The organism is Campylobacter sp. CCUG 57310 (assembly GCF_013201975.1).
GTDB classification, from domain to species: domain Bacteria; phylum Campylobacterota; class Campylobacteria; order Campylobacterales; family Campylobacteraceae; genus Campylobacter_A; species Campylobacter_A canis.
Window position 1 is genome coordinate 1,726,647 of record NZ_CP053845.1, and the last position, 57,199, is coordinate 1,783,845.

The following is a 57,199-nucleotide window of genomic DNA, read 5'->3' on the forward strand; positions in this document are numbered from 1 at the left end:
CTATAAAATACTTAGCATTGATTCCGTTAAAAAGGGATTCAAAATACTTGATACTATCTTTTAGATACTCTTTTTCTTTTTTCTTCAATATCTCAACATCATCATATTGTTTGAAAAATTTATTTATATGGTTTAAATTTTTTATCAACTTAAGCTGTTTGTCATAATCATTATAGTTAATTATTCCAAGAAGCGATGTGTTTGCCTTTTTTTCTATTTTCTTTATATATTGTTTATAATCATCCAGTGTAGATTTGTCAATACGCACAAAGGGGCTTAAGCTTAAAACATAGGCGTCTTTTTCATCTTTTGAAGTTATTTCTATAGAATATCGGCTGTAGTCTTTTATAGGAGTAAAACTATTAGGATCTTGAATTCTAGCGGCTGTGTCTGTTCTGTTTATATCGTCTTTTATGGTATAGCCCAAGGCTTTAGTTAGTACACGTTCGCTAAGTCCTGCATTTTGTTTTGTGGGAGCGTTTGATATTACCAGATAGTTTTTAGATAATCCTGAATATTTTGCAGTATTAAATTTACTATCTTCGTGTTTGTTTGATTTGTTAGATATTAATTTGGCAAATTTAAAAGAGTTAAAAAACGGATGTTGAATATATGTAAAATTTGCATGAGTTAAAGATAGCTTCCTACTAAGAAATCCATACATACTTGCCTCATCCTTACTATTGGCCATATTTTTATATATAGAATACATAGCATCGCCATACTCTTGCCTTATACTGCCTACTTCGTCATTTATAAGTCGATTTTGAAATAGATCTATGCCCCCTTTAACAAATCCGCAAACCCCAAGATAGTCATCTGTATTAACATCTTCATTTTCGCTAAACGGATCAAATCCGCTAAAATCTATAAAATACCCGTCTTTGCTATCTTTAAAAGATTTAAAAACTACTATGTCACAAAGCGATCTTGTTTCTATAAGATTAAATACAAAGCTGAATTTCTTAGCTAACAAATTTGCAACAGGACTTGCAAAAGAGTAAAAACCCTTACTTTCAGAATAATCCTTTATATTTACGACAGACATAAATGCATCAAAGATAAATAAAGCAACATCTATCTTTGAAGGATGAATAATAGCATCTATAAGGCTAAAAATTGTTTCAATAGTCTCTTTTATTATATATACTTCATCTGACTCTGTTGATTTATTTTTTATATTTTTTCTTAATATAGAAAATGTCTCTTCTACACTTTCTTTAGCCTTGCTTATATCATCAAATTCTTCATTTTTCAAAAGTTCTTCAATCTTGTCTTTTATCTTGTTTTCTAAATTTTTTAAAATACTTTCTATTGCAGATTGCGCATTTTGAAAATTTTCTACAATTATTCTTGAAGCGTTAAAAAAAGTTAGAGTTTGAGTATCGGGTGCATATTTTTTAACAAGAGTCATCAGCTCAACAGCCAACTCTTCCACTATAGACTCCTCATCAAAAACTAGACTTACATCTATAGATGTTTTACCTCGAGTAATCTTAAAATTTGAGATTTTATTTTTACTTTCCAAGATACTTTTTTTATCTATATGAGAGTTTGTTATAATCTCAACGAATTTATTTTTAAACTTTAACTCAAAAAGCTTATTTATAATCTCGCCTCTAAGTTCATACGCAGAAACGAGATCAGAATAAAATTTGTTTAAATTTGAGCAATAAAATGTAATGTAATTATAATCTTTAGCACACTCATCAAATTTCTTTAAAAGTTCGTCTATATTATGCAGGAGCGTAATGTCTTTTAAAGGCACAAATTATCCTTTGCAATATAAATTAATAAATTATAATTTATTATATCGATTTAATACTACAAGCATGTTAAAATTATATTATATATTTTTAAAAGCTATTGTCATTTTAATTTAACTATTTAAAAATTTATTTCAGTAATAGCTATATAGAATTTATCATATATAATTCTATCTGCTTAAATACTATGATAATTTAAAATTCGCTTTAACAAATTCCTTTTTTTGTAGAGTATTTTTGAGAAATGATAGCAATATCACTTCTGATAAGCTCTAAAACCGCCTCTTTAGTATAGCTTAAAACTTTTTGCAAGCATTCATTTTCATCTTCGCTAAACGCGCTTAGAACATGACTTGTAACACTTGTTTTATCGCTTCTGCCTATGCCTATGCGGACTCGTTCATACTCGCTTCCGATTAAGCTATCAATCGATTTTAGTCCATTATGCCCGCCGCTACTGCCGCCTATTTTAAATTTAACCGTTCCAAGCTTAAGGTCTAAGTCATCGTGAATTACTATAATGCGCTCCGGTTTGTAAAAATCATTTACCGCTTTTACGCTGTTTCCTGATAGGTTCATGAAAGTTTGCGGTTTTAAAAGAAGCAAATTTGAAAATTTAAAAAGTTCGCCTTGAAATTTGCTAGAACTAACGTCGGCAAATTTCTCGGTTTTAAGTAGGTCTACAAGCATAAACCCGATATTGTGTCTTGTTTTTTCGTATTGTGAGCCGGAATTTCCCAGCCCAACTATAAGGATCAATCTATAAGCCTTAAACTACTTAGCTTTTACGACTCCGACAACTGCAACATGACCAGCATCAACCATGCTAACGCCTGTAGGAGCGGTGATATCTCTTACTAATATCGTATCTTCGACATCAAGCTTGCTAACGTCAAGCGCAAATGAATTTGGTAGGTTTTCAGCTGTACATTTTACCGCAAGTCTCTTTTTGGATAGGATCAAAACACCTTTATTTTTAAGACCGATCGGTGTTCCAAAAGGCTTAACAGGGATTAAGTATTTTGATACGACACCAGGAAGTGCAACTTTTAGATCCACGTGCTTAAGAGCGTTTGTGATAGGATCTTTTTGATACTCCACGATAACGACTTTAAGTACCTTATCGCCAACCTTTACATCAAATGCAAGACTATCTTTTTTGCGCACCTCTTTGATAAATTCATTTACCTTAAAAGCCGCCTCAATATTCTCTAATCCTTTTCCGTAAATGTTTGCGATTAGATAACCATCTCTTCTCAAAGCTTTAGAAGCTTTTTTACCGATACTCTCTCTAACGATACCTTCTAACATCGTTTTCCTTTCATAAAAAATAAATGCCGATTTTAGCCAAAATTTTATAAATTTAGCCTAAATTTAACTGTCCAAGTCTTTAAGCGCGATTACGTCGCGTTTTAACCTTTCTGTATAATCCTCTTCTCCGCTTGCAAGATCAAGCATGCCCTCTTTTGCTAAATTTGCGTTTTTTATCTTGATTTCAAGGTTGTTTCTCTTGCTTGATTTTTCCAGAGCCTCTTCAAGGTCTATTATCTCTTCATTGTAAAGTTCAAGTAGATGCTGATCAAAAGTCTGCATACCGTAAGTGTTTTTACTCTGCTCTATCGCGTCATAAATTTCACCCTCTCTGCCATCCATGATCATGTTTTTAATTCTTACGTTTTTAATCATTACTTCAACGGCAGGTCTTCTTGTATTTTGAAGAGTTCTAACAAGTCTTTGAGAAATTATCGCTTCCACAACCGAAGCAAAGGTCATCTTTATACGATTTTGCTCCTCTTTTGGAAACATATTTATAACCCGCCCCACAGTCTCTTTAGCGTCCAAAGTATGCAGGGTAGAAAGCACCAAGTGTCCCGTTTCAGCCGCAGCCATCGCTGTTTTTACGGTTTCAAGATCTCTCATCTCGCCAACCAAAATCACATCTGGATCTTCGCGCAAAGATGCACGTAAAGCATCTGAAAATCCGCTCGCGTCTTGTCCTATGGCTCTTTGATTTACGATACTTTTTTGATCGGTATAGACATACTCAATAGGATCTTCAATAGTGATAATATGACGCTTTTTTTGAGCGTTCATTCTATTTATCATACTTGCAAGAGTTGTCGTCTTACCGCTTCCGGTTGGACCGGTAACTAAGATAATCCCACGATTTACAGTATCGCAAATTTTTTCTATTATAGGCGGAAGATAAAGTTCTTCAAAATTTGGAATTTTCGTAGGTATAGTTCTAAAAACCGCAGAAACACCTTCCATTTGGAAAAATATATTTACACGAAAGCGATAATCGTCATTTAGCTTATGGGTAAAGTCGATATTTTTCATATCCACAAGCTCTTTAAAGCGCGAACGCAAAAGCTCTTTTGCCAAAGTAATGCTGTCTGACTGACTCATTATTTCGGTATTCATTTGGCGAATTTCACCGTTAAATCTACCGTAGATATATCCGCCCGATTTTATGTGAAGATCGCTTCCGCCGCCTTCAACAAGCTTTGAAAGATATCCGTTAAGTTTATCTCTTAAGATAAAATCTAATTTACTGACGTCTACTTCAAATTGAGAAATTTCCATAGCTCGCTCCCTAAATTTGGTTTTGTTTTAATGCTTTCATTATCTCTTCATATGCCTGCACAAACTGCTTTATGCCGTCACTTAAAAGCTCTTTATAAACTCTGCTCATATCTATATCGGCTCTTTTTACTACTTCAAAAAATCTCTCAATACTATCATCGCTTGCGGCTTCTTTTGGCTCGCTATTTTGACTTATAAAAGCTTTGATTGTATCAAGCGGAGCGGTATTGATCGAGTTTTTATACATTAGCTCTTTTACGTAATAATCCTTACTAAGTTCATCGCCCTTTACGCCGGTGCTTGCAAAAAGCGCTCTTACGTTAGCTAAATTCCTAGCCTCTATGATTTTATAAATTTTAGTAGCATTCATTATGCCGATTTGTCCCGTAGGAAGTGAGCTTTGACGCATCTTTTCGTCAAGCAATCTATCAAAACGGCTTACAAAAATACTTATCACGCCCTGAGGAAGTTTTGTATTTGGGAATTTTTTCTCGTAAATTTTTGTTCCGCTCTCAAAGGCTTCAAGGCAAGATATCGCTTGTTCAGGTGAAAATATAAGCGTAGCATTGACTGAAATTCCTCTTGCCATAAGCGCGCTCATAGCTTCAAATCCGGCTTTTGTCGCAGGAATTTTGATCATAACGTTTGGCATAGCCATCTCATTAAACAGCCTAACGCCCTCTTCTATCGTGCCTTGAGTATCATCACAAAGGTTTGGATCAACCTCGATACTTATAAACCCGTCATCCTCGTTTGCGAAATTTTTTATAAGCTTATTTGCTGCGATTTTGATATCTTGCATAGCAAGAGTCTCGTAGATATTTTTAGGATGTTTTCTCTCGCTTTGCTCTATAGTGCTTTTGTAAGCGCTTGAAGTTAAAAAGGCAGATTTAAATATCGCGGGGTTTGAAGTAGCTCCGTTTATCGCGCCTGAATTTATAAGTTCTACAAATTCTCCATTTAAAAAATCTCTCTCCACAAAATCACACCATAGCGAAAATTTGACATTACCGTTAAACATCTTTTTGCCTTTTATACTAAATTTATTATCTCTCTTAAATCTTTTTTATCTATACAGTGCGTCGCTTTGGCTCTTAAAATTTCTTTAGCGCAAAAGGCGATTTTAAGACTTGAATATTCAAACATGGATATATCATTGGCTCCATCCCCTACACTCATAGTTTCGTCTTTGCTTATACCTAGCAAATTTTGCAAATTTTGCATCATAGCGCCTTTTGAGAAACCAAACATCATCTCGCCTCCCACAAGTCCGCTTAAAGCGCCGTCTTTTGAGTGCAAGATATTTGCAAAGCTAGCGTCAAATTTAAGCTTAGCTTGCGCCCTATCCGTTCCTGCGTGAAATCCTCCGCTAAAAACGACTACTTTTATGCCTTTGGATTTTAGATGAGCTATCAGTTCAAAAGCTCCCGGCATAAGCGGTAAATTTTCACAAATTTCATCTACTTTCTCTACACTAAGTCCTTTTAGTAGGCTTACGCGCTTAGTTAAGCTCTCAAAAAAATCAAGTTCGCCAGCCATGGCGCGCTTGGTTATAGCACTAACTTCATCACCTACTCCGTGAGCCTGCGCTAAAAAATCAATAGTCTCTCCGTCCATCAAAGTAGAGTCAAAATCAAAAACACAAAGTTTTATCAAAATTTAGCCTTTAAAAATCGCGCTTTAAGAGCGACTCAACTTTTAAAATCGTAAGGATATTTTGATCTCTTTTGCCGATTCCATAGATCATGCCCTTTTCTTTCAGCAAAGTTTCAGGCGGCGGATCGATCCTGTTCTTTTTAATTCTAATTGCCTCGGTTAGCCTATCTATAACAAATCCCGCCACTCTGTTTTCATCATCCTTCATCACGATATATCTCGTATTTGCATTAGGCTTTGTGGCGTTTAGAGAAAAACGCTTCCTAAGATCAATTAGCGGTATAACGCTTCCGCGCAAATTAAACACGCCTAAAACATACTCAGGAACGCTTGGCACGCGAGTATATTCGATCGGTTTAATAATCTCTTGGATGTTTAAAATCGGTATCGCATACTCCTCGTCTCCTACTATAAATCCGACAAGTTGGACTATCTCGTCTCTATCCTTTTCGGCAGGATCAGCCATCTGCTTTTTCTGTCTTTTTAGAACCTGATTTAATTTGTCATTCATGTTCTATCCTATCATTTTAATATTTTTTCTAACTACGTTTTCAAGGTATTCCGATGAATACGGCTTAGTGATATACTCGGTCATTCCTACTTCAACCCCTCTTAATCTATCCGTCTTTGAAGTCCTTGAAGTAACTGCTATCAGCGGTAAATTTCTATACTTTGAGTATTTGCGAATTTCCGCAGCCAAAGTATATCCGTCCATCCTTGGCATCTCTATATCTATAAGCATAGCATCAAGAGCATGTTCGCCCGATTTTACTATACTAAGCGCTTCAACGCCGTTTGTAGCTTCTATAACGGTTACGCCAAGCGGCTCAAGCGATCTTTGCATGATATTTCTATCCATCTTGGAATCATCCACTATCAGCACCTTATAATCGCTTGGCTTTTCTTTAGTCGTTTTTAAAGCTTCAAGACTGGCTCTGATATCTACTTTGATATCTTTTGCCATCTCCATCATAGCGGCAACGTCGATTATAAGCGTTACGCGTCCGTCACCTCTTATAGTAGCGCCTGCGATTCCAGGGATATTTTGTAAGTAATCGCCCATGGATTTTATAACGATCTCTTCTTGGCCCACAAGGCTATCTACTATGATACCAAGCTTGGCTTCCGCAACTCCGATGATAACGACATAAGTCTGCTCTCCTCCGTCAAATACCTGCTTAACGCCAAAGATGTCAGAAAGCTTAACAAGCGAAAGAACCTCGTCTCGCAGCCTAAGTACGTTCTTACCGTCGATAGTGTATATATCATCTATCGGTACGCGAACCGTTTCAAGAACACTTGCAAGCGGGATAGCGAAAAATTCCTCTTGAGAGCCTACTAAAAGCGACTGGATGATAGCTAGAGTAAGAGGAATTTTAAGTTTTACGACCGTTCCTTTTCCAAGCTCGCTATCTATATCGATTAATCCGTTTAGCTTTTCTATATTTGTCTTAACGACATCCATTCCTACGCCGCGTCCGCTTACGTTTGTGACCTTAGCCGCAGTTGAAAATCCCGGTTTAAATATAAGACTAAACGCCTCTTTATCACTCATCGCATCAGCTTCACGCTCGGTTATTATGCCTTTTTCGATCGATTTTGCCTTAAGCATATCGGCATCAAGGCCTTTACCGTCGTCTGCGATCTCAACTACTATGTGATTACCTTCATTATAGGCTTTTAGCTGAATAGTTCCTTTTTCGCTCTTGCCTGCGGCAATTCTGGTCGCGCCGTCTTCTATACCGTGATCACAAGAATTTCTTATCATATGCACAAGCGGATCGCCGATTTGCTCCACTATAGACTTATCAAGCTCGGTCTCTTCACCCGTGATTTCAAGATCGATTTGTTTATTTAACTCACGACTTAAATCCCTTATCATACGCGGAAATTTGTTAAACACTTTAGCAATAGGAAGCATTCTTGTCTTCATAACCGCAAGCTGGATATCGGTAGTTACAAGGCTTAAGCTAGAAACTACTTGATTTAGCTCTTCAAGGAATTTCTCACCCTCGTATCTTTCCTCTACGTCATCATAAATTTTAAGCAAGCGGTTTTTGCCAAGTACCAACTCGCCGATTAAATTCATCAAATGATCAAGCCTTTTAACCTCTACGCGTATAGTTTGTTCAGCATCGCTTCCGCCTGCTGAGGCAGCTGGGACTTTCTTCTCGGCTTCTACTTTTTTAGGTGCACTTGGTGTAACAGGTTTAGGTGCAGGCTGGGCGGCTGCTTTTGGAGCCTCAGGAGCTAAATTTGCACTTGGCGCAGGCGCACTTGCCGCTTTTTGCGCTCTACGAGCTTGATCTTCCGCTTTTCTTACTTTAAGCAGTCTTTCTATCTCGGCCTCTATCTCATCATCGCTTAAATTTGATAAATTTTCATCGCTAATCGGCTCAGGTTCAGGCCCTGACTGCACTTCCTCTACAGGCTCGGCTTTTGGACTTTCTTGAACCGCAGCTGCGCTTTCGCCCTCTGAAATAGCAGTAAGTCTAGTGCAGATATCAGCTATATCTATGCCTACATCGGTGTCGTTTCCATTATCTCTAATTCCGTGCAGAAGCGACTTCATCATGTCGATTGATTCAAGTACGACGTCCATGATGTCAGGCGTTATCTTAAGCTCATCTTTTCTAGCTTTGTTTAAAACATCTTCCATATGATGCGTAAGTTTGGTTAAAACATCAAAATTTAAAAACGAAGACGATCCTTTTACGGTGTGAGCAACGCGGAAAATTCTATTTAAAAGCTCCAAATCTTCAGGATTTGACTCAAGCTCGATAAGGTCATGGTCGATTTGCTCGACTAGCTCAAAGGCTTCTACTAAAAAGTCTTCAAGTATCTCTCTCATATCATCCATATCTTACCCCTATTTCGCTGATTTTTGCGCTTCGATAACACGAAGCACCTCATTATAAAGAATAGTCGCATCAAATTTCGTTAAGTACGCAGCACCGCCCGCCTCTTTGCTCTGAGCCTCACTATAAACATTACTCAAAGAGGAGTTAAAGATAATAGGTATGTTTGAGTATCTACTATCATCTTTAAGAGTCGCCGCGAAGCGGTATCCGTCCATCTGAGGCATCTCGATATCGCTTAATATAATCCTTAAATGCTCGTTTAGCTTATCTCCGTACATCTCGTAAAGATCTTGCATCTTAGAAAGTCCTTCGATACCGTCTTTTGCTTCAACTACCTTTAGCCCCATCTTTTCAAGAGTATCTTTTACGAGCTTTCTGGCAGTCGAGCTATCATCAAGCACAAGCGCCACGCCGTGAAGCCTCTTAGCCTCATCTATATCAACCTCGATCTTAGGACTATAAATTCCAAGCTCTTCAACGATACTTTCAAGATCCAGTATCAACAAAACTTCATCGTTTTCTATGCGAGTTACGCCCGTGATCTTGCCTTTATCAAGCGTGCCTGAGCTTGCAGAAAAGCTTGCAGCTTCTATATCCGCCCAATTAATTCTGCGAATTCTTTTGGCTTCATGGACTATAAAACCTATCAAAATTTCGCTAAATTCCGAAATTATCACGCGCGGTTTCATAACGGCCTCTTGCGGCTCTTTTATATTCATCCATTTGGCTAAATTTATAACCGGTATCACTACGCCCCGTAAATCAAAAATTCCTTCTATATATTCAGGAACACCCGGAAGTTCGGTCAAATTTGGCATCTTGATGATTTCGCGGACCTTAGCGACATTTACGCCGTATATACCCTCATATACTCTGTCGCCCGTCTGCTTAAAAATTCTAAAATCAACAAGCTCCATCTCGTTTGAACCGGTCTTTAAAACGTTATCATCAAACATCTTGGCCCCTTGCGCTCTTTAGAGCAAACTTAATCTTTGGTGCGTATTCTACTATAAAATAACTTTGCTCGCATGCAAAACTTGGAACGTTGATATATTGTTGATTTTGAAACTCAAATATATCTCCTTGGTGAAAATGCCCTTCGATTATGATTTCTTCGGTATAATTCGCCACTCTTTTTGCTGCTAAATTTTTAAAATTTGGAATTTTATAAGTTAAATTTTTATGTCGTAATTTTTTAAAAAGCGCCTTTGAAATTTTAAAATTTAACAAATTATCAATAAAATTCATACATTTTAAAAACAACTTGAGCCTTAAAAATCTCAAAGCATATTTGCTAACAAAAGGCAAAAATATATCTCCGTGCGCAATAGCCACGTTTTGCGCGCATTCGCTCTTAAATTTGACAGGTTGCGCAGCGATTGGAAAGACTCGCACGTTTTTTAAGATTTTTGAAAGGTTAAAGTCGTGATTTCCTTCAAAATAATAAATTTCCATGCGTTTGGAAAGCTCATTTATAAGCCTTATATGTTCGCTTGCAAATTTAAGCGGATAATCGCAGTAATCCGATAAAAAATCAAACATATCGCCCATCAAAAATAACTGCGGAGCGCAAATTTTGCCCTCTTTTAATGCTCGTAGAAATTTTAAAAATTCGGGGCGATTTTCGTTAACGTGAGAATCGGCTATAAAAATCGCGCCATTTTTTATCGTCAAATTTTGCATTTTAAGGAAGACAAGTATAAATAGGAAGTGCCGTATCTTCGCTAAATCCGCAGATTAAATTCGCATTTGCAAGAGCTTGCGAGCTGGCACCTCGCAAGAGATTATCGATGGCCGAGTTTATAAAAATTTTATCCTCGTGCACATAAGCTGTTATATCGCAAAAGTGCGTTCCGGCAACGCTTTTGATGCTAACGGGCTCATTTTTAACCCGCACAAATTTCTCGGCTTCATAAAATTTATTTAAAATTTCGATAGGATCTATCTTACTAGTAAGTTTAGCATAAACACTTACCAGCATTCCGCGCGTTATAGGAAGCAAGTGAGGCACGAAAAGCGTGGGTATTTGCCTGCCTGCAATAAGTGAAATTTGCTCTTTTATCTCGTCACTATGGCGGTGTTTTATCGGATTATAGGCGTTTGCGTTTTCATTCACGCTCACAAAATGGCTTGTCGCACTTAGCTTCTTACCAGCTCCGCTAACTCCGCTTTTTGCATCTATTATCACGCCAAATTCGGCGTCTAAAAACTGCAAAAACGGTGCGATGGCCAAGATCGAAGCGGTAGGATAACATCCCGGATTTGCGATTAAATTTGCTCTTTTTATTCGATCGCGGTTTAGCTCAACTAGCCCGTAAACCGCACTTGATAAATTTTCAGGATCTAGGTGCTCGCAATAATTTTTCTCATAAAGCTCAAGACTCAAGCGGTAATCGGCGGAAAAATCAACAACCTTAACGCCAAATTTCAAAAGCTCTTTTGCATATTTCATCGCCTCCTGATGCGGCAACGCCAAAAAGACAAGTTCGCATTTTTTAGCCGCTTGGCTTGCGTCCGCAGCGCTTACTTCAAACTCAAAAACGCCTTTTAAAGAGGGGAAAATTTCCTCTATCCTAGAAGCAGAACTTGCAGCAAGGTAAGAAATTTTAAATTTAGGGTGATTTAAAAGCAGCTTTATAAGCTCAAATCCCGTATATCCGCTAACGCCGATGATGCCTACATTTATCATCTACTCTCCAAATTTGATAGGTTTATAGCTAACAGAGATGATCTCTATCTCGCTTGCGCCGTTTGGCAAATTTAGCGTCACGTCATCGCCCTCGCTCTTGCCGATAAGCTGTCTGCCAAGGGGCGAATTTATAGAGATTAAGCCTCGCTCTAGGTTGCTTTCAGGCGTTCCTACTAGAGTATAGGATTTTTCTATTTCGGTTTCAACGTCCATTATCACAACCGTTGAGCCGAATTTCACCTTGTCATGCTCGTATTCGCTTGGATCTATCACTTTAGCTCTACTTACTATGTCGCTAAGCTCGGCGATCCTGCTTTCGATGAAGGATTGCTTCTCGCGGGCTGCGTGATATTCGGCATTTTCTTTTAGATCGCCGTGACTTCTTGCGATGTCGATCTCTTCAACTATGCGCGGACGCTCTACTGTTTTTAAATTTTTAAGTTCGTTTGTGATTTTTTCGTATCCAAATATAGTCATCGGTTCAGTCATTTTTATCCTTTTTTATTTTGTATCATATTTGCAACTGCGTTTGCAGAGCCGTGCTCAAGGTACTCTCTAAGCTGTGCACAACCTTTTATAAATTTTTGCCTATCACACTCTTTATAAGCTTTAAGCAAATTTTGCGCAGTTACTTCATCTTGCAAAAGCTCGATGTGAAGCGGCTCTTTGCCCAAAAAATCAAAAATAATATTAGCAAGCCCTGCAAATTTCACCTTCACAAGCCTTCTAGCGATAAACATATCAATGGCTTTTGCCTTGTAAGCTAGCACAAACGGCGTTGCGATAAGGGCTGATTGAAGCGTAGCAGTTCCCGAGCAGATAAATGCAAATTCGCTTTGCAAAAGCGCTCTTGGTGCATTATTTGTAAGCGTAAATTCGCTTATATCGCCGTAAATTTCAATATCTTTCATCAAAAACTCAGGCACGCAAAGCAGTTTTTTGCCCTCTATTTGCCTTGCAACCTCTTTAAAAACAGGCATGAGCCTTGTTATCTCAGCCTTTCTAGAACCCGGTAAAAAGGCTATTTTGCCGCTATTTATAAGCGTATTTTTACGAACTCTAAGCTCGTCCATCAAAGGATGCCCCACGTAAGTAGCACGATTATAAAACATCTTATCAAAAGGCAAGATAGAAGCCAAGTTATCGCAATACTTCTGCACTTTAGCCACTCTGCCCGCCTTCCAAGCCCAAACTTGCGGCAAGATGTAGTAAGTTATAGGCGTTTTAATGCCTGCTTCTTTAATCGCCTTTGCCAGCGGCAAATTAAACGCTGGACTATCGATAAGCAAGACGTGATCGCACTTGCTAGCTAAATTTACCATCTCTTTGATAGCGCGTTTTGCCTTAAAATAAAGCGGCAAAACCTCCACAAAACCCATCGCCGAAAATTCGCTACTTCGCATAAAAGGCTTGCCGAATTTCTCGTCAAAAATTCCTTCAAGCTCGTAATTATGCAGATACTCAAGCACCTCGGCTAGGTGCAAATTTGCCGACGCCTCAAGGCATGAAACAAGCAGCTTCACTGATTTCCCTCAAACTCTTCTATGATATACTGAAGCTCTTGCGTTCGCTCCTTAGTCATCTTTAGATAACAATTCGCCGAAGCAACGAGATACATCGTGCCTTGAGGCGGGACAAACGGGCATTTAGCCTCTTTATAAGCGACCCATTTTCTTTGGATATCTTTTAGCCTCTTTTTATTTTCGTCGTTTAGTATACTCATAGCCTTTTTATAAGTTTCGTTTAAAATTTTGTCTTGAATTTCAAACTCTTTATTTATGCACTCTATCATCCCTGCCGTAGAGCTATCGGCCTCTATGCACGCTTTAACTCTTAGTTCGGATTCATCCGCTGCGCCCTTGCTTAAATTTGGAGCGCTTTCATTTTTAACCACAAGCTGCTGCGCGCTAAAAGCAAGGCTTGCCGCAAGCGCGATAAATGTAAATTTTTTAAGCACATTTTATCCTTTGGAATTTGACAAAGATTATCCCTAAAAGTGGCTAAATAAATAATAAATTTAAAATTCGGCTTTATGAGACTATAACGAAAGCTATGTTAAAATCGCAAAAATTTTAAAGGCGAAATTTGAAAGAAATTCTTATCACAAACGACGATGGATTCGAGGCTAAAGGGCTTCATGAGCTTGCTCGTGCCTTAAAAGAAATTCCTGATACAAACGTTACTATCGTAGCCCCAAGTAGCGAGAAATCAGCCTGCGCGCACTCCCTTACTCTTACAAAGCCGCTTAGGTTTATAAAGATAGACGATAACTTCTTTAAACTAGATGACGCAACGCCGAGTGATTGCGTATATCTAGCACTTCACGCACTTTATAACAAAAAGCCAGACCTCATCATAAGCGGCATAAATCACGGCGCTAATTTGGGCGAGGATATAACCTACTCAGGCACGTGTGGAGCCGCTATGGAAGGGGTTTTGCAAGGAGTTAAGAGTATAGCGTTTTCGCAATTTTACAAAAACGACAGCATCGATATGCTTGGTTTTTCTTTGGCGCGAGAAATAGTTAAATTTATCGTTCCTCGAGTGCTTGACGGGCGAATTTGCTTGCCTGAAAGGCAGTTTTTAAACGTAAATATCCCCGCCGTTACGCAAAAAGATTTTAAAGGCTATCAAGTGGTTCCTGTAGGCAAGCGAAGCTACGCGACTCACGCAACGCTAAATCGCAATCCGCGCGGAGTGGAGTACTACTGGCTGGGAGTTGCCGCGCTTGATTACGAGCAAGGTGATCCAAGCGACATCAGCGTCGTAAATGAAGGCTACGCGAGCCTAACGCCCATAATGCTTGATATGACGGCGCACGCGAGCTTAAATTCGCTCAAAAAGAGCCTTGATGGATAGATTTACGCGCGCTAGGTGGCTTTTGGGCGATGAAAAATTCGCCAAACTTCAAAAGGCTAAAATTTTAGTTTGCGGCGTGGGCGGCGTGGGCGGAATTTGCGTCGATGCACTTGCTCGTTCGGGTGTGGGGCAAATAACCATCATAGATAAAGACACATTTGACGTCACAAACCAAAATCGCCAAATTTATAGCGAAGCGGTCGGAGCGGTGAAGGTGAGTGAATTTGCTAAAATTTATCCTAACATCACGCCCATTTGCGAGCTTATAACGCCTGAATTTGTGGCAAATTTTGACTTTAGCGAGTTTGATTTGGTAATCGATGCGATCGATGATATGGCAGCTAAAGTCGCTCTTGCAAATGCGGCGCACGGCAAGCTCATCTCCTCGATGGGCGGAGCAAAAAGGCTTGATCCTACTAAAATTTGCGTCGCTTCGGTTTGGAAAACTTGCAATGATCCTTTGGCTAGGAAATTTAGATATGAACTTAGAAAATCAGGCTTTAAAGGCGATTTTAAAGTAGTGTTTTCAACCGAAGAGCCAAACTGCAAAGAGCTTGGAAGCTTCATGGGAGTAACGGCTGTTTTTGGACTAAATTTGGCAAGTCTGGCGATTAAAAAAATAACAACTACATCAAATTTATCATAAAGGAGTCTTATGACAGAGTATCAAAAAAAAGTTTTTTCAGACCCAATTTTGCTTAGGCAAAAGCTTGAAATATACCTTCAAAAACCTGAAAAAGTAGAAATTTACGCAAAAGCTTGCGAATCATTCTTTGAAAATGGTAATAAAGAAGAGTTATCATATGCAATAACTTGGAGCTGGTGGGGATTTTTTGGAACAATATTTTTCTTTGCTTATAGAAAAAACTATATTTACATTATTGCAATGCTCCCTATAGTTATATTTTTAAAAATTTTTGGATGGGTTATATGTGGCATGGCAGCTAAATATGCTGTTTGTTCTCGATTTTGTAAAATATTAGAATCTGAAAACGATGAAAATTTAAAACAAGGCGGTGGAACAAGTCCTGAAGGAGCTTGGGTATTGGCGTTTATTTTAATGATAACAATAACAGCAATATTAAAATAGTTAAGCGATCTTAACTATTTGTTTTGCATACAAAGCCGTAGTTGTATTAATTTATATAAAATAATATACTTTTATATAAATAATACTGACGAACAGCAAAAGCAGTTTATAGCAAGCTCATCTCCTCGATGGGCGGAGCAAAAAGGCTTGATCCTACTAAAATTTGCGTCGCTTCGGTTTGGAAAACTTGCAACGATCCTTTGGCTAGGAAATTTAGATATGAACTTAGAAAATCAGGCTTTAAAGGCGATTTTGAAGTAGTGTTTTCAACCGAAGAGCCAAACTGCAAAGAGCTTGGAAGCTTCATGGGAGTAACGGCTGTTTTTGGACTAAATTTAGCAAGTCTGGCGGTTAAAAAGCTAATCTGTGAAAATTAAAACTTAAAAATAATACTAAGACAAATATAATCGATAAAAATCAAAATACTAAGATAAATCGTCTTTTTATTTATCCGTCTTTCAATCTCAAAAATGCTGTAAATTGCCAGTAAAAGCCGGTCCATCATCTCTAAACGCTCCTAAATGTTTCTATTATCAAGACAAAAGAGATAATCGTAAAAAATACAACCATACTTTTAGTGATTTTACGGCTGTAAATATGAACTAAAACAACAGCCAAGATCATTAAAAGTTTTATGATATCTGGTAAAAATTCCTGCATAACTTTCTTTTAATCCGCATCAACGTAAATTTTATACTTGCCGCTTTGGCTTTAAATTCATCTAGCGCTTTAAATTTTCCTCTCAAAGCCCTTGTTAGAATTTTCATCAAAATAATAAATCTTGCTTCTGCCTTTATAAATTTCAATCGCGTTTAATTCATTTCCTTTTGCGTCTTTTAGCATAACAGGCTTTGCAAATAAAGCTTCTCCAGCCTTTTTGCCAATGCTATCATGCCAAGAAGTGGCGGCTACAAGCAAAATCAAAACAAAAACTACGCGCATAAATTTTCTAAAAGGAGTGTATAAAATGAGATATCCAAACACAAGAGAGATAGGTAAAATAAAAAGCCACGGCACGCTATCAACGAATATGACGTTAAAGTATTCATTGACGCCGTAATAATCAAAATAACTAGTCTTAAGTCCCACAAAAAGCGTAAAGATAGCGGCTAAGACAAATAAAAATCCGATAAAAAACGCATTTACAAATTTCATCTAATTCCTTTTGAGAAATTATATTGAAATTAGGCTTTGAATTCAAAAGTGCGGGTCAAATAAACCTATCTTAAAGCAAATTATCAAATTTAAAAGCTCAAATTTTATCTTAAAACATCAAATAAAAAGCAAAATTTAAAAGCCGAGCGGGTTTAGTTAAAATATAAATAGTGTAAAGTGTCGCTTAATGCTATCTTAAGCTAAAAGGGTGTAAGATTTCATAAATTTTAAAAAGGAGCATGGAAATGCTAAAGATGAATGAGCTTATAGAGCGTAGCAAAACGCCCAAATCAACCATCCTTTACTACATCAAGGAGGGCTTACTGCCAGAGCCGTTTAAAGAAAAAGCGAATTTGCACCTTTATAGCGATGAGTGCGTGGAGATAATTGAGTTTATAAAATATCTCCAAAGCAACTTTAACTCAACAATAGCGGAGATAAAAGCGCTTTTTGCCCATCCAAATTTTGATATCAAAAGCCCATATGAAGCGCTTTTAGGCACGCTTGAGCTTGTCATGGGAGCATCGCTTACTCAAATTTATAGCGCCGATGAGCTTTGCAAGGAATTTAAGATAGATCAAAAAACGCTTGAAAAATATGTAAAAGACGGTTTTTTGATGCCGCGAGAGGGCAAATTTACGGCTAAAGAAAGAGAAATTTTAGCCATCATCATGAAGTCGGATAAAAACCAGCTTGAGATACTAAAAGCTTATATAAATTTAGCCAAAAAGCTCGCCAAAGAAGAGGTCGCGCTTACTTTTAAATCGCTTGAGGGCGTAGATGAAGCAAGCAGGAACGAAAGCTTAAAACACCTCTTTGACATCTTGCTAATCGCAAAACCATACATACTAAACATGCATACATTAGAGTTTTACCAAAAGGAAAACAGATGAAAAATTTACTATACATCAAGGGATTTTTACCCTATCTTGCTATCGCGTTTTTAAACGCAAGCGTTGATCTGGCGCATAAGATAACCATACAAAACGTGCTTTTAAAGAGCTTTTCGGGCGACACTTTAGTAGTCTTAACTGCGCTCATAAACGCGATGATACTGCTGCCTTTTATCGTTCTTTTTTCGCCGTCAGGATTTATCAACGACAAATACTCCAAAACTAAGGTCATACAGATATCCTCGCTCGTTGCCGTGGCTATTTGCTTGCTTATCTTGCTTAGCTATCTTTTAGGGCTTTTTGAGCTTGCATTTTTCCTAACGCTAATTTTAGCGGTGCAAAGCGCCATCTACTCGCCCGCCAAATACGGCATCATCAAATCAATAGTAGGCACTGAGCTTTTAGGCATGGCAAACGGCGTTATACAAGCTCTTACTATCGTTGCGATACTGTTTAGTTCGTTTGCATTTTCTTATATGTTTGAGATATTTTACGTAGCATCTTCAAGTCCGAATGAAATTTTATCAAGCATATACGTGATAGGGTTTTTCTTAGTTGCTCTAAGCGCTCTTGAAGCGATTTTTGCATTTAGACTTCCTTATTTTGAAGCTAAAAATAAAGACGGCAAATTTAACGCTAAAAGATACTTTAAGCTTAGCTATCTAAAAGAAAATATCAAAATTTTAAGAAAAGATAAAAATATCTGGCTTAGTATCATCGGACTTAGCATATTTTGGGGAGTTTCACAGGTGATACTGGCAGCGTTTCCCGCGCATTATAAAATTTTATTTAACGACGATAACTCAATTATCATACAAGGAATTTTAGCCGTAAGCGCCGTGGGTCTTATCATAGGCTCGTATATAGCGGGCGCGATGAGTAAATTTCACATCGAGCTTGGTATCGTGCCGATCGGTGCATTTGGGATTTTCGTATCGATGTTTATATTCGGCTCGGCAAATAGCGCCTTTGTCATAGCTCTTTGTTCGTTTTTATTCGGAGTTTTTGGAGGGCTTTTTATCGTGCCGCTAAACGCCACTATACAGTTTTTCGCGCCTGAAAAAGACATGGGCAAGATAATGGCTGGCAACAACTTCTTGCAAAACATCGCAATGGTTGCGTTTTTATGCTTAAGCATCGCCTTTGTCTATACGGGAATTTCAACTAAAGGTCTCTTTATCTTCGCTTCGGCGGTGTGTTTGCTTGGAAGCTTTTATGCTATTTTTCAGCTTCCGCATCTATTCACAAGGCTGCTTCTTTTGCCGCTTCTTAAGAGCAATTACAAATTTAACGTCGAAGGACTTAAAAATCTTCCTCAAAGCGGCGGAGTTTTGATGCTTGGCAACCACATAAGCTGGATTGATTGGCTGGTGCTTCAAGTAGCAAGCCCTAGAGGGATAAAATTTGTGATGTATAGAGGCATTTACAACAAGTGGTATCTAAACTGGATTTTAAAATTCTTTAAAGTTATTCCAATCGGAGCGGGTGCTAGTAAAGAGTCAATCGAACTTATCAGAAAGCACCTTAAAAACGGCGAAGTCGTTGCGCTATTTCCTGAAGGGCACATCAGCTATAACGGTCAGATAAATGAATTTCAAAAAGGCTTTGAGCTCATCATAAAAGATCTTGATGAAATTTGCATAGTGCCGTTTTATCTGCGCGGACTTTGGGGCTCAAGCTTTTCAAGAGCGGATAAATTTTATAAGGAGCTAACGGCTAAAAAAGGCAAGCGAGAGATCATCGTGGCGTTTGGTAAGCCGATTTATGAGTTCATAGATAGCGCAGCCATGAAGCAAAAGGTGGTCGAGCTTTCGTTTTCATCATGGGAAAATTTCCTCTCTCGCCAAAAGCCGCTAACTCATCACTGGCTTGATACGGCTAAGTCAAATTTACTCAAAGAGTGCGCGGTAGACAGTATGGGCACGAGCCTGAGCAATGCCAAATTTATCACCGCCGTGCTTGTCTTTGCCAAAATTTTAAAATCCAAGCTAAAAAATGAAAAGCACGTCGGAGTGCTGCTTCCAAGCTCGGCTATAGGCGCTATCATCAACATGACGCTTTTGGTTATGGGCAAAATCCCTGTAAATCTAAACTACACTCTAAGCGAGCAGGCTATGAACGCAGCACTTAGAAAGGCTGATATCACGCGAGTTATCACATCGCACAAATTTATTGAGAAGCTTTCAAGCAAGGGGTTTGATTTCGCTAGTGTCTTAGAAGGCAAAATTTTAAGCGTGGAAGAGCTTGGTAAAAAGATAAGCAAACCGCTTAAAATTTACTCGTTCATGCTTGCGCTTTTTGCTCCTGAAAGCCTTATTAAAGCGCTTTACTTCGCAGATGTAAGTCTTGAAGACACGGCTACGATTTTATTTAGCAGCGGAAGCGAGGGCGAGCCAAAAGGTATCGAGCTAAGCCACAAAAACCTGCTTGCAAATATCAAGCAGATCAGCGAACTGCTAAATTTCAGAAAAGATGACGTGATACTAAACTCGCTTCCGATATTTCACTCCTTTGGCTTAACCGTAACTACGCTAATGCCGCTTTGCGAAGGTGTAAAGATGGTAAGCGTGCCAGATCCTACGGACGGTGCGGCGGTAGGCAAAATGGCGGCAAAGCACTCGGTTAGCATTCTTTTTGGAACTTCGACGTTTTTTAGGCTTTATATCAAAAACAAAAAACTCACTCCGCTTATGTTTCAAAGCGTTCGCATGGTCGTTGCGGGTGCAGAAAAGCTCAAAAAAGAGGTAAAAGACAGCTTCAGGCTTAAATTCGGACTTGAAATTTACGAAGGATACGGCACGACCGAAACCGCTCCCGTAGCAGCCGTAAATATGCCTGACATCCTTGAAAAAGAAAGCCTCAAAGAGCTAAATTTCAACAAACCGGGCTCAGTTGGATTGCCACTTCCAGGCACCATTATAAAGATCATAGATCCGGATACTCTACGCGAACTTAGCGTAAACGAAGACGGTCTTATCGTCATAGGCGGCTCGCAAGTGATGAAAGGCTACTTAAACGACGAAATAAAAACTAACGAAGTGATAGTTCAGATAGAGGGCACCAGATACTACAAAACCGGAGATAAAGGTCATATCGACGAAAAAGGTTTCGTAAGTATCGTAGATAGATACTCGCGCTTTGCCAAAATCGGCGGAGAGATGATAAGTCTAGGAAGCGTAGAGGAGCAAATAGCTCAAATTTTAGCCGATGAGGCAAATTTCATCGCGGTAAATATGCCCGATGAGAAAAAGGGCGAATGCGTCGTGCTGATAGCTAAAAGCGAGCTTAGCGAAAGCGAGATAGCCTCAAAGCTAAGAGAGGGAAATTTACCTGCGCTTATGCAGCCTGCGCATATATTTTTAGTTGATGAGCTGCCAACGCTAGCAAGCGGCAAAGCGGACTTCAAAGGCGCAAAAAACCTAGCCGCAAATTTAATGGAAAAAGCAAATGAAAACGCTTGATATACACACTCATCTTTTAAGTTCGGAAGTAAAATTTGATCGGTTTTTCGATAAATTTGCCATAAATTTTTTCGCTAAGAAATTTGGACTTGAGGCTAAAGAGCTTTACGAAAATCCTTATGAGGCTTACAAAAAAGGCCTCATAAACAACTTAAGAAGTTCAAAATACGTAGGCAAAATCGCGCTTTTTGGAGTTGATGCGAAAGTAAATGAGCGTGGCGAAATTTTGCACAAGGATAAAACAGTATGTGCGACAAATGACGATGTGTTTGAAGTTTATAAAGAAAATCCAGGCATCATAGTGCCGTTTTTTTCGATAAATCCGCTTAGACCCGATGCGCTTGAGCTTATAGAAAAATATCACGAAAAGGGCTTTAAAGGGGCGAAATTTTTGCAAAACTACTGGGGAGTTGATACGAGAAAAGAGCGGTTTAGAGCGTATTTTGAAAAGTTAAAAGAGCTAAATTTGCCACTAATCGTGCATGTAGGCAATGAAAACACCATCCATTCGGATAAGGCGTGCGAGGATATCAGCATGCTTTATCATCCGTTAAAGGTGGGTGTAAAGACGATTTGTGCGCACATGGCTTTAGGGTATGACGGCAACATCTTTCGCGCCATCTCGAAAAAGCCGCGAAATTTCAACAAAGAGTATCACGCTCTTTTAGAGCTTTTAAAGACGCATGATAACTTATACGCCGATGTTTCGGCACTCTTAACGCCAGTTCGCGCCAAAGTGCTTCGTCACTTAAGCGAGCAAAAAGAGGTGCATGAAAAGCTGCTTTACGGCTCTGATTTCCCTGTGCCCTACTCGGTTATCTACAACAGCTACGATCTAAATTTTAAGACACGACTTGATCTGCATAAGCTGCAAAATCCCTTTGATAGATACGCTAACGGAATTTTGGAGTATTTTGACGAGGAAAATCCGATATGGAGCAACTATAAAAAGCTCATAGTCGAGTAAATTTCATAAAGCCTTGCTGGTTTAAACGCCTTGCAAGGCTTATAGTGCACAAAAGACGACATAGATAAACTGAGCTATCATTAAAAAAGCCGCAAATTTCTTAGCAACTGCGAATTTATCGGGCATAACTAGATACACAAATACCAAAAACGGCAAGTATAAACACGGCTAAATTTTGCATTTAGACTCTTTGAATTTCGCCACGCACGCAAGCATAAGTAGGCTTAAATTTCACCTCTGCTTCATGCCAAATTTCACACATACCCCTGATCTATCATGGCATCAGCCACTTTTCTAAAGCCAGCGATATTTGAGCCAAGCACAAGATTGCCCTCATCGCCAAATTCCTTGCTCGTCTCATAGCTTAGCTCAAAGATATGATCCATGATACCGTGAAGCTTCTCATCGATCTCATCAAAGCTCCATGAAGTCATGCTTGCATTTTGCATCATCTCAAGCCCGCTGGTAGCTACTCCGCCGGCATTTGCCGCTATTGCCGGAGCGAAATAAAAATCCTTTTGCGCCAGCATAAAATTTATCGCATCCAAAGTACTTGGCATATTCGCACCTTCTGCTACAAACCTACAGCCGTTAGCATAAAGCGTCTTAATATCCGCAAGTCGCAGCTCGTTTTGCGTTGCACACGGAAACGCTCCGTCGCAAGGCGTGTTCCACACCGCGTTTCTGCCTTGGTCATAATCGCTAACAGGCGTAAATTTAGCATGCGGACGAAATTTCAAATACTCGCTTATACGCCCTCTTTGCACCTCTTTAATCTCTCTAAGAGCGTTTATATCAATGCCCTCACCATCGTAAATAAACCCGCTAGAGTCAGAAGCCGTTATGGGCAAAGCGCCCACGTCATAAAGCTTTTTAATCGTATAAATCGCCACGTTACCAGAGCCACTCACTGCGCATTTTTTACCTTCTAGGCTAAGTCCTGCGCGTCTTAACATATTTTGCGTAAAATAAACAACCCCATATCCAGTAGCTTCCGTCCTAGCCAGACTTCCGCCCCAGTTTAGCCCCTTGCCCGTAAAAATTCCGTCAAATTTGCCCGTAAGCTTCTTATACTGACCAAACATATATCCGATTTCGCGCGTTCCTACGCCGATATCGCCTGCGGGCACATCGGTCGTATCGCCTATATGTCGGTAAAGCTCGTTCATGAAAGAGTGGCAAAATCGCATGATCTCATTATCGCTCTTTCCTTTAGGATCAAAGTTGCTTCCGCCCTTTGCGCCGCCTATTCGCACACCTGTAAGAGAATTTTTAAAAATCTGCTCAAATCCAAGAAATTTCAAAACTCCAAGATCAACACTCGGATGAAACCTAAGCCCGCCCTTATAAGGACCGACGGCTGAGTTAAACTGGATGCGATATCCGTTGTGCACGTGCACACTACCGTCATCGCCCGTATATGTAACGCGAAATATCACGCTTCTTTCAGGCACGGTGATGCGCTCTAAGATGGCGTGTTTTTGGTATTTACTTTCTCTTTTTAAAAGCGGCTCGAGGCTATAAAGCACTTCGGTTGCAGCTTGCACGAACACATCTTGCCCGGGATTTGCTCTTTTGATATGTTCCATCATTTTGCTTACATACTCACTCACGCCATCTCCTTTGTAACAATTTATGGTGAAATATTAGCACGATATGATTTTTTATTTTTTTAAATTTAATTTTATATTTTTATCTTAGTCATTTGATGTTACATATCGAAACTATGAAGAAATTTACTTGGTAAATAGAAACAAATTTTGGCGAACAAGAGCTTTGATTTAACTTTTAAATTTGATAAATTGAAATTTTATATAACCTAATTACTCAATATATAAAAAGTAAGTGCGTTTTGAGTTTATGATTTATCTATCTTATCTTTTTTAAATTTATTTTTGATAGTTTGTAGATTTTCGAGCTTGAATTTTCTTGAAAATTTTCATCGACAACGACATCAGCAACGCTTCTAGCCCAAGCTTCGTCAAATTTCTCCGAGCTTAAATTCGCACTGCTTGAGTAAAACCATCCGTTTTGATCAAGAAATTTAGCGTGCGCACACTCTTTGACGACCCGCACGGCCTTTAAATTCGGATATAAAAATGTAGTTTTTCTTGCTCGGCGCACTAAATTTTTAAATTTATCAGGAACCCGCACAAGCGTTTTTAGCTCGCTAAATTTTGACGTAGTGATAAGGCAAGGCTTATGCAAAGGGCGGTTTTTTAAGCGGTTTATCTCATTAAAATCCTTGCTTAAAAATCCCGCCGTAGTGTCTGTTTGCGCTAGATAGATCAAAATTTTCCTTTTGTTTAAAGATAAATTATTTGTGAGTTTATCGCTGTAAAATTATAGCTAGCTTAAATCTATAAATTTACATTAGATAAGGCTTGAATTTATCTTTGAAATAAGCTTCAAATCGGAAATTTTACTCTTAAATTTATTCAAATTTTGATCTAACTCTCTTTTTCTATCTAAAGAAATTTTTATAAACTCATCTTCTTTTTCTATGCCTACAAATTTTCGCTCAAGTAAATTTGCAGCGATTCCGGTTGTGCTTGAACCGCTAAAAGGGTCGCAAATGACGGAATTTTCAACGCTTGCCATCAATATCAATCTAACCAAAAGCGAAAGCGGTTTTTGCGTCGGATGTTTACCGCAAGCTTTCTCCCAAGGCGCAATAGCCGGAAAACTCCAAACATCCTTCATCTGCTTATCATTATTCAGCTTTTTCATGAGCTCGTAGTTAAAGATATGCTTATGTTTTTCGCTCTTTCTCGCCCATATGATCTGCTCGGTAGAGTGGGTAAGATACCTGCAACTAAAATTTGGCGGCGGATTTGTCTTTTGCCATGTGATGATATTTAAAATTTTATAATCAAGCTTCTGCAAAGCCCGCCCGATAGAAAAGATATTGTGATACGTTCCGCTTATCATCACGCTCCCATTATCCGTTAGCGCATTTTTTGCTAAATTTAACCAAGTTAGGTTAAACCCGTCAATCTCGTCTATGCCGTAACTCTTATCCCACGCGCCCTTATTGACGCTAACTATCCGCCCGCTTTGGATACTTAAGCCGTCGTTTGATAAAAAATACGGCGGATCGGCAAAGATTAGATCAAATTCTTTTGTGAATTTCGGCAAGATTTCAAAGCAATCGCCTTGGATAAGATTAAACTCGCTTGTCATACTATCTATCATTTTTTATCTCGCAAGCAAAAAGATGAAGTGTGGCTAAGTTATAAATCTTAACGTTTTCATAGGCTTCTTGAAGTTTGTTTTTAGCATTTAACCAGCCTTGCCCATCCGTTATCCAGATGAATTCAAATCCGTTAAATTTTGAAATTTCTTGAGCGATTTTTGTATAGGCTCTTGCTACCTCATTTAATTTTGAGCCTCCTACGCTATAAAAATTCGTCTCAATCAGATAGGTTAGATTATCTGCTTTTACTACAAAGTCAAATACTTTGTTATCGCTACCTAAATTTAAGCCGAGCTCTTGGCTGCCAACTTCAGTTTGAAAACAAATATTAACAGACTTTTTAACGAGAACAAAGAGTGCTTTGAAGTGTTAAATTTACTTATAGCGGTTCATAAAGACAATACCGACATACTTGATAAAAATAACGTTTTAACAAGCGTTAAAGCATATTTTAAAAGTCCTGAAAAAATTTATGAGTTTTTTTGCGAAACGGGACTTGATAAAGTTTTTAGAGCGGAAAAATTAAAAATTTATTTGACTATGTATTTGGAGTAGAAGTGGGTCTTGATACTAATGCCCGTAAAAATCGCAGCGGAAAGAATTTCGCTCGGATTATTTCAGAATATTTTAGGAGTGAAAATATTTGTTTTCAAATCATTTTTACCAAGCAGAAAGTTAAGAGTATGAAGCTTTATACAAACTGATTGCAAATTTTTATCGCACTTTTCAAAGTCGGTAAAATAGCTCAAATTCGCATTAGTTTTCTTAAGCAGTCCCAAAAACTCGTCAAAATTCGTTACATTTGGCCCCATTTAAAACCTAAATTTTAGATTTCAGGCTTAGATTGCTCTTTGGCTTCAAACTCCACACAATAAAAATCATCCGCACTTAAAACCACTTCGCATTTCTCGTAAGCTGATTTTACGATCTTACGTGCAACTTCCTTATTTTTAGCTTTAACAAAGATCTTTTTTACAAGAGTCTCGGTGATTTGTACTTCAAATTCCAACTTGCACCCTTAAATTTTCTTTTTCATATAGATTTACTATGCTATCATAATCTACAAAACGCACGCTACTTGCTATACTTTCATATATCGATGCGCCTATTACGCTTTCAAATTGTGCTCGTCTATTTTTATTAGCCACTATAAACATTTTGGCGTTAAAGTCTTGAAGCTCATAAAATTTATTAAGAGAATTTTTAAAATCGGTGCTGTGTTCTACTTCAAAAAACGAATGAGGCAGCTTGCGCTCATTAAACCATATAGCATCGATAGTTTTGGCAAATTTTATAATTTTCGGATATGAAAATTCATAAATTTCGCTAGTTGTAGCTACTTCGTGAAGCTTTTTATCAACAAACAATCTATTTTTATCTTGTGGGGGTATATAAGTATGAAAATTTCTTAAATTTCCGATTTGTGTGATAATGCCTTGAAAATAAGAGTGGGTAAATTCGCTCTGTGTCGCAATTTCTTTTAGGTTAAATTTTGATAAAATTTCATCTTTGAATGCGCTAAGCCCCCAAAGCCCGGGCTGAATTTTAAAAAACTCTTTATTTGTCTGAACTATCCTGCGTATCGTAGCAAAAGGCGTTTTAGTCTGCCACGAACTAACGTCGGTTAGCCTATAAAGCTGAGAAAGAGTGGCTAAATTTCCGTTTTCTAACATAGCTTGTATGACAAAATCTTTTTGCTTCATAGTAATGTATAAATTCTCCAAAATCAGACTATAAATTTAACGGCCTTAATCCTATTTTTAAAATATCGGCAGGCAAACCCGACCTGCCAAGTTAGATTTACCCCAAATACTCCTGCAAGCTTTTCACCTCAAGAGCAGAGCCGTCTTGAACGCTTCTAATTGATTTTGCGGCAGCAAGTGCAGCGGCGATAGTGGTAAAATAAGGAATTTTAAAGCGCAAGATATTTTGGCGAATTTTCTTTCCGTCCTCGGCATTTGATTTGCTATCGCTGGTATTTATCACAAGCGAGATATCGCCGTTTTTAAGCCTATCCTCAACGCTTGGACGACCTTCGCTGATCTTATAGACGAATTCAGCATCTATACCGCTATCTGCTAAAATTTTATGCGTTCCGCCGGTGGCTATTATCTTAAAGCCCAGATTTATAAGCTCGTTTGCAAGAGATGCGGCATAGATTTTATCGTTATCCGCAAGTGTTAAAAAGATCGTTCCGCTAGTTGGCAATGAGTTGTTAGCGGCGATTTGAGATTTGGCAAAACTCTTTGCAAAATCATTACTTATGCCCATAACTTCGCCCGTACTTTTCATCTCGGGACCAAGTATCAAATCAGCTCCGCTTAGTTTATTGAAAGGAAATACCGCCTCTTTTACGCAGACGTGATTTTTTACGCGCGGCTTTAAGATGCCGTCTTCTTCAAACACCACTTTGTAACTGTCGTAAAATTCAAGAGCTTCGCGCAAATTCCCCTGCCACATTACGCGTGTTGCGACTTTTGCCATCGGAATTCCCGTAGCCTTGCTTACAAAAGGCACGGTGCGGCTTGCGCGAGGATTTACTTCGATCATATAAAGCTCTCCTTCGGCATCGTTTTGATCGCTTTTATAGATAGCAAACTGTATGTTCATAAGTCCTACAACGCCTAAATTTAATGCTATTTCGCGAGTTTGAGCTTCAACCTTTTTTATCATCTCGGCGCTTAAACTCATCGGCGGCAGTATGCACGCGCTATCTCCCGAGTGAATTCCCGCCTCTTCGATATGCTGCATGATAGCTCCGATATAGACCTCTTTGCCGTCACATATAGCGTCCACGTCAAGCTCGGTCGCATCTTGAAGGAATTTATCAAGCAGTACTGGGGAGTTATTGCTAACCTTAACCGCTTCGTTCATATATTGCTTTAACTCATCTTCGCTATGCACGCGCCTCATGGCTCGTCCGCCAAGCACGTAACTAGGGCGCACAAGCACCGGATAGCCGATAGCGTTAGCTTTTTCTATGGCTTCTTTTTGGCTGGTTGCGGTGTCGTTTGTAGGCTGTTTTACGCCGATTTTATTTATAAATTCGCTAAATTTCTTTCTATCTTCGGCGATATCTATAACCCGCGCGGTCGTGCCTATAATCTTAGCTCCCGCTATACTTAGGCGCTTAGCGAATTTTAGCGGAGTTTGACCGCCAAAATGCACGATCACCCCATCGGGCTTCTCTCGCTCGATGACTGAACGTACATGCTCAAAATCAATCGGCTCAAAGTAAAGTATATCGCTCGTATCATAGTCGGTTGATACCGTTTCGGGGTTGCAGTTATACATGATGGTTTTTACGCCAAGATCGCGCAGAGCGTAGCTTGCATGCACGCAGCAGTAGTCAAACTCTATGCCTTGACCTATGCGGTTTGGTCCGCCGCCTATGATCATAACTTTTTTGGACTTGTCCAAATTTTCATCGCTGTCTATTTTGGTTACATTGGTCGTAGAGTATAGATAAGATGTGGTTGATTTAAACTCGCCTGCGCAAGTATCTACTTCGTTGTATTCAAGCCTAACGCCCATCTTTTCTCTGGCAAAATATATATCGTTTTGGCTTAGTTCAAGATTGTCTTTTAAATTTATCAGATGAGCTATCATCTTATCGCTAAAGCCCATTGTTTTAGCGGTGCGAAGAAGGTTTTCGTCATTTAAGATATCCATATCGATCTTATCTTCAAATTCCACGATTTGACGAATTTGATCCAAAAACCAAGGATCTATCTTACTAAATTCATGCACTTCCTGCATGCTAAATCCGTCTCTAAAAGCTTGAGCTATGTATAAAATTCTACTTTCATTTGCGTTTCTAAGCCCGTAAATCAGGTCGTTTCTGTCTAAATTTAAAAAATTAAACCCGAAATAATCCTTCTCCATAGAGCAAAGTGCCTTTTGGATACTCTCTTTAAAGGTTCGTCCTATCGCCATAACTTCGCCTACTGATTTCATAGCGGTGCCAAGATGCGGATTTGATCCGGGGAATTTCTCAAAAGTAAAGCGAGGAATTTTAGTAACGATATAATCAATCACAGGCTCAAAACTAGCAGGCGTGCCCGTGATGTCGTTTCTGATCTCATCTAAGCTAAATCCGACCGCAAGAAGTGTGGCAACCTTAGCTATCGGATATCCCGTAGCCTTACTGGCAAGCGCAGAGCTTCGACTTACGCGCGGGTTCATCTCGATAACTATCATGCGACCGTCTTTTGGATTTACCGCAAACTGAACGTTGCTTCCGCCCGTATCTACGCCGATCTCACGCAAAATTTTAAAGCTGGCGTCACGCATCACCTGATACTCTTTATCCGTTAGAGTTAAAGCCGGCGCAACCGTTATGCTATCGCCCGTATGAACGCCCATCGGATCGAAATTCTCAATCGAGCAGACGATAATGCAGTTATCTTTTCTATCCCTGATAACTTCCATTTCGTACTCTTTCCAACCAAGCAAGCTCTCCTCTACTAAAATTTCATGTATCGGACTTGCGTCAAGTCCCGCTTGGGCTAGCTCTTTGAATTCGTCGATATTATAAGCCACACCGCTTCCCGCACCTCCAAGAGTATAGCTTGCGCGGATAATAATAGGAAAACCTATCATTGACGCCGCCTGCATAGCGTCTTGCATGCTGTATGCGTAGTGGCTCTTTGGAAGATCCATGCCGATTTTTATCATAGCGTCTTTAAACGCCTGTCTGTCTTCACCCTTTTTGATAGCTTCAGGTCTTGCACCAAGAAATTTAACCCCATCGAGCATGCCCGATTCATAAAGCTCCATAGCCACATTCAGAGCAACCTGCCCGCCCATAGTAGGAAGTATGGCATCGACTTTTTCTTTTTGTATTATTCTTTTAATGCTTTCTTTTGTTATAGGCTCTACGTAAGTTGCGTGCGCAAAATCCGGATCCGTCATTATGGTAGCCGGGTTTGAGTTGATAAGCACAACGCGGTAGCCAAGCTCTTTTAGCGTCTTAGCCGCTTGAGTGCCCGAGTAGTCAAATTCACAAGCCTGACCGATCACGATAGGGCCTGAGCCGATCAACAAAATGGTATTTATATCTTCTCTTTTTGGCATTATTTTTCCTTTATAACAACATACAAATATGATGGGATGGTAACTTTTGCGTATGGTTCGACCAAAACGCTTTTATACAAACTCTCTTCTATAACTTTTGTAACTTTCCCTACCGAAATTCCGCTAAAAAATATCCCGTCAAGCCCGCTTGTATAGACCTCATCGCCCTCTTTGGGGTGAAGCCACTGGGGGATAAATTTGATAATAAGTCCGTTTTTATTTCCGTGAGCTATGCCTGGAATTTTTTCATTGCCTATATAAACGGCAAATATATTTTTAGGGTCGTTTTGCAAAAGCGCCATAGGTCTATCGTCTTTAGAAACTACGATACCGGCACTTTTGCCCTGATAAATAAGTCCGTAAATTTTAGAGCTATTAAAATCCTCAAATTTATCCAGCCAAATTTTATTATAATCGCTTATATTAACGTAACTTAAGGCGCGAACGAGCTGAATTTTCGGCTCATAAACGCTTGAGTTTTTATCAAGCAAAATTTCATTTAATTCATTTGCGAAATTCGCAAGCAAAACGGCTGATTTTTCAAGCTCCGCGTTTTGAGCTCTGAGGGATAGAATTTCTTCTTTTTGTCTAAAATACTCATTTACACTATCTCTTATAAAATTAACGCTATCATCGTAAATTTTAACGATAGAGCTATTAAAATTTATAACTTCCTTGGTGATAAGCTCGCTCTTATAAAGAGAAGCCGACACCAAAAAACCAATTATAAAAACAAATAAAATTTTACTCTTCATTTGTTAGCTGCTGAAGCAAGCCGATCTCTTCAAGCGCTCTGCCCGTGCCTCTTGCAACCGCCATCAAAGGCTCGTCCGCGACAAACACCGGGAGCTTCACGATGTCGGCTAGATACTTGTCTATACCTCTTATCAAAGCGCCGCCGCCGGTTAACACGACGCCGTTTTCTACGATATCGCCCGCAAGATCAGGCGGCATCATCTCAAGCACGGTTTTTAAGGCGTCTGCTATCTCTTTAAGCGGCTCTCTCATCGCCTCGCGCACGTCTTCGCTTGTTAGTTCTATCCTGCTTAAAAGACCGCTTACTTGATCGCGTCCTTTTACTACGATTGAAAGCTCTTGAGGAAGCTGAATGGCAGAACCTACGCTTATTTTGATATCTTCGCCGGCTCTTTCGCCGATTAGAAGATTGTATTTTTCCTTTATGTAATTAACTATACTAACATCTATCTTATCGCCTGCGGTTCGGATTGATTTGCTTATAACCAAGCCGCCAAGTGAAACTACGCCGATTTCAGTCGTTCCGCCGCCGATATCCACAACCAAATTTCCTTGCGGCTCGCGAACCGGCAAATTTGCTCCGATCGCCGCAGCCATAGGCTCTTCTATCAAAAAGACTTCCCTAGCTCCTGCGCTTAGAGCGCTTTCGCGAACGGCTTTTCTCTCAACTTGAGTTAGTCCGTAAGGAACGGATATGATGATACGGGGGCGGATGAAGCTTTTGCGCCTATGAGTCTTTTCTATAAAATACCTTATCATCTTTTCAGTCATGTCAAAGTCAGCTATAACACCGTCTCTCATAGGCCTTATCGCTTCTATATCGCCCGGAGTCTTACCGACCATATCTTTAGCTTCATGTCCTACGGCTAGAATTTTTTGCTTACCGTATTTTTCACGCTGCACGGCGACAACCGAAGGTTCATTTATGATGATACCTTTATCTTTTACTAAGACAAGCGTATTTGCCGTGCCCAAATCTATACCCATATCACTTGAGAAAAATCCAATAATTTGATCTAAAATCATCTTCTACCTTTTATATTATGCACTTAGTTTGTTTTGTTTGACTAAAATCGGCTTAGCATCGCCGTTTACGACATCTTTTGTTATCACTACCTCATATCCGCCAAGCTCCGGAAGCTCATACATGATATCTATCATAACCTCTTCCATTATACTTCTAAGACCCCTTGCTCCTGTCTTTCGCTCTATAGCAAGCCCCGCAACTTCCTTAAGCGCCTCATCGTCAAATTTAAGCGTTGCTTTATCGATAGCAAAAAGCTTTTGATACTGCTTTAAAATCGCATTTTTCGGCTCGGTAAGAATTCTTACCATATCATCTTTGGTTATCTCGTTAAGCGTTGCTACTACATGAAGCCTTCCGATTAGTTCCGGGATAAGCCCAAAATGCACCAAATCATCAGGCTCAAGTAAATGCAACAAATTCGATCTCTCCTCTTTACTGCGCTTATCTTGATTAAAGCCAAGCACGTTTTTGCCTATCCTGCGCTCAACAATATCGCTAAGACCGTCAAATGCGCCGCCGCAAACAAACAAGATGTTTGAAGTATCTATCTGGATAAACTCTTGATTAGGATGCTTTCTGCCGCCTTTTGGAGGGATATTTACAACACTTCCTTCGATTATCTTAAGAAGCGCTTGCTGCACCCCTTCGCCCGAAACATCGCGAGTTATCGAGCGATTTTCGCTCATTCTGGCTATCTTATCGATCTCATCGACAAACACAATCCCCTGCTCGGCTCTTTTTACATCGCCGTCAGCCGCCTGAAGCAGTCTTGTTAAGATGTTTTCCACGTCTTCACCCACATATCCGGCCTCAGTTAAGCTTGTCGCGTCGCAAATCGCGATAGGCACATCAAGAAATTTAGCCAGAGTCTGAGCCATCAATGTTTTACCGCTTCCCGTAGGTCCTACAAGCAAGATGTTTGACTTTGAAATTTCGGTATCATCCTCAATCTCGCTCTGTTTGAAAATTCTCTTATAGTGGTTATAAACACCTACGCTAAATACTTTTTTTGCCTTATCTTGACCGACTACATAACCGTCAAGCACCTCTTTTAACTCTTTTGGAGTCAAATTTTTATAATCATGCTTTAAAATTTCTTCGCTTTTTTCAAGGCTGGTATCACCATAAATCATATTGTAAGCGGCATTTATGCAGTATTCGCATATAAAAGCGTGTCCTTGTATATCAGACAACAACCTTCTGTCGTTTGACTCGACTTCGCCACAGAAATTACACTTTTTCGCCATTATTCTCTTCCTTTTGCTAGCGGAATTCCCCGCGTCGTGCTTAATATAAATTCGCACATTTTTTTTACATTTTCGTTGTTTTGAGTTTGCATAAGCTCGCTTGCAGCCTCTTTTAACCCACCTTCATGTCTAAATAAAAATTTATAAGCCCTATTTATCTCTTCTACGTTTTCTTTATCAAATCTTCTGCGAATTCCAACCAAATTTAGCCCTCTTATATAGGCTCTATTGCCCTCGGCTAGGCAAAACGGCACTACATCTTGACTAAGCGCGCTTGCCCCTGCGATCATGCAGCTTTCGCCGATTCGCACGAACTGATGCACGGGAGTTAATCCGCCGACTACCGCAAAATCTCCCATCTCAACGTGTCCGGCTAAAGTAGCGTTGTTTGCTAGGATTACGTTGTTGCCGATTATGCAGTCATGCGCGATATGACAATACGCCATGATAAAGGCACCATCGCCGATTCTGGTTAGCCCATCGCCTTTATGCGTGCCCGAATTTATCGTGCAAAATTCTCGGATTGTGGCGTTTTTGCCTATTCGAACGCCAGTATCGCTTTCAGGCTTGTAGCTGATATCTTGAGGTATGTCGCCTACGATCGCGTAGCTGTAAATTTTACTAAAGTCGCCTATGTGCGTATCTCCCACGATTCTGGCACCCTGCTTAACCAGCACGCCGTTACCAAGCATCGCGTCCTTTCCGACATAGGCATAGGCTTCAATTATCGCGTCTTCGCCGATCTTGGCGCCGTCTTCTATGACCGCCGTTTTATGGATATTTTTCATCAAATTTCGCCTATTTATCTACTATCATCGCTTTTAACTCCGCCTCGCAAGCAAGAGTTCCGTCCACATAAGCCTTACCGTCAAGCACCCAGATATTTCCCTTGTGTTTTAGCACTTCAAGGCGGTACTCAAGCTTGTCGCCCGGGCGGATAGGATGGCGAAATTTAGCGCGATCTATGCTCATAAAATAGACAACCTTATTTTCAATGCCCGCCTGATGTTCATCGCTCATACTCTTAAACGCGAGCACTCCGCCCGCTTGCGCCATGCCTTCTATTATCATTACACCCGGATATATCGGATGATCGGGGAAGTGTCCTTGGAAAACCGGCTCGCCGATCGTTACGTTTTTATAAGCCACTATGTGCTTTGCGGGCTCGATTTCTACGACTCTATCGATGAGTAAAAACGGATATCTATGCGGAAGTATCTTTTGAATTTGCATTATGTCTATCACTACTAAGCCTTAATCATTAAAATATAGACCCGATTTTAGCTAATTTTTGCTAAGAGAAAGATTATTGAGTTTAATTTTAGCTTTTTAAGCAGGAAATTTTAAGCCGAATTTTAAGCATTAATTCACTCTAAAACCAAAATTTCCCTGCTGTCGTTATAAGTTACGCTTTTGCCATAAATTTCATATCTGCCCTCTAAAATTTGATCAAGCACTATTATTGGATTTTGGCTAAAATCCCCGCAAATTTGCCTTCTTAAATTTAACTCAGCTTCCACGCTTGGCGGATTTTTGCAAAGCATATTAACGCTTGCGTAATCACTCTTTGTAAGCTCGTTAAATTTGGCTAAATTCATCATCGTTACGCCGTCTCGAAGCTCATCAAGCAGATCTTTTGCCTTGCTTACACTAAATTTCACGCTCGAACGCTTAAAATTTGAGTAGAGCAAAAAGTAGCTAGGCGCAACCTTTCCGTCAACTCTCACAAATCCCCTAAGCAGGCGGTAGTTTAAAAAATACTTGCGCGAAAGATGAAATTTCACGCCCTTTTCTTCGCATTCTCGCACTCTTTTATAAAGCTCAAGCCGCTCTTCGATACTGCCGGGTAAAACGCGTCCGTTTATCTCACTTGCAAGCTCACTTAACGGCAAATTCTGCGCCTCTCGCTGCTTACTAAGCCCAAAGATACATCCGCAGTAATTTTGATGATAGAGCTTATCTTTTTTGGCTAGCTCAAACTGCTCGTTTGTGCCGCCGTTTTTTCGGTAATCAACAGCCACCGCTTCAAGCTCATAGCCGCTTACCGCCTCTTTTAGCGAAGCTTCAAGCTGGCTAAAATCCTTCTTTGGACTCATCAAAAGCGTCGTTGTAACCGACTTTTGCCCAAACTCAATCGCCTTAGCAGCCGAGCTTCCTACACGAAAATCAAAGCAGTATTTACAGCGCTTGCCTTTTTCAGGCTCATCTTCAAGCCCTTTAGTTCCGGCAAGCCAGCTTTCATAGTCGTATTTTCCGCATATCAGCTTGATACCCATCGCATCGCACGAGCGCTTAACGTCCTCGTAACGCATCAAAAATTCGCTATAAGGATGGATGTTTGGGTCATAAAAATAGCCAATCAGCTCCTCATCAGGAAAGTCCTCGCGCAAACGGCGCAAAAAGTAGTGGCTATCGACAGAACAGCAGATATGAACTAGCAAATTTTTCCTTTTTTTACTTGTGATTTTATGGCAATTTTAGCCGCAAATTTTAAATCAGCTTAAAAATTCGCGAATTTTTGTTTCGCAATCTTGGATAGAGCCGCTAAATTTCTCTTCAAATTGCGAGCGGTTAAAGGTGCGCTGACGTTTGGCAAGCTGAGCCGTATGCGTTGAAATCAGCTCAAAAAGCTCGCTTTCATTGATCTCGCCTCTTAAAAACTCGCCGCACTCTTTAAGCCCGATTGACTTAAGCGGTTTTGGCTCATTAGGATACTTTTCAAAAAGAAATTTCGCCTCATCTAAAAGCCCTTTATCAAGCATATTTTCCGTGCGAATTTTTATGCGCTCACGCAAAATTTCCCTATCCCAAACTATCTCAAAAATCTTTAAATTTGAGATGATGGGCTCATAAGTATTTTCTTGCAAATAAACGCTTGGAGCGGTTGAAATTTGAAAATTTTGCACCGCCTTACCCTGCACGATTTCAATCAAATTTTCAAGCCCAAGCTCTTGGGCGGGGTTTTCAGTCTTTAAAATATGAACGTAAATTTCAAGCCATTTGTTTAGCCTATATGTGTCATTTTGGCTAAATTTAGCGGCAAAAACAGGATCTATCTTACTTGCAAATTCGTAAATTTCAGCGTTACTAAGTCCGCTTTCAAGCTTATCAAATTTCGGCGAAAGCCCTGAGATCAAGGATTTTAGATAAAATCCGCTTCCGCCTGTTATAAATAAATTTTTGCCATTTTGCATGGCAAACTGTCTAGCTTGCCTATAAATCTCAAAAAACATCCCCACGTCAAAATGTTCGTTTGGATATATCAAATTTATCCCAAAATGCCTCACACTGACAAGCTCCGCCTCGCTTGGCTTTGCACTTGCGATATTGATCTCTTTATAGACGCAAAGCGAGTCAAGACTTAAGATAATGACGTTAAACTCGCTTGCAAGCTTAAGCGCAAGATCTGTCTTGCCGCTTGCCGTAGCGCCTATGATAGCAAGTTCTTTCAAGCGTAAATTCCTGAAAAAAGCAGCACATCATCGCTATTTTCATTTGAGACACCACGCACTATCATATCGGATAAAATTTGAGAAACGCACGGAGCAAATAGGCTCTCGTTTAGCCCAAAACCGCTTATATAAAGCAGATTTTTATAACTCTCATCGCGTCCAAATATCGGCAGTGAATTTGGCGTAAATGCTAAATTTTTAGCCTTAAAAGTCGGATTTTTAAGCTCAAAAAATGAAGTATAAGGCTTTAGCTTGGCTAAATTTTCATTTATCTCTTTTATATCCACAAGCACATCTTTTGCATTTATTTGAGGCTTTGTAACGATGTTTGCAAGACCGTTTTTAGCATCTATATTTAATCCGAAATCATCAATCATAAGCGGCATTTTAGGCGATATATCCTCATTTGCTTCAAAACTTACTTCATAAATTTTCGCACTAATGAGATCGAAATTCACGCCTAATTTTTTAACCAAATTCTTATCATCTCCGCTTGCTTGGATGAAGCTGATTGCCTCATATCTGCCAAGTCTTCCGATTACCGATCTTACGCCATCTGCACCAACTTCGTAATCAACAATCTCATCGGTTACAAATGTAACTCCGCTTCGCTCTAAAAACGCTTTTAAATTTTCATATAGTTTTTGCGCGTCCAGTCTTGCGTTTTTCTTTAAATTTAAAGCTCCCTTTACGCCGTTTTTAACAAGACCCAAAGTATTTTCGTCGCGTATATCTAAAATTTCGAAATTTTCATCGTTAAATTTTATATTTTCAAGCATGAATTTGTATTTTTTATCATCAAAAAACACAAGCGCTTCGCCTCTGCTTTCAAATTCAAATTCCCCTATTTCACTTGCTAAATTTTGGTAAATTTCATAACTTTTTAATCCGTATCTACGAGTTAAAATTTCAAGCTTTTTACTAGGTCTAGTTTGATTTACGCCAAATTTTAAAAGCCAATTTAAAAACGATTTATCGGCTAAATTTTTAAACCCTACAAAGCCGTCTCCTCTAGCAAATTTTAAAACCTCGTCAAACAAACTTCGATGTGCGCCTAAAAATAAATTTAGCGTATTTAAGCCGTTAGTTTCAGGCTTTTGTGATTTAGATACCACACTTACGCTAAGAGAGTTTTTAACACACCAATAAGCGCTAAAAAGCCCTGAAATTCCGCTTCCTATAACCACTACGTCTTTCATAGGTTTTCCTTTAAATTTATCTTGAGCGGCTTAATTTTAGCAAATTTTTGTAATTTAAGATAAAATAACGCCAAACTTAAATTTATGGAAAAATATGCAAAAATTTCTAACGACACTAAAAGATATCGGCGAACTAATCGTATTTAAGCACTCTATTTTTGCGTTGCCGTTTATCTTTACGGCAATGATAGTTGCAAGCAAACAGATAAATAACTCGGCTTGGTTTGGCTGGAAGCTGCTTATTTTAGGCGTTATCTGCGCGGTGAGTGCCAGAAATTTCGCGATGGCTTTTAATCGCTATATGGATGAGGATATAGATAAATTAAACCCGCGCACCGCAAATCGTCCAAGCGTTGACGGACGCATAGGCAGGGGGAATTTGCTTGTTTTTATCATCGCAAATGCGGCGATCTTTGTCATAGTAGCTTGGCTTATAAACGATCTTGCATTTTGGCTATCTTTTCCGATTTTAATCATTCTTGGCGGATATTCGCTCTTTAAGCGCTTTAGCGAACTTGCACATTTGGTGCTTGGTTTATCGCTTGGTTTAGCTCCGATCGCAGGAGCAGTGGCGATAAGTGCGAGCATACCTTTATGGAGCGCGCTACTGTGCCTTGGGGTGATGTTTTGGGTGGCGGGATTTGACCTGCTTTATTCGCTTCAGGATATGGAATTTGATAAGCAAAAGGGGCTTTTTAGTATACCTTCGATTTACGGGCAAAAAGCTACGATGTTTATCTCCGCACTTTTTCACGTAAATGCGGTTTTATTTTGGCTACTTTTTGCTTGGGCTGCAAATTTGGGCGCTTGGGCATTTGTTGGGGTTTTATTAAGCGGAGTGATTTTATTTGCCGAACACAAAATCGTTCGCAAGGATTTTAGCAAGATAGATAGAGCCTTTTTCACGCTAAACGGCTATCTTGGAATTATGTTTTTTATATTTATATGGATAGATTTATGAGGCTTTATCCTGCAAATTTAGATATCGTTTTTGAAGAAATTTTAGATAGAAAAGATGAATTTGCGATTGAATTCGATAAGCTAAGCGGAAGCGAGGACGATCCGCTAGGACAGTGGCTAAAGCGCGCTAAAGCAAGGGGCGAAACCAAAGAGAGCGATCAAGTATTGCTAACGCTTATAACCGAACTTCACCGCAAATTTGACGAGCTAAATGCGTATTTGAAAAACGAAAAAATTTCAAAGCTTGAGCTTAATGAAAGCTCGGTGATAGAAGGCATAGGCTTTGAAAATTTTTCGATAAAAGAGGCTAAATTTAAGCCAAATAACAATTATTACGCTAGAATTTCAATGCCTATATTTCCAAAACGCGATGTGGCGATATATTTTGAAGCGGTTGATGAAAAAACTGCCAAGATAACAAAGATGCATGAAAGCGATGAGAGCGACTACAACGGATATGTAACGGCTAGAGAGCGCGTGATGATACGCGAATTAAAGGGAACAAATGGATAATGAAATCTTAATTTACGGCGGATTTGGCTTGGTTTTAATCATTCTTTTTATACTTATACTCGTAAAAGACGCCGAGGCTTCAAAAAAATCGGCTCGCTACGAAAAAGTAATCGAAAGCATCATGCAAGAAAACCACCTAATAAAAAAACAGCTTAAAAATATAGAAACTTCAGGCATCGCAGATCTTGACGCAGAAGAGATAGAAGGAAAGCTGGAGCAAAGACTAAATAACGTAATAAACTCTAAAATCACGCCTATCATTAAAACCTTACAAAGCATCGAAGAGTCGATAGGAAATTTTCAAGTCGAGCAGCAAAATAGGCTTTATTCTCTTGAAGAGCGCACAAAAGATATAAATAAAATTTCATCTTTTGGCGAGGAAAGCGACGAGATGCGTATCATTGATCTATACAACACCGGCAAAAGCATAGAGAGCATAGCTAAAAGTTTACGAGTTGGAGTCGGTAAAGTCGAACTAGTGCTGAAATTAAACAGACTTATTTAATATAATAAATGTTAATCACACATATAAAATATAAAAAATAAACATCACAAAAATAGGTCAAATTTAAAAAAAAATAAAGCTAAGCCACATATAATACTCATAAATTTTGCTCAATTTTTGAGCGGTTTAAGGGTGAAAGATGTTAATAGACGGGCATGGACGAGTTGTTGATTATCTGCGCATTTCAGTAACGCAACGCTGTAACTTTAGATGCAAATACTGTATGCCAAAAACCCCTTTTGAATGGACACCAAAAGAGAATTTGCTTAGCTTTGAGGAGCTGTTTTTATTTGTCAAAGTCGCAATCGACGAGGGTGTAAAAAAGATCCGAATAACAGGTGGCGAACCGCTTTTAAGAAAAGATCTTGATAGCTTCATAAGAATGATACACGATTATAAAAATGACATAGACTTAGCCCTTACGACAAACGGCTACATGCTAAAGCACTACGCAAGAGCACTTAAAGACGCGGGGCTTAAAAGACTAAACATGTCTCTTGATAGCCTCAAAATCGAAAAAGCCAAATTTATCGCGCAAAAAAGCGTGCTTCACGAAGTTTTGACAGGTTTTGAAGCCGCACTTGACGCAGGACTTAAAGTAAAGATAAACACAGTCGCACTAAAAGGCGTAAATGACGATGAACTGGTAAGCTTGCTTGAGTTTGCAAAGAGCAGAGGTTGTCAAATTCGCTTTATCGAATACATGGAAAACATGCACGCAGACGACGAGCTTAAGGGCATGAAAGCAGCTGAAATTTTAGACGTTATCGGACAAAAATATAAAATCACAAGCGACGGCAAGTTGCCTACGAGCCCTGCTAGTATATATATGCTTGAGGACGGATATAAATTCGGCATCATAGATCCACACAAACATGACTTCTGCGAGAGTTGCAACAGAATTCGCTTAACAGCTGAAGGGTTTTTGATACCGTGCTTATATTTTGAAGATGCTATGAGTATCAAAGACGCCGTAAAAGCGGGCGATGTAAAGAGCGCAAGCGAAATTTTACGCAAGGTGCTTCAAAGCAAACCCGAAAAAAACAGATGGGAAGCGGGAGTTGCAAACGAAACTTCAAGCAGAGCCTTTTACCAAACAGGCGGCTGAAATTTGATATAATCTCGCCAAATTCGAAAGGTAAAATTTGGGTTTAAATTTGGTCGAGAGCTTTTTAAGCATACAAGGCGAGGGCGCAAGCAGCGGCAAACTCGCCATATTTTTACGATTTGCGGGATGTAACTTAACCTGCAAAGGCTTTGGCGTGAGTAAAATTTCGCCAAAAACCGGCGAAGAGCTAACGGGTTGCGACACTATTAGAGCTGTTTACACAAGCCACTTTAAATACGAAAATTTAACTTATCAAGAAATTTTAGCCCTCGTTAAAAAATACGATCAAAATTTACACCAAAAGCCTATCGTCGTCATAACCGGCGGAGAACCGCTTTTACATCATAAAAACGAAGATTTCATAAATTTGGTGCGAAATTTGCTTGATGAAAAATACAAGGTGCATTTTGAGACAAACGGCACGATTGAGATCGATTTTAGTAAATTTCAGATTTATAAAAACTGCGCTTTTGCCATAAGCGTCAAGCTCAGCTCAAGCGGTGAAAACAAGGCCAAACGCATAAATCAAGCGGCTTTAAAAGCCATAAAAGAAAATGCAAAAGAGAGCTTTTATAAATTTGTGATAAATAAAGAGACGATTCAAAGCACACAAGCGGAGTCTGAAATTTTTGAAATCCTTGAAATTTGCGACAATGATGTTTTTTGCATGCCTCAAGGTTATGATAAAATAAGTCTTGAAAAAAACGCAAAGAGCGTGGCTGAATTTTGCATAAAATTTGGCTTTAACTACACCGATCGCGTGCACATAAGGCTTTGGGGCGATAAGGACGGAGTTTAAATGATAATTAGAAAACTTTTTAAATTTGAAAACGCTCACATTGTGAGATTTTGTAGCTCAAGGAGATGCAGAACAAGCATTCACGGGCACTCTTATAGAGCTGAAATCCTGCTTGAATCAAATTTCTTAGACAATGCGGGCATGGTTTATGACTTTGGTTTGATGAAGCAAAATATCAAATGTCTAATCGACAGCTTTGATCACACAACCACGCTTTTTAGCGGTGATGATAAAGAGTACTTAGATGACATGAAAAAGCATTCAAAACGCTGGATAGAAATTCCTGTAAATCCTTCCGCAGAGCAGTTTTGCAGGATATTTTTCGTGCTAATCGACAGACTTTTAAAGTCAACCGTTATGCAAAACGGCGAGCGGGAAGTAAAAATCCACAGCGTAATCGTCCATGAAACCGACACGGGCTACGCGCAGTGCTTTAGAGATGACGCATATAACGCCAAAATGGGTGAGATAAATTTAAAAGATATTATATTTTCGCCTGAAATCATAAGCGAATGGGATGATAAAGATCTCTTTGATAAGATAAAACTCGGGCAAAAAATCATAAATCCAAAGGAGGTATGATGAGGCTAATTTTTTGGATTTTGGCTTTGATTTCGGCACTGTTTTTCGCAGGTTGCGAGGATGAAAAAAAGCAAATTTTACTTGATCTAAACGAAGCTCCTCCAAGCGATGTGCCGATTGCTACGCCTGATGCTAACGTAACCATAGATGAAAATTTACCGCCTGAACCGGTAGTCGAAGGGAAATAATGGAATTTAACGAGAGCTTAAAAGAACTTTACGAAATGGCGCTTAGTCTTCATTTGGCGATTGCCGTTATATTAATAACACTCATCATCATACACTTTTGCCTTATAGAATTTGGCGTAAATTCGCCATCTTATGCAAAGCGAATTCGACTTTTCTTGCCGACTTACTATAGCTTTTTGGCTGCTATGCTAATGACTGGGCTTTTATTGATGAGTGTTTTTTACTTTCATTTAAGCTTCAGAGCGGTAGTGATGATAGTCGTTTGGGTGCTTTTAATCGGACTTGGCGCAATGGAGTTTAAAAAATTAAAAGTGGCCATGAAGAGTAAAAATTTTATAGATTTTAGAAAAAAGATGAGATTTAAGATTTTACTTGATCTCGCCTTGGTTTTAATCGCAAGCGGTGTGAGATGAAATTTCTTTATTCAAGGCAGGCGGGAGAGGAGCAAATTTGCCTTCAAAACGAGCAGTTTTTACATCTTAAAGCAAGGCGAGCAAAACTTGGCGAGCGAATTGACGTTAGAAATTTAAAAGACGGACAAAATTATATATATGAAATTGCAATTTTAGATAGAAAAAGTGCCGAACTATCTTTGGTTTTTAAGCATAGCCTAGAGGACGAGGAGCTGAATTTCAGCCTTGGTTGGGCTATCATAGATACTAAAGTGATAGAAAAAACTCTGCCTAGCTTAAATGAGATCGGAGTTAGCAAGCTTATATTTTTCTACTCTGATTTTTCTCAAAAAAACTTTAAAATCGATAAAGATAGGCTTGAGAGAATTTTAATAAATTCTTGCGAGCAATGCGGACGAAATTCTCTTATGCAAATTGAAATTTATAAAAATTTAGATGAGGTTTTAAACTCTTACAAGGATATTGCGCTGGTTGATTTTGGCGGAGAAAATTTTGAAAATTATAAGCAAAGTGAGCTTTTAATAATTGGTCCGGAAGGCGGATTTAGCCAAATCGAGCGTGAAAAAACAGGTAAAAAATATAGTCTAAATTCTAAAAATATACTTCGATCTCAAACTGCTATTTTAAGCGTTGCGGCAAAAGTTTTAGTCTAAATTTGATTTTTAAAAAGTTTTTTTGTATAATCACGCCTTACTCTATGAACGAAACAGATAATAAAATAGGCTATAAAAAGGATAAAAAATGAAAAAAGAGACTCATCCGGAATTTGTTGAGTGCAAAGTAACCTGCGCTTGCGGCAATACTTTTACGACCAAATCAAACAAAAACGAAATCAGAGTAGATATCTGCAACGAGTGTCATCCATTCTTCACAGGAAGCGAGAAGATAGTCGATTCTGCAGGTAGAGTTGATAAATTTAAGAAAAAATATAATTTGAAATAATACTTTGCTCTATTTTATTCCTACCCCAATAGGAAATTTAGAGGACATTTCACTTCACGCATTAAATATTTTGCGTGAATGTGAAGTGATATTTTGTGAAGATACAAGAATTACTAAAGCTCTTATATCCCTTTTAAATTCTCGCTTTAATGCAGACGTCAAGATAGAAAAATTTATATCCCTTCACTCTCACAACGAAGCTCAAATTCTTTCAAATTTAGATACGGAAATTTTCAAAAAAACCGTTGCTTATGTAAGCGATGCGGGAATGCCTGCGATTAGCGATCCGGGAGTTGAATTAATAAGATTTGCGATAAAAAATAATATCGAGTATGAGGTATTAAGCGGCTCAAGCGCTTTACTTTTAGCAGTTGTAGCAAGCGGGCTTTGCGATAAGGAATTTACGTTTTTAGGCTTTTTACCAAATACAGGTAAAGAACGCGTAGTAGCTATACAAAATGCGCTTAATTCGCCCTATCCGGTCATCATATACGAAAGTCCAAAAAGAGTGCTTGCTCTAGTGGAGCAAATAGCAAATTTAGATCCGCAAAGAGAGCTTTTTGCGATCAAAGAAGCGACTAAAAAATTTGAAACCAAATTTAGCACAACCGCAAAAGAGTTAAGCCAAATTCTTAAAAGCTCCAATTTAAAAGGCGAGTGGTCTATAGTCATTGACAAAAGCTCACACCAAAGCAACGAAAAAATAACCATAGAAGATATCGCCTCTCTTGATATACCTCCAAAAACCAAGGCAAAACTAATCGCCAAAATCACTGGCGAAAATGTCAAAAAAATATATGAAAATTTGAACAAATAAGCTAAATTTTACTGATTTTTAGCTATTATGAGCCGATGATTATATATGGAAAACAGCTATTTTTACACATCATAAAACGCTACAAAAAAAGCGTCAAAACTATCTACCTTGCAAAAGAGTGCGATAAGGCTACCTTTTCCCAAATCGCTTCAGCAGGAGCGCCTATCAAGCGAGTGGATAATCAAAAAGCCCAAGCTCTTGCACGCGGAGGCAATCATCAAGGATTTTTAGCCGAAGTTGAAGAGTTTCAATTCAAGCAATTTGACGAGCTGAAAAAGAGAAATTTTATAACCGTTCTATACGGACTTAGCGATATAGGAAACATAGGCGCTATCATTAGAACCGCTCACGCTTTGGGGTGTGAGGGAGTGATAATCATAGCTAAAAATCTTGCGATAGAAGGCGTCATCAGAGCAAGCAGCGGTGCGGCATACGAGATAGATATCGTACTTGCCCAAGACGGTCTTAGTGCGCTAAATGAGCTAAAACAAAGCGGATTTAAGCTCTATGCGACGGCAAGGGGCGGCAAAAACGTAAACGAGATGAAATTTGGTTCAAAAACGGCTCTCATAATGGGCAGCGAGGGTGAAGGAATGCCAAAAAAAGCGATCCTAAAGTGTGACGAGTGCGTCGGCATAAAGATGAAAAACGAATGGGATTCGCTAAATGTAAGTGCGGCTTTTGCCATAATTTGCAATAGGATTATAAATGAATGAAATTAGTATATTACGAGAGATAGGGCTAAGCGAAGCAAGTAGAAAAACACATATCGAAGCGGAACATTTGGGATATATCGCCGATAAAAATTTTGAAAAATTGGCAAGACTGAATGTGCATGGGTTTGTTAAAATTTTAAAGCGCGAATACGATATTGATTTTGAGCAGTGGCTAAACGAATACAACGCCTTTATGGCGGAGCACGGAGAAGAAGTTAAGCACAAAACCATAACAATATCGCCTAAAATTCCCGCATACACGGCAGATGGGCATAGATCATCGGGAGGATGGCTCTGGATGATCATCGTACTTATCTTAATCGGCTTTGCGATATGGTTTTTTGAAGGATATAAATACATAGGAAATATCTCAAATTTATTCGAAGATAAAAATCGCAGTGTAAGCTACTCAAATAACGTAGTAGTAAATGAAGCTAAAAATAACCTTGGGTTAAAAGACACAAACCTAACTCCAAATTCGCCATCTTTAAAACCAAAAGAATCCGAAAAAGAAGAAAAAATAAACGAGCAAACCGAAACTGCCTTAATCATCGCCGATAAAACGGCAAAAGAAGAGGTAAATACAACATCAGAGCTTAAAGATGATACAAAAACCCAAGAAGAAGAGTTAAAAACAGAAGAAAAATCAACAAAAGAAGAAACACTTGAGGCAAATTTAAAAGATGAAGCAAATGCCACAAATTTAAATAATGCAAGCGTGGCAGAAAACGGCTCTAATGAGTACTTAACGTCAAATGTAGATGAATTTACAATAACTCCTAAAAGCAAAGTTTGGGTCGGCATCATAAATCTTGAAGACGGCAAGAAAAAAACTCTAAATAGCGAGAAACCAATAACAATAGAAGCTAACAAAAAACAGCTTATAGTAACAGGTCACGGAAACATCACTTTAAACATAGGCGATGAAAACATAAAATTTGACGCGGTAAATCCGAAGCGATTTCATGTAGAAAAAGGCAAAATAACCCTTATAACCTTTGACGAATTCGTAGAGCTTAATAAGGGCAAAAAGTGGTAAGAAAATTTATCATATTGGCTATAGCGGCGACTTTAAATTTCGCTTCAAACGTAGTTAGCATAGCAAACGGCCTGCTTGGCTCGGAGAGCTCAAAAGTAGCAAGCCTGTTTGGCGACGGCAGAGACTTTCTAGACGAAAACGGCAATGCCGATATAGCCAAAATTTCAAATTTACTCAAGTCAAAATCGCTTCTTACGCTCTCATATAAAAATCAAGCCAATCTTGATATAGTTTTTATTAGCGAACAGAAATCGCCGCTGCTGATGATAAAAATTTTAAAAGACGCGTTAGGTCGTCTGGGTTATAATGAAATTTTAACGACGGAATTTGCAAATGCGGATAGCGCAATTTGGGGCATTAGACTAAATACTAAATTTATGCTTGACCCGGGATCGCTGTACACAGCGTTAAAAGAGACAAACACATTCATAGAAGGCATTGAAAGAACAAGCGAATTTAGCTATAAGTATTTGATAGACATTTCAAAGTCATCGCTAAATTTAACTCCTGTCGAAATAGGCAAGGAAATCGAGCTTTCAAAGCCGCTTGAGCCGTATTTTATCGATATAAACGGAGCTTCAAAGGTCAGCATAAGCGCTCAAGCGGGCGATAGCTGGTTTGCTCTGGTTAGAATTTTGGATAAAAATCTAAACCTTATCGATGAAAAAAGAAATTCCAAAAAAACAAATAAAATGAACTTAGCTATCCCAAAAAATGCAAAATATATAACGATAGATGATTTAAATAGCCTTGAAAATATAAAAAGAGGTCTTAAAATTTACTTACAATAATTAGGAGAATTTATGTTCAGCGAAATTCGTTTCAATACAATCGAGCGCTTGCCAAACTATGTTTTTGCCGAAGTTAATGCTATAAAAATGGCAGCCAGAAGAAACGGAGATGATATTATCGACTTTTCTATGGGAAATCCCGAAGGCAGAACCCCTCAGCATATAGTCGATAAGCTTTGCGAAAGCGCGCAAAAGGATAAAACTCACGGATACTCCGTATCTCAAGGAATTTATAAGCTTAGACTTGGAATTTGCAACTGGTATAAGAAAAAATACGACGTAAATTTAGATCCCGACACAGAAGTCGTGGCAACAATGGGAAGTAAAGAGGGTTTTGTGCATCTTGCTCACGCCATCATAAACCCCGGCGATGTCGCCATAGTGCCCGATCCTGCATATCCGATACACACGCAAGCTTTCATCATCGCAGGCGGAAATGTCGCTAAAATGCCATTGGTTTATAATGAGAAATTTGAGCTTGACGAGAATAAATTCTTTGAAAATTTACAACACACCATCAACTCAAGCTCACCGAAGCCAAAATACGTAGTAGTAAATTTCCCTCATAATCCTACAACCGTAACCGTTGAAAAGAGCTTTTACGAGCGCTTAGTAGCGCTTTCTAAAAAAGAGAGATTTTATATCATCTCGGATATCGCTTATGCGGATCTTACATTTGACGGATACAAAACGCCGAGTATTTTTGAGGTAGAAGGTGCAAAAGACGTCGCCGTTGAGTGCTATACCTTATCAAAAAGCTACAACATGGCCGGTTGGAGAGTCGGCTTTGTATGCGGTAACAAACGCCTTTGTGCCGCGCTTAAAAAGATTAAATCATGGTTTGACTACGGCATGTTTACACCTATTCAGGTTGCCGCTACTTACGCGCTTGAGAGCGATCAAAGCTGTGTTGAAGAGATTCGTCAAATTTACGATAAGCGACGCGAAATCATGCTTGATGCGTTTGCAAACGCAGGCTGGCAGATGCATAAACCAAGCGCAAGTATGTTTATCTGGGCGAAACTGCCTCCGCAAGTCGGCAACATAGGAAGTCTTGAGTTTTCTAAGCAGCTTCTTACAAAAGCTTGCGTCGCGGTAAGTCCGGGTGTCGGATTTGGCGAAGCGGGAAATGACTATGTAAGACTTGCGATGATCGAAAACGAAAATCGCATCAGACAAGCGGCAAGAAACATCAAAAAATATCTTAAAGAGTTTTAATGAACGTAGCGATACTGGGGGTTGGAACTGTCGGCGCAGAAGTTGCCAACATACTGATAAAAAATCAAAAACTAATCACTGCAAGAAGCGGCAAAGAGATAAAGCCGGTTATCGGCGTGGTTAGAAATTTAGACAAGCCAAGAAACACGACTATCCCGCTAACGGATGATATACAAAGCGTAATTAATCGCGATGATATCGACGTATATGTAGAGCTTATGGGTGGAGTAAACGAGCCTTACCGCGTGGTGAGCGAAATTTTAAAGAGAGGCAAAGCCGTCGTAACGGCAAACAAAGCTCTCCTTGCGTATCATCGCTTTAAATTGCAAAATTTAGCGTGCGATACTCCTTTTGGATTTGAAGCTAGCGTTGCAGGCGGAATTCCTATCATAAAAGTCCTACGAGAAGGACTGAGCGCTAATCAAATTCTATCAATAAACGGTATAATGAACGGCACAAGCAACTATATCCTTACCTCTATGATGAACGGCGGAGTTAAATTTGAAGATGCGCTTAAAAAAGCTCAAGAGCTTGGATATGCAGAGGCTGATCCTACGTTTGACATAGGCGGATTTGATACGGCGCACAAGCTGTTAATCCTTGCAAGTATAGCTTACGGCGTGCACGGAAATCCTGAAGACATACTCATTGAAGGTATCGAGAAAATAACAAAAGAGGATATATTTTTCGCCAACGATTTTGAGTATGTCATCAAGCTGCTTGCCATAGCAAAACGAGTGGGCGACAAGATAGAACTTCGCGTCCATCCTGCGCTTGTGCCAAAAGACAAGATGATAGCCAAGGTTGATGGTGTGATGAACGCCGTTAGCGTAATCGGCGATGCGGTAAATGAAACTATGTTTTATGGTCCAGGAGCAGGCGGAAGCGCAACGGCAAGTGCGGTTATAAGCGATTTAATCGATATCGCAAGAGAGATCAAATTCCCGATGCTGGGATACAAAGCTCCGCTTGAAATCATGCAAACAGAGCTACTTGAGCAAGACGAGATAAGAACGAAATATTATTTCAGATTAAAGGTTGAAGACAAGGTCGGAGTCCTTGCTAAAATCACAAATTTGATGAGCGAAAATAACCTCTCGATAGATAGCTTCTTGCAAAAGCCTCACGTAAAAAAAGAAGATGATGCAACGCTGTTTTTTACCACTCATACGAGCCTTGAAGCAGATGTTAAACGAGTGGTAAAAATACTAAAAGAGCAAGAATTCGTAAAAGAAGAGCCATTTATGATGAGGATTGAGTCTTAAGTGGGGCTTAGCGGATATCTTTTTGGGAAAAGCGCAGAAAGCGATGCTTGCGATTTTTTACAAAAAGAGGGATGTCAAATTTTAGATCGAAATTTCAGCTGTAAATTCGGAGAAATAGACATCATAGCCAAAAAAGATGAAATTTTGCATTTTGTAGAGGTAAAAGCAACACAAGGCGATTATGAAGCGTCATACAGGTTAACCGGCTCTAAAATGCAAAAGATATTAAAAGCGGTTGATTATTATCTACTTAAAAATGGTCTTAACAGCGATTTTCAGGTTGATCTGATAACAATTGAAAGTAATAAAATAAACTGGATAAAAAATATCAGCTTATAATTTTTCTTATTATCTTAAATTTAAACTTATTTATGTATAATTGCAACCAAATTTCAAAAGGAGAAAAAGATGGGAAAATACATAGAACTAACATCGGAAAATTTCGACATAGCTAAAGAAGGTGTTGCATTGGTAGATTTTTGGGCGCCTTGGTGCGGACCTTGCAGAATGCTTGCACCTGTTATAGATGAGCTTGCCGAGGAATTTGACGGCAAAGCTAAAATTTGTAAAGTAAATACTGACGAAGTGCAAGATTTGGCGGTAGAATTTGGTATCCGCTCTATTCCTACGCTACTATTTTTCAAAAATGGCGAAGTAGTTGAGCAAATGGTCGGAGCACAATCAAAACAGGCAATCGCGGATAAAATCAACTCACTTCTTTAATGAGTGCAAAAAGACGGGGGGTGTCTTTCCCCCTGACATCTGTTTTCGCATCGTTTTTCGGTGCATTTTTAGTTGCTTCGGTCTTTGCTTTTAACAATTACAGATTTTCAAAGTATAAATTTATAGATTTTAGCTCTTTGATCTTTTACGAAAAAAGTGAAATTTTTTCTCCTAAAGAGAAAAAATTCCTGCTTGTCGTATTTAGTTCAAATATGTCTAACTTAAATGAAATTTTAGAAATTTCAAACAAAAATTTGCCTATAGTCGCTATAGACATATTTCAAAAACGACTCGCAAATGAAGGAAATTTAAGCTATATAACATCAGACATCAATACTATTTTAAAGCTTATGAATCTCCTAAACATTACAACTTTGCCAAGTAGTGTTGAGGTGATCCATCAGGATAATAAAATTTATAAACAAGATTCAAAAATAAATAAAATTTAAGGAAAAATCATGTTAGATTTAGCGATTATCGGTGGCGGTCCTGCCGGACTAAGTGCCGGGCTTTACGCTACTCGCGGCGGGCTTGGAAACGTCGTAATGTTTGAGCGAGGAATGATCGGAGGACAAATAACCGGAAGCTCTGAGATAGAAAACTATCCTGGTCAAAAAAATCCCGGAGAGAGCGGACTTGACTTCATGAGTACTTGGAGCAAGCAGTGCATGCACTTTGGACTTAAACACGAAGCGGCAAACGTCTCTAAAGTATCAAGAAACGAAGACGGAAGCTTTAAAATTTCTCTTGAAAACGGCAAGGAGATGAACGCAAAAGCCGTTATCGTAGCTACTGGCTCAACTCCTAAAAGAGCCGGGTTTAAAGGCGAAGACGAATTTTTCGGCAGAGGCGTAAGTACGTGCGCGACTTGCGACGGATTTTTTTATAAAAACAAAGAAGTTGCCGTTCTAGGCGGTGGCGATACAGCTCTTGAAGAGGCGATTTATCTATCAAATATCTGTTCAAAGGTATATTTAGTACACAGACGAGACGGATTTCGCGCAGCTCCTACAACCGTAGAAAAGGCTAGAAAAAATGAAAAGATCGAATTTGTCACAAGTGCCACGATAAAAGAGGCTTACGGCGATAAAATGGGTCTTGGCGGACTAGCTCTAAATACTAAAGAAGGCGAGCGAGACTTAAAGGTACCCGGAGTTTTTACTTTCGTTGGACTTAACGTAAATAATCAAATTTTGCTTCAAGATGACGGCAAATTCCTTTGCGAGATGAGCGAAAACGGCGAGATGATCGTGGATCTTAAGATGAGAACGAATGTGCCTGGATTGTTTGGTGCAGGTGATATCCGCATAGACGCTCCTAAGCAAGTAGTTTGCGCTGCGGGAGATGGCGCAATGGCTGCTCTTTCAGCTCTAAGCTACATAGAAAATTTACACTAAAATTGAAATTTGACCGAGCGAGTTCGGTCAAATTCGCTCCATTTTACCTACCTTCATCAAAAGTCGTTGTTTGTTATTTACGACTCAAATTCAGATATTTTTAAAAAGTTTGCAGATTTCTTTATAAATTTAAAAGCGAAATTTGTTCTATTGCAATTAAAAATTTGATAATTTTAGTTGCAACTAGATGCTCAAATTTGCCATAAGAACTTATTTGATAGGCGCAAAAGCGCAACTCAAATTTTACTCGATTTTACTTAAATATACTCCGAAAAGTTTTAGGCTAAATTTAATCAAAATCAAGTCCGGAAAGATAGCTTTAATATTTACTAAAGCAATCCGCCGAACTCAAAAGCTGGTTATTTAGGATTATTAACGCTAATTACCTCGTTACTCTCATCAAGATAAAGTCTAGCCGCCTCTTTTATATCGTCATTGCTTAGCGAATTTATCGCATCTTCTTGCCACTTAAGATCAAAAAGCTCGCTGTCATACAGCCTATTTGCCGTGATATTTTTAAGCCAAAATTCAGGCTGATCGTGAGTTTGCTTAATGCGCAAAACGGCTGATTTTTTATAGTTTTCAAGCTGCTCTTTCGTTGCGCCCTCGCTCTTTAGCTTCTTAATTATCGCTTTAACGCCACTTATCACATCATTTGTATTTTTTGGCGAGCAAGTAAAAGATATATTTGCGCTTGAACGATCATAAGGCTCCTTGCTAAGCTTAACTGCGACCGAAAATCCATAAGTTTCGCCCTTATCTTCTCTTATGTTTTCATAAAGAGCCATTTTAAAGACTGCGCTTAGAGCTTGAGCTTTTATGGCGTTTAGTTGCGAAAATTTTACGCTTTCGTTTTTAAGATTGATAACCACGTCAGATCTAGGAGTAATCTGATAATCACGCTCAAATTTATGCACGCCTTTTATGCTTCGCACACCGTCATCTACGAAATTCTCTTTGCTGTTTTTGCCCGGGATAGTGGCTATATATTTTGCGATTAAAGGCTCTAAAGTCTCCACTTCAAAATCGCCTACGAAAATAAAATCAAACGAACTAGCATTAGTAAATTTGTCATTTACGATTTGCCTTAGGCTTTCAAGCTCAAGTGCGGCTATATCGCTTTTTTCAAGCGGTCTCATGCGCTCGTTATTGTCATATAAAAATTTCGTAAATTCGTTACTAAATTTGTGCTCTGGTAAATTTTCTCGTTTGGTAAGCCTCTCTGCAGCGACGGTCTTAACCTGCTCAAGCGTCTTTTGATCAAGGCGCGGTGAGTTAAATTCAAGATGAATCGCCTCAAGAAGCCACTTGATATCCGCACGATTACTCTGTCCGTAAAAGCCTTGCGAAAGCAGATCGATACGTTTATCATATCCTACATATTTGCCGTTTAGGATTTTAGCCAGCTGATAGTTATTAAACTCCCCTGCCCCGCTTTCGTTTGAAACCTGCACGGCAAATCTGCCAAGCTTCGGATCGCTTAAATTTGAAACTCCGCCTTTGCTAACCGCCGCAAAAGTGATGTGATCCTTTTTGGTTTTAAGAGGCTTTAAGATCGCCGTAGCGCCGTTTTCAAGCTCAAGAGTAAAGATACCGCTCTTTTCGTCAAAACTTTTTGAAACTATCTTTTTTGGCTTTATATTTTCATCTACCAAATTTTTAGGAAGATTTGAAGATGAAATTCGAGTATCATAAGGCTTTGCGTTAGATTTTATCTCATCAAATTTAGTCTTTTCAAGCTTGAAATTTTTAACGCTAAAAACACTTACCGTTTCATTTTTAAGAGCCAATATTCGTCTAAATTCGGCATTTACCTCATCAAGAGTAACCTCATCTAAAAGCTTAAGCGCTAAATTTCTTGAGTCGGCTTCGCTTTGCAAGATGCTTCCCGCATCAAGGGAATTTAAAATTTCATTAGCCATATCTTCTGATTTTTTAGTTTTTGACTGAGCGTATCTGGCGTTTATGGAAGTTTTTAAATTTATCTTCGTATCGTTAAAGTCACTCTCGTTAAAGCCAAATTTCCTCACTCCTTCGATCACGCCAAGCATATCTGATAGTGCTTCTTCATAGTCGTTTTTGATCACATTTGTGCTAAAGCTAAACATGCTTTGGCTAAATTCAATCGGCGAGGAGAAAAATCCCGCACGAAGAGACGAGCCCTCATCTATCATCTTCTTTTCATAAAGCGTTGAAAAAAGTTGCGAGATAAGCATGCGAGTTAAAATTTTGCGTGCATTTACCTCGTTATCTCTTGGCAGATACTCGTCAAAAAAGGCTATACTAATACTATCCGAACCGGTTTCGTTTGAATCATAGTTATAGATGTTAAATCCTGATTTTTCAGGGATTTTTCTGCTTGGCTGAAGATAGGAATTTGTATTTTTAACACTTGAGAAATTCGACTTGATCATCTGCTCTATCTTGCCTTTATCAAAATCTCCCACAGCTACAAATTCCATAAATCTAGGCTGATAAAGTCTCTCGTAAAAGGCTCTTATCTCGTCTACGCTTACATTTCTTATCACGTCCATATCGCCGATTGGCTCTTTGCCGTCATAAGCGCTTTTTGCGTACCAGTGCTTTGCTTGCTCTTTATAAAGCCTGTATGAAGGGGTATTTCTTGAGCGCTCCTCTTCGATGATGATACCCCGCTCCTTTTCAAGCTCGTTAGCATCAAAGCTTATGCCGTCCATCCAGTTTGAAAAAACTTTAAAAACGTCATTTAAATTCTCGTCATTAACGCTTATTTTTAGGTTATAGCCCGTAGCGTCATAGCTAGTATAGGCATTTAAATCGGCACCAAAAACCACGCCAAGACTTTCAAGCTTCCTAATCAGATCATTTTTCTTAAAATCCCTGCTTCCGTTAAACGCCATATGCTCCACAAAGTGCGCCAAGCCTCTTTCGCTTGCGCTTTCGTCGATTGAGCCAACTCTAATCGTAAGATAAAAATAAGCCGTATCTTTTGGAAGAGAATTTTGCTTAATGTAGTACTTAAGCCCGTTTTCAAGCTCGCCTTTGGTTATATTTGCATCCCACGACATAGCAAAAGCCGCTACCGCCGTCAATAAAAAGAGTAAAAGTTTCCTCATTGTTTTCCTTTGATTTAAACAAACCGAAATTATATAAGAAGTTTTTTTAAAGATAGGAAAAAGTATTACGCAAGAGTGGTTGCTAAATGAGCTTTTTATAAATTTTATGCTAAATTTTACAATCAAATTTTCAAAAAGGAAGTGATATGGTAAGAGTTGGAATTCACGGCGCAAGCGGTAAAATGGGAAAAATGATCATAGAGTGCTTGAAAGAAAACAAAGATGCAAAACTAACCGCCGCTTATACGATAGAACCGATTAATTTTAGCTTACCGCAAGATGTCATAGTAACCGAAAATTTTAAAGAGCTGTTTGATAACTGCGATGTAGTGATTGATTTTACCATCAAAGAGGGTGCGATAAATTTGATAAATTATGCCAGAACCAACCCAAAACCGCTGGTAGTAGGCACAACCGGACTTGGCGAAGAGGGAGCAAATTTACTCAAAAGCGCAAGCCTTGCCATGCCGATCCTATATGCTACAAATATGAGTCTTGGGGTTGCGGTGTTAAACCGCCTTGCAAGCATAGCTTCAAAAGCGCTTAGGGAATTTGATATCGAGATAGTCGAGCAGCACCATAGGCACAAAAAAGACGCTCCAAGTGGTACTGCCATAACTTTGGGCGAACGCGTGGCAGAGGCTAGAAATTTAAAGCTAAAAGACGTGATGATAAGCGGCAGAGAAGGGCTTGTAGGAGCAAGAAGCAAAGACGAGATAGCCTTGCTTGCCATGCGAGGAGGCGATGTCGTGGGAAGGCATACGGTGGGATTTTATAACGACGGAGAATTCATAGAGCTAAATCACACCGCAACTAGTCGCGCTACCTTTGCAAAAGGCGCTATAAAAGCCGCCATCTGGATAAGCGCTCAAGAAAACGGGCTTTACGGCATTGATGACTGCTTAGGGCTTTAAGAGTGATAAAATTTAGCCTAGATAATACCGAAGAATACGAAAAAGAATTCGGCAAGGAATTTAAAATACCGCCGAAAAATGAGCGAACGGCTTTAAAAAAAGGCGATTTGGTAAAGCTTATTTTTAGATTTGAGGATAGCGATTTTGCCCAAGTTGAGCGAATGTGAGTTATGGTTGATGAAGCAAAAGACGGCTGTTTTATCGGAATACTGGATAATGAGCCTTTTATCAAAGGTAGCATTGAAGCGGGAGATCTCATAAAATTTGATCATACCAACGTGCTTGAAATTTATAAAGATTAATTTAAAACAAAAGGATAAAAATGTGTGCGATCGTCGGGATAATAAATTCTAAAAATGCGGCTAAAACTGCGTATTACGCGCTATTTGCTATGCAACATAGAGGGCAAGAGGCCAGCGGTATAAGCGCAAGCGACAACGGTCAAATCACTACTTTCAAAAAGCTAGGACTGGTAACTGAAGTCTTTGACGAGGAGAGTTTTAAGCTGCTAAAAGGCGATATGGCGATAGGTCACAACCGCTACTCAACCGCCGGCAATGCATCTTTTGACGATGCTCAACCTATTGCCGCAAACTATAGTCTTGGCTCTATTTCACTCGTGCATAACGGAAATTTAGTAAACAAAGATGAGACAAGAGAAGCGCTTATCAATGAAGGAGCGATATTTCAATCAAATATGGACACCGAAAACATCCTTCATCTAATCGCAAGAAGCAACAGCCAAAGCCTAAAAGAGCGCATTATAGAGGCGGTTAAAAAGATTGTAGGCGCTTATTGCTTGCTAATCCAGTCGCGACATAAAATTTTTGCCATACGAGATAGATACGGCGTGCGTCCGCTCTCACTTGGAAGGCTAAAAGACGGCGGATATATCGTAGCTAGTGAAACTTGCGCATTTGATCTAGTGGGAGCGAAATTCATAAGAGACGTAAAAGCCGGCGAGATGATAATCTTTGAAAACGGCAAAGACGAATTTGAGAGCATTCAGCTTTTTGAGCCCGAGCCTAGAATTTGTGCGTTTGAATACATCTATTTCGCGCGCCCTGATAGCGTGATAGAAGGCAAAAGCGTCTATGAAGCCCGCAAAAGAATGGGCGCAGCACTTGCTAAAAAAAGCAAAATCAAAGCCGATTTCGTAGTGCCGGTGCCTGATAGCGGTGTGCCTGCGGCGCTTGGCTTTGCAAATGAGAGTAAAATTCCCTTTGAGCTTGCCATAGTGCGCAACCACTACGTAGGCAGAACATTCATAGAGCCTTC

Annotated in this window: 62 protein-coding genes and 2 pseudogenes (2 of these 64 only partly in view); 32 read left to right on the forward strand and 32 right to left on the reverse strand. The window is 39.2% G+C overall.

What is annotated here, in order from left to right:
* From CORI_RS08705 to CORI_RS08770, 14 genes are all read right to left on the reverse strand, one after another.
* A protein-coding gene (locus CORI_RS08705) for a hypothetical protein (protein WP_173031646.1) crosses the window boundary here: on the reverse strand, window positions 1-1,768 show its 5' portion. 1,919 nt of this gene lie to the left of the window's left edge; only the first 1,768 of its 3,687 coding nucleotides appear in the window; its start codon is at window positions 1,766-1,768; the stop codon falls past the left edge of the window.
* Window positions 1,769-1,973: 205 nt separating this feature from the next.
* Window positions 1,974-2,525, reverse strand: a complete 552-nt coding sequence (gene pth, locus CORI_RS08710; RefSeq protein ID WP_173031647.1) for an aminoacyl-tRNA hydrolase — start codon at window positions 2,523-2,525, stop codon at window positions 1,974-1,976.
* A 15-nt stretch (window positions 2,526-2,540) separates the two neighbouring features.
* Complete coding sequence (locus CORI_RS08715) at window positions 2,541-3,077, reverse strand: 50S ribosomal protein L25/general stress protein Ctc (RefSeq protein ID WP_173031648.1); 537 nt, start codon at window positions 3,075-3,077, stop codon at window positions 2,541-2,543.
* A gap of 63 nt (window positions 3,078-3,140) precedes the next feature.
* Window positions 3,141-4,352, reverse strand: coding sequence for a type IV pilus twitching motility protein PilT (locus CORI_RS08720; RefSeq protein WP_172201714.1), 1,212 nt, complete (start codon window positions 4,350-4,352; stop codon window positions 3,141-3,143).
* A 10-nt stretch (window positions 4,353-4,362) separates the two neighbouring features.
* Window positions 4,363-5,373 carry a transaldolase gene (locus CORI_RS08725; RefSeq protein ID WP_173031649.1) on the reverse strand — a complete coding sequence of 337 codons (1,011 nt, stop codon included), beginning with the start codon at window positions 5,371-5,373 and terminating at the stop codon, window positions 4,363-4,365.
* Between the two features lie 11 nt (window positions 5,374-5,384).
* A complete protein-coding gene (serB, locus tag CORI_RS08730) occupies window positions 5,385-6,008 on the reverse strand; it encodes a phosphoserine phosphatase SerB (RefSeq protein ID WP_173031650.1) in 624 nt (207 codons plus the stop codon).
* Between the two features lie 10 nt (window positions 6,009-6,018).
* Window positions 6,019-6,519 (reverse strand): chemotaxis protein CheW, encoded by a 501-nt coding sequence (locus tag CORI_RS08735; RefSeq protein ID WP_173031651.1) that lies wholly within the window; start codon window positions 6,517-6,519, stop codon window positions 6,019-6,021.
* 3 nt (window positions 6,520-6,522) lie between these two features.
* Window positions 6,523-8,868, reverse strand: coding sequence for a chemotaxis protein CheW (locus tag CORI_RS08740; RefSeq protein ID WP_173031652.1), 2,346 nt, complete (start codon window positions 8,866-8,868; stop codon window positions 6,523-6,525).
* A 9-nt stretch (window positions 8,869-8,877) separates the two neighbouring features.
* Window positions 8,878-9,825: a chemotaxis protein gene (locus CORI_RS08745; protein WP_172201721.1), complete on the reverse strand. Its 948-nt coding sequence runs from the start codon at window positions 9,823-9,825 to the stop codon at window positions 8,878-8,880.
* The gene (locus CORI_RS08750) at window positions 9,818-10,552 is read right to left on the reverse strand and encodes a UDP-2,3-diacylglucosamine diphosphatase (protein WP_173031653.1); all 735 of its coding nucleotides are present in this window, start codon (window positions 10,550-10,552) and stop codon (window positions 9,818-9,820) included. Before CORI_RS08750 ends, CORI_RS08745 begins: the two co-directional genes overlap by 8 nt.
* Window position 10,553: 1 nt before the next feature.
* Window positions 10,554-11,558 carry an N-acetyl-gamma-glutamyl-phosphate reductase gene (gene argC, locus CORI_RS08755; protein WP_173031654.1) on the reverse strand — a complete coding sequence of 335 codons (1,005 nt, stop codon included), beginning with the start codon at window positions 11,556-11,558 and terminating at the stop codon, window positions 10,554-10,556.
* Window positions 11,559-12,047, reverse strand: a complete 489-nt coding sequence (gene greA / locus CORI_RS08760) for a transcription elongation factor GreA (protein ID WP_173031655.1) — start codon at window positions 12,045-12,047, stop codon at window positions 11,559-11,561.
* A gap of 2 nt (window positions 12,048-12,049) precedes the next feature.
* Complete coding sequence (gene lpxB, locus CORI_RS08765; RefSeq protein ID WP_173031656.1) at window positions 12,050-13,081, reverse strand: lipid-A-disaccharide synthase; 1,032 nt, start codon at window positions 13,079-13,081, stop codon at window positions 12,050-12,052.
* Complete coding sequence (locus tag CORI_RS08770; RefSeq protein ID WP_173031657.1) at window positions 13,078-13,515, reverse strand: lysozyme inhibitor LprI family protein; 438 nt, start codon at window positions 13,513-13,515, stop codon at window positions 13,078-13,080. The genes lpxB and CORI_RS08770 overlap by 4 nt, the downstream gene beginning before the upstream one ends.
* 128 nt (window positions 13,516-13,643) lie before the next feature.
* On the opposite strand from CORI_RS08770, the gene surE reads away from it, so the two are divergent.
* From surE to CORI_RS08790, 4 genes and pseudogenes are all read left to right on the forward strand, one after another.
* Window positions 13,644-14,417: a 5'/3'-nucleotidase SurE gene (gene surE / locus CORI_RS08775; protein ID WP_173031658.1), complete on the forward strand. Its 774-nt coding sequence runs from the start codon at window positions 13,644-13,646 to the stop codon at window positions 14,415-14,417.
* The gene (locus tag CORI_RS08780) at window positions 14,410-15,063 is read left to right on the forward strand and encodes a ThiF family adenylyltransferase (protein ID WP_173031659.1); all 654 of its coding nucleotides are present in this window, start codon (window positions 14,410-14,412) and stop codon (window positions 15,061-15,063) included. The genes surE and CORI_RS08780 overlap by 8 nt, the downstream gene beginning before the upstream one ends.
* 9 nt (window positions 15,064-15,072) lie before the next feature.
* The gene (locus tag CORI_RS08785; protein WP_173031660.1) at window positions 15,073-15,507 is read left to right on the forward strand and encodes a DUF2628 domain-containing protein; all 435 of its coding nucleotides are present in this window, start codon (window positions 15,073-15,075) and stop codon (window positions 15,505-15,507) included.
* A 110-nt stretch (window positions 15,508-15,617) separates the two neighbouring features.
* Window positions 15,618-15,884: pseudogene (locus tag CORI_RS08790) on the forward strand (tRNA threonylcarbamoyladenosine dehydratase); the annotation flags it as partial.
* A gap of 352 nt (window positions 15,885-16,236) precedes the next feature.
* Here the strand turns inward: CORI_RS08790 and CORI_RS08795 are convergent.
* The gene (locus CORI_RS08795; protein WP_173031661.1) at window positions 16,237-16,662 is read right to left on the reverse strand and encodes an isoleucyl-tRNA synthetase; all 426 of its coding nucleotides are present in this window, start codon (window positions 16,660-16,662) and stop codon (window positions 16,237-16,239) included.
* A gap of 245 nt (window positions 16,663-16,907) precedes the next feature.
* Here CORI_RS08795 and CORI_RS08800 point away from each other — a divergent pair, with 245 nt between their 5' ends.
* From CORI_RS08800 to CORI_RS08810, 3 genes are read left to right on the forward strand one after another with little or no spacing between them, the layout of a single operon-like run.
* Window positions 16,908-17,555 (forward strand): MerR family transcriptional regulator, encoded by a 648-nt coding sequence (locus CORI_RS08800; RefSeq protein ID WP_173031662.1) that lies wholly within the window; start codon window positions 16,908-16,910, stop codon window positions 17,553-17,555.
* Window positions 17,552-21,016, forward strand: a complete 3,465-nt coding sequence (locus tag CORI_RS08805) for an acyl-[ACP]--phospholipid O-acyltransferase (protein WP_173031663.1) — start codon at window positions 17,552-17,554, stop codon at window positions 21,014-21,016. Before CORI_RS08800 ends, CORI_RS08805 begins: the two co-directional genes overlap by 4 nt.
* Complete coding sequence (locus tag CORI_RS08810) at window positions 21,003-21,983, forward strand: amidohydrolase family protein (protein ID WP_173031664.1); 981 nt, start codon at window positions 21,003-21,005, stop codon at window positions 21,981-21,983. The genes CORI_RS08805 and CORI_RS08810 overlap by 14 nt, the downstream gene beginning before the upstream one ends.
* A 254-nt stretch (window positions 21,984-22,237) precedes the next feature.
* Here the strand turns inward: CORI_RS08810 and gdhA are convergent, their stop codons facing one another.
* From gdhA to CORI_RS08830, 4 genes are all read right to left on the reverse strand, one after another.
* Window positions 22,238-23,596 carry an NADP-specific glutamate dehydrogenase gene (gene gdhA, locus CORI_RS08815; protein ID WP_173031665.1) on the reverse strand — a complete coding sequence of 453 codons (1,359 nt, stop codon included), beginning with the start codon at window positions 23,594-23,596 and terminating at the stop codon, window positions 22,238-22,240.
* A 256-nt stretch (window positions 23,597-23,852) separates the two neighbouring features.
* Entirely contained in the window at window positions 23,853-24,275 is a 423-nt protein-coding gene (locus tag CORI_RS08820) for a Sua5 YciO YrdC YwlC family protein (RefSeq protein WP_173031666.1), read from the reverse strand.
* An 81-nt stretch (window positions 24,276-24,356) separates the two neighbouring features.
* Window positions 24,357-25,178 carry a site-specific DNA-methyltransferase gene (locus CORI_RS08825; protein WP_173031667.1) on the reverse strand — a complete coding sequence of 274 codons (822 nt, stop codon included), beginning with the start codon at window positions 25,176-25,178 and terminating at the stop codon, window positions 24,357-24,359.
* On the reverse strand, window positions 25,168-25,506 hold the full coding sequence (locus CORI_RS08830; protein ID WP_173031984.1) for a DpnII family type II restriction endonuclease: 339 nt from the start codon (window positions 25,504-25,506) through the stop codon (window positions 25,168-25,170). Before CORI_RS08830 ends, CORI_RS08825 begins: the two co-directional genes overlap by 11 nt.
* 39 nt (window positions 25,507-25,545) lie before the next feature.
* Between CORI_RS08830 and CORI_RS10610 the strand changes: the two are divergent.
* A pseudogene (locus tag CORI_RS10610) lies at window positions 25,546-25,883 on the forward strand (DpnII family type II restriction endonuclease).
* Here the strand turns inward: CORI_RS10610 and CORI_RS08840 are convergent.
* The 12 genes from CORI_RS08840 to CORI_RS08895 all read right to left on the reverse strand — a co-directional run bounded on the left by CORI_RS08840 (window position 25,797) and on the right by CORI_RS08895 (window position 37,936).
* Window positions 25,797-25,991 carry a DpnII family type II restriction endonuclease gene (locus CORI_RS08840; protein WP_173031669.1) on the reverse strand — a complete coding sequence of 65 codons (195 nt, stop codon included), beginning with the start codon at window positions 25,989-25,991 and terminating at the stop codon, window positions 25,797-25,799. The pseudogene CORI_RS10610 and the gene CORI_RS08840 sit on opposite strands and share 87 nt — an antisense overlap.
* A gap of 14 nt (window positions 25,992-26,005) precedes the next feature.
* Window positions 26,006-26,188, reverse strand: a complete 183-nt coding sequence (locus CORI_RS08845; protein WP_169943194.1) for a DpnD/PcfM family protein — start codon at window positions 26,186-26,188, stop codon at window positions 26,006-26,008.
* Window positions 26,178-26,882, reverse strand: a complete 705-nt coding sequence (locus CORI_RS08850; RefSeq protein WP_172201997.1) for a hypothetical protein — start codon at window positions 26,880-26,882, stop codon at window positions 26,178-26,180. The genes CORI_RS08845 and CORI_RS08850 overlap by 11 nt, the downstream gene beginning before the upstream one ends.
* Before the next feature lie 97 nt (window positions 26,883-26,979).
* Window positions 26,980-30,255 carry a carbamoyl-phosphate synthase large subunit gene (gene carB / locus CORI_RS08855; RefSeq protein ID WP_173031670.1) on the reverse strand — a complete coding sequence of 1,092 codons (3,276 nt, stop codon included), beginning with the start codon at window positions 30,253-30,255 and terminating at the stop codon, window positions 26,980-26,982.
* A complete protein-coding gene (mreC, locus tag CORI_RS08860; protein WP_173031671.1) occupies window positions 30,255-31,010 on the reverse strand; it encodes a rod shape-determining protein MreC in 756 nt (251 codons plus the stop codon). The genes carB and mreC overlap by 1 nt, the downstream gene beginning before the upstream one ends.
* Window positions 31,000-32,037, reverse strand: coding sequence for a rod shape-determining protein (locus CORI_RS08865; RefSeq protein WP_173031672.1), 1,038 nt, complete (start codon window positions 32,035-32,037; stop codon window positions 31,000-31,002). The genes mreC and CORI_RS08865 overlap by 11 nt, the downstream gene beginning before the upstream one ends.
* A gap of 15 nt (window positions 32,038-32,052) precedes the next feature.
* On the reverse strand, window positions 32,053-33,285 hold the full coding sequence (gene clpX / locus CORI_RS08870; RefSeq protein WP_172201983.1) for an ATP-dependent Clp protease ATP-binding subunit ClpX: 1,233 nt from the start codon (window positions 33,283-33,285) through the stop codon (window positions 32,053-32,055).
* On the reverse strand, window positions 33,285-34,073 hold the full coding sequence (gene lpxA / locus CORI_RS08875; RefSeq protein WP_173031673.1) for an acyl-ACP--UDP-N-acetylglucosamine O-acyltransferase: 789 nt from the start codon (window positions 34,071-34,073) through the stop codon (window positions 33,285-33,287). Before lpxA ends, clpX begins: the two co-directional genes overlap by 1 nt.
* Window positions 34,074-34,083: 10 nt before the next feature.
* The gene (fabZ, locus tag CORI_RS08880) at window positions 34,084-34,530 is read right to left on the reverse strand and encodes a 3-hydroxyacyl-ACP dehydratase FabZ (RefSeq protein ID WP_169943187.1); all 447 of its coding nucleotides are present in this window, start codon (window positions 34,528-34,530) and stop codon (window positions 34,084-34,086) included.
* Window positions 34,531-34,652: 122 nt separating this feature from the next.
* Complete coding sequence (locus CORI_RS08885; RefSeq protein WP_173031674.1) at window positions 34,653-35,726, reverse strand: epoxyqueuosine reductase QueH; 1,074 nt, start codon at window positions 35,724-35,726, stop codon at window positions 34,653-34,655.
* Between the two features lie 54 nt (window positions 35,727-35,780).
* Window positions 35,781-36,737, reverse strand: a complete 957-nt coding sequence (locus tag CORI_RS08890) for a tRNA (adenosine(37)-N6)-dimethylallyltransferase MiaA (protein WP_173031675.1) — start codon at window positions 36,735-36,737, stop codon at window positions 35,781-35,783.
* Complete coding sequence (locus CORI_RS08895) at window positions 36,734-37,936, reverse strand: FAD-binding oxidoreductase (protein WP_173031676.1); 1,203 nt, start codon at window positions 37,934-37,936, stop codon at window positions 36,734-36,736. The genes CORI_RS08890 and CORI_RS08895 overlap by 4 nt, the downstream gene beginning before the upstream one ends.
* A 94-nt stretch (window positions 37,937-38,030) precedes the next feature.
* Here CORI_RS08895 and mqnP point away from each other — a divergent pair, with 94 nt between their 5' ends.
* The 20 genes from mqnP to CORI_RS08995 all read left to right on the forward strand — a co-directional run bounded on the left by mqnP (window position 38,031) and on the right by CORI_RS08995 (window position 51,912).
* Window positions 38,031-38,897, forward strand: a complete 867-nt coding sequence (gene mqnP, locus CORI_RS08900; RefSeq protein ID WP_173031677.1) for a menaquinone biosynthesis prenyltransferase MqnP — start codon at window positions 38,031-38,033, stop codon at window positions 38,895-38,897.
* On the forward strand, window positions 38,894-39,409 hold the full coding sequence (locus CORI_RS08905) for a hypothetical protein (protein WP_173031985.1): 516 nt from the start codon (window positions 38,894-38,896) through the stop codon (window positions 39,407-39,409). Before mqnP ends, CORI_RS08905 begins: the two co-directional genes overlap by 4 nt.
* Window positions 39,402-39,914 (forward strand): hypothetical protein, encoded by a 513-nt coding sequence (locus CORI_RS08910; RefSeq protein ID WP_173031678.1) that lies wholly within the window; start codon window positions 39,402-39,404, stop codon window positions 39,912-39,914. Before CORI_RS08905 ends, CORI_RS08910 begins: the two co-directional genes overlap by 8 nt.
* Before the next feature lie 139 nt (window positions 39,915-40,053).
* Complete coding sequence (moaA, locus tag CORI_RS08915; RefSeq protein ID WP_173031679.1) at window positions 40,054-41,022, forward strand: GTP 3',8-cyclase MoaA; 969 nt, start codon at window positions 40,054-40,056, stop codon at window positions 41,020-41,022.
* A 37-nt stretch (window positions 41,023-41,059) separates the two neighbouring features.
* Window positions 41,060-41,821 carry a 7-carboxy-7-deazaguanine synthase QueE gene (locus tag CORI_RS08920; protein ID WP_173031680.1) on the forward strand — a complete coding sequence of 254 codons (762 nt, stop codon included), beginning with the start codon at window positions 41,060-41,062 and terminating at the stop codon, window positions 41,819-41,821.
* Window positions 41,822-42,403 (forward strand): 6-carboxytetrahydropterin synthase, encoded by a 582-nt coding sequence (locus tag CORI_RS08925; protein WP_169943178.1) that lies wholly within the window; start codon window positions 41,822-41,824, stop codon window positions 42,401-42,403.
* Window positions 42,403-42,591, forward strand: coding sequence for a hypothetical protein (locus CORI_RS08930; RefSeq protein WP_173031681.1), 189 nt, complete (start codon window positions 42,403-42,405; stop codon window positions 42,589-42,591). Before CORI_RS08925 ends, CORI_RS08930 begins: the two co-directional genes overlap by 1 nt.
* Window positions 42,591-43,004, forward strand: a complete 414-nt coding sequence (locus tag CORI_RS08935) for a hypothetical protein (RefSeq protein ID WP_173031682.1) — start codon at window positions 42,591-42,593, stop codon at window positions 43,002-43,004. The genes CORI_RS08930 and CORI_RS08935 overlap by 1 nt, the downstream gene beginning before the upstream one ends.
* Window positions 43,001-43,657, forward strand: a complete 657-nt coding sequence (locus tag CORI_RS08940; protein WP_173031683.1) for a 16S rRNA (uracil(1498)-N(3))-methyltransferase — start codon at window positions 43,001-43,003, stop codon at window positions 43,655-43,657. The genes CORI_RS08935 and CORI_RS08940 overlap by 4 nt, the downstream gene beginning before the upstream one ends.
* 88 nt (window positions 43,658-43,745) lie before the next feature.
* Window positions 43,746-43,946: a 50S ribosomal protein L31 gene (rpmE, locus tag CORI_RS08945; RefSeq protein WP_173031684.1), complete on the forward strand. Its 201-nt coding sequence runs from the start codon at window positions 43,746-43,748 to the stop codon at window positions 43,944-43,946.
* A 4-nt stretch (window positions 43,947-43,950) separates the two neighbouring features.
* On the forward strand, window positions 43,951-44,763 hold the full coding sequence (gene rsmI / locus CORI_RS08950) for a 16S rRNA (cytidine(1402)-2'-O)-methyltransferase (RefSeq protein WP_173031685.1): 813 nt from the start codon (window positions 43,951-43,953) through the stop codon (window positions 44,761-44,763).
* A gap of 35 nt (window positions 44,764-44,798) precedes the next feature.
* Window positions 44,799-45,479 (forward strand): 23S rRNA (guanosine(2251)-2'-O)-methyltransferase RlmB, encoded by a 681-nt coding sequence (gene rlmB / locus CORI_RS08955; protein ID WP_173031686.1) that lies wholly within the window; start codon window positions 44,799-44,801, stop codon window positions 45,477-45,479.
* Complete coding sequence (locus CORI_RS08960) at window positions 45,472-46,518, forward strand: phosphatidylglycerophosphate synthase (protein WP_173031687.1); 1,047 nt, start codon at window positions 45,472-45,474, stop codon at window positions 46,516-46,518. The genes rlmB and CORI_RS08960 overlap by 8 nt, the downstream gene beginning before the upstream one ends.
* Window positions 46,512-47,309, forward strand: coding sequence for a hypothetical protein (locus tag CORI_RS08965; RefSeq protein WP_173031688.1), 798 nt, complete (start codon window positions 46,512-46,514; stop codon window positions 47,307-47,309). The genes CORI_RS08960 and CORI_RS08965 overlap by 7 nt, the downstream gene beginning before the upstream one ends.
* 12 nt (window positions 47,310-47,321) lie before the next feature.
* Entirely contained in the window at window positions 47,322-48,527 is a 1,206-nt protein-coding gene (locus CORI_RS08970) for an LL-diaminopimelate aminotransferase (protein ID WP_173031689.1), read from the forward strand.
* Window positions 48,527-49,792 carry a homoserine dehydrogenase gene (locus CORI_RS08975; RefSeq protein ID WP_173031690.1) on the forward strand — a complete coding sequence of 422 codons (1,266 nt, stop codon included), beginning with the start codon at window positions 48,527-48,529 and terminating at the stop codon, window positions 49,790-49,792. The genes CORI_RS08970 and CORI_RS08975 overlap by 1 nt, the downstream gene beginning before the upstream one ends.
* Window positions 49,793-50,131 carry a YraN family protein gene (locus CORI_RS08980; RefSeq protein ID WP_173031691.1) on the forward strand — a complete coding sequence of 113 codons (339 nt, stop codon included), beginning with the start codon at window positions 49,793-49,795 and terminating at the stop codon, window positions 50,129-50,131.
* Between the two features lie 69 nt (window positions 50,132-50,200).
* A complete protein-coding gene (gene trxA / locus CORI_RS08985; protein ID WP_169943053.1) occupies window positions 50,201-50,515 on the forward strand; it encodes a thioredoxin in 315 nt (104 codons plus the stop codon).
* Window positions 50,515-50,964 carry a hypothetical protein gene (locus CORI_RS08990; protein WP_173031692.1) on the forward strand — a complete coding sequence of 150 codons (450 nt, stop codon included), beginning with the start codon at window positions 50,515-50,517 and terminating at the stop codon, window positions 50,962-50,964. The genes trxA and CORI_RS08990 overlap by 1 nt, the downstream gene beginning before the upstream one ends.
* 9 nt (window positions 50,965-50,973) lie before the next feature.
* Window positions 50,974-51,912 carry an NAD(P)/FAD-dependent oxidoreductase gene (locus CORI_RS08995; RefSeq protein WP_173031693.1) on the forward strand — a complete coding sequence of 313 codons (939 nt, stop codon included), beginning with the start codon at window positions 50,974-50,976 and terminating at the stop codon, window positions 51,910-51,912.
* 359 nt (window positions 51,913-52,271) lie between these two features.
* Here the strand turns inward: CORI_RS08995 and CORI_RS09000 are convergent, their stop codons facing one another.
* Window positions 52,272-55,007 (reverse strand): pitrilysin family protein, encoded by a 2,736-nt coding sequence (locus CORI_RS09000; RefSeq protein ID WP_173031694.1) that lies wholly within the window; start codon window positions 55,005-55,007, stop codon window positions 52,272-52,274.
* 146 nt (window positions 55,008-55,153) lie between these two features.
* Here CORI_RS09000 and dapB point away from each other — a divergent pair, with 146 nt between their 5' ends.
* The 4 genes in view from dapB to purF are tightly spaced (at most 20 nt apart) and all read left to right on the forward strand, a layout consistent with a single transcriptional unit that may run on beyond the window.
* Window positions 55,154-55,921 carry a 4-hydroxy-tetrahydrodipicolinate reductase gene (gene dapB, locus CORI_RS09005; protein ID WP_173031695.1) on the forward strand — a complete coding sequence of 256 codons (768 nt, stop codon included), beginning with the start codon at window positions 55,154-55,156 and terminating at the stop codon, window positions 55,919-55,921.
* 2 nt (window positions 55,922-55,923) lie between these two features.
* The gene (locus CORI_RS09010; RefSeq protein WP_173031696.1) at window positions 55,924-56,088 is read left to right on the forward strand and encodes a hypothetical protein; all 165 of its coding nucleotides are present in this window, start codon (window positions 55,924-55,926) and stop codon (window positions 56,086-56,088) included.
* Between the two features lie 3 nt (window positions 56,089-56,091).
* Entirely contained in the window at window positions 56,092-56,223 is a 132-nt protein-coding gene (locus CORI_RS10820; protein ID WP_301952201.1) for a hypothetical protein, read from the forward strand.
* A gap of 20 nt (window positions 56,224-56,243) precedes the next feature.
* Window positions 56,244-57,199: the 5' portion of an amidophosphoribosyltransferase gene (gene purF, locus CORI_RS09015; protein WP_173031697.1), read on the forward strand. The gene runs 382 nt beyond the window's last position; only the first 956 of its 1,338 coding nucleotides appear in the window; its start codon is at window positions 56,244-56,246; the stop codon falls past the right edge of the window.

Bases quoted from the DNA above. Each gene is read 5' to 3' on its own strand.
- CORI_RS08960 (WP_173031687.1), top strand. From the start codon at position 45,472: ATGAATGAAATTAGTATATTACGAGAGATAGGGCTAAGCGAAGCAAGT.
- CORI_RS09000 (WP_173031694.1), bottom strand. From the start codon at position 55,007: ATGAGGAAACTTTTACTCTTTTTATTGACGGCGGTAGCGGCTTTTGCT.
- CORI_RS08720 (WP_172201714.1), bottom strand. From the start codon at position 4,352: ATGGAAATTTCTCAATTTGAAGTAGACGTCAGTAAATTAGATTTTATC.
- rlmB (WP_173031686.1), top strand. From the start codon at position 44,799: ATGATTATATATGGAAAACAGCTATTTTTACACATCATAAAACGCTAC.
- mreC (WP_173031671.1), bottom strand. From the start codon at position 31,010: ATGAAGAGTAAAATTTTATTTGTTTTTATAATTGGTTTTTTGGTGTCG.
- CORI_RS08840 (WP_173031669.1), bottom strand. From the start codon at position 25,991: ATGGGGCCAAATGTAACGAATTTTGACGAGTTTTTGGGACTGCTTAAG.
- greA (WP_173031655.1), bottom strand. From the start codon at position 12,047: ATGACTGAACCGATGACTATATTTGGATACGAAAAAATCACAAACGAA.
- CORI_RS08795 (WP_173031661.1), bottom strand. From the start codon at position 16,662: ATGAAATTTGTAAATGCGTTTTTTATCGGATTTTTATTTGTCTTAGCC.
- dapB (WP_173031695.1), top strand. From the start codon at position 55,154: ATGGTAAGAGTTGGAATTCACGGCGCAAGCGGTAAAATGGGAAAAATG.
- clpX (WP_172201983.1), bottom strand. From the start codon at position 33,285: ATGGCGAAAAAGTGTAATTTCTGTGGCGAAGTCGAGTCAAACGACAGA.
- moaA (WP_173031679.1), top strand. From the start codon at position 40,054: ATGTTAATAGACGGGCATGGACGAGTTGTTGATTATCTGCGCATTTCA.
- CORI_RS08750 (WP_173031653.1), bottom strand. From the start codon at position 10,552: ATGCAAAATTTGACGATAAAAAATGGCGCGATTTTTATAGCCGATTCT.
- CORI_RS08910 (WP_173031678.1), top strand. From the start codon at position 39,402: ATGGATAATGAAATCTTAATTTACGGCGGATTTGGCTTGGTTTTAATC.
- CORI_RS08825 (WP_173031667.1), bottom strand. From the start codon at position 25,178: ATGATAGATAGTATGACAAGCGAGTTTAATCTTATCCAAGGCGATTGC.
- CORI_RS08780 (WP_173031659.1), top strand. From the start codon at position 14,410: ATGGATAGATTTACGCGCGCTAGGTGGCTTTTGGGCGATGAAAAATTC.
- argC (WP_173031654.1), bottom strand. From the start codon at position 11,558: ATGATAAATGTAGGCATCATCGGCGTTAGCGGATATACGGGATTTGAG.
- CORI_RS08975 (WP_173031690.1), top strand. From the start codon at position 48,527: ATGAACGTAGCGATACTGGGGGTTGGAACTGTCGGCGCAGAAGTTGCC.
- CORI_RS08800 (WP_173031662.1), top strand. From the start codon at position 16,908: ATGCTAAAGATGAATGAGCTTATAGAGCGTAGCAAAACGCCCAAATCA.
- CORI_RS08735 (WP_173031651.1), bottom strand. From the start codon at position 6,519: ATGAATGACAAATTAAATCAGGTTCTAAAAAGACAGAAAAAGCAGATG.
- CORI_RS08785 (WP_173031660.1), top strand. From the start codon at position 15,073: ATGACAGAGTATCAAAAAAAAGTTTTTTCAGACCCAATTTTGCTTAGG.
- trxA (WP_169943053.1), top strand. From the start codon at position 50,201: ATGGGAAAATACATAGAACTAACATCGGAAAATTTCGACATAGCTAAA.
- CORI_RS08805 (WP_173031663.1), top strand. From the start codon at position 17,552: ATGAAAAATTTACTATACATCAAGGGATTTTTACCCTATCTTGCTATC.
- CORI_RS08925 (WP_169943178.1), top strand. From the start codon at position 41,822: ATGATAATTAGAAAACTTTTTAAATTTGAAAACGCTCACATTGTGAGA.
- CORI_RS08935 (WP_173031682.1), top strand. From the start codon at position 42,591: ATGGAATTTAACGAGAGCTTAAAAGAACTTTACGAAATGGCGCTTAGT.
- CORI_RS08970 (WP_173031689.1), top strand. From the start codon at position 47,322: ATGTTCAGCGAAATTCGTTTCAATACAATCGAGCGCTTGCCAAACTAT.
- rpmE (WP_173031684.1), top strand. From the start codon at position 43,746: ATGAAAAAAGAGACTCATCCGGAATTTGTTGAGTGCAAAGTAACCTGC.
- CORI_RS08990 (WP_173031692.1), top strand. From the start codon at position 50,515: ATGAGTGCAAAAAGACGGGGGGTGTCTTTCCCCCTGACATCTGTTTTC.
- CORI_RS10820 (WP_301952201.1), top strand. From the start codon at position 56,092: ATGGTTGATGAAGCAAAAGACGGCTGTTTTATCGGAATACTGGATAAT.
- CORI_RS08905 (WP_173031985.1), top strand. From the start codon at position 38,894: ATGAGGCTTTATCCTGCAAATTTAGATATCGTTTTTGAAGAAATTTTA.
- CORI_RS08725 (WP_173031649.1), bottom strand. From the start codon at position 5,373: ATGTTTAACGGTAATGTCAAATTTTCGCTATGGTGTGATTTTGTGGAG.
- CORI_RS08850 (WP_172201997.1), bottom strand. From the start codon at position 26,882: ATGAAGCAAAAAGATTTTGTCATACAAGCTATGTTAGAAAACGGAAAT.
- CORI_RS08930 (WP_173031681.1), top strand. From the start codon at position 42,403: ATGAGGCTAATTTTTTGGATTTTGGCTTTGATTTCGGCACTGTTTTTC.
- CORI_RS08745 (WP_172201721.1), bottom strand. From the start codon at position 9,825: ATGTTTGATGATAACGTTTTAAAGACCGGTTCAAACGAGATGGAGCTT.
- CORI_RS08810 (WP_173031664.1), top strand. From the start codon at position 21,003: ATGAAAACGCTTGATATACACACTCATCTTTTAAGTTCGGAAGTAAAA.
- CORI_RS08715 (WP_173031648.1), bottom strand. From the start codon at position 3,077: ATGTTAGAAGGTATCGTTAGAGAGAGTATCGGTAAAAAAGCTTCTAAA.
- mqnP (WP_173031677.1), top strand. From the start codon at position 38,031: ATGCAAAAATTTCTAACGACACTAAAAGATATCGGCGAACTAATCGTA.
- CORI_RS08740 (WP_173031652.1), bottom strand. From the start codon at position 8,868: ATGGATGATATGAGAGAGATACTTGAAGACTTTTTAGTAGAAGCCTTT.
- CORI_RS08940 (WP_173031683.1), top strand. From the start codon at position 43,001: ATGAAATTTCTTTATTCAAGGCAGGCGGGAGAGGAGCAAATTTGCCTT.
- CORI_RS08895 (WP_173031676.1), bottom strand. From the start codon at position 37,936: ATGAAAGACGTAGTGGTTATAGGAAGCGGAATTTCAGGGCTTTTTAGC.
- lpxA (WP_173031673.1), bottom strand. From the start codon at position 34,073: ATGAAAAATATCCATAAAACGGCGGTCATAGAAGACGGCGCCAAGATC.
- carB (WP_173031670.1), bottom strand. From the start codon at position 30,255: ATGCCAAAAAGAGAAGATATAAATACCATTTTGTTGATCGGCTCAGGC.
- CORI_RS08995 (WP_173031693.1), top strand. From the start codon at position 50,974: ATGTTAGATTTAGCGATTATCGGTGGCGGTCCTGCCGGACTAAGTGCC.
- CORI_RS08865 (WP_173031672.1), bottom strand. From the start codon at position 32,037: ATGATTTTAGATCAAATTATTGGATTTTTCTCAAGTGATATGGGTATA.